Origin of the sequence: Kitasatospora sp. NPDC056800 (assembly GCF_042789775.1) — a bacterium.
Taxonomy (GTDB): Bacteria; Actinomycetota; Actinomycetes; order Streptomycetales; family Streptomycetaceae; genus Kitasatospora.
The window spans coordinates 56,065-100,630 of record NZ_JBHUAL010000004.1 but is presented as its reverse complement, the minus strand read 5'-3'; the positions used below and the strand labels follow the sequence as shown (position 1 = coordinate 100,630).

41 protein-coding genes and 1 pseudogene (1 of these 42 cut by a window edge) are annotated in these 44,566 nt (G+C 73.9%); 17 read left to right on the top strand and 25 right to left on the bottom strand.

Annotated elements, in window-relative coordinates:
• Window positions 1-435: pseudogene (locus ACFRQN_RS02080) on the top strand (IS5 family transposase); the annotation flags it as partial.
• A gap of 55 nt (window positions 436-490) precedes the next feature.
• Here the strand turns inward: ACFRQN_RS02080 and ACFRQN_RS02075 are convergent.
• From ACFRQN_RS02075 to ACFRQN_RS02060, 4 genes are all read right to left on the bottom strand, one after another.
• Window positions 491-1,480: an L-tyrosine/L-tryptophan isonitrile synthase family protein gene (locus ACFRQN_RS02075; RefSeq protein WP_380737539.1), complete on the bottom strand. Its 990-nt coding sequence runs from the start codon at window positions 1,478-1,480 to the stop codon at window positions 491-493.
• Window positions 1,481-1,574: 94 nt separating this feature from the next.
• Entirely contained in the window at window positions 1,575-2,906 is a 1,332-nt protein-coding gene (locus ACFRQN_RS02070) for a cytochrome P450 (RefSeq protein ID WP_380737537.1), read from the bottom strand.
• A 93-nt stretch (window positions 2,907-2,999) separates the two neighbouring features.
• Window positions 3,000-4,373 carry an MFS transporter gene (locus ACFRQN_RS02065; RefSeq protein ID WP_380737535.1) on the bottom strand — a complete coding sequence of 458 codons (1,374 nt, stop codon included), beginning with the start codon at window positions 4,371-4,373 and terminating at the stop codon, window positions 3,000-3,002.
• Window positions 4,374-4,639: 266 nt separating this feature from the next.
• A complete protein-coding gene (locus ACFRQN_RS02060; RefSeq protein WP_074004192.1) occupies window positions 4,640-5,242 on the bottom strand; it encodes a sigma-70 family RNA polymerase sigma factor in 603 nt (200 codons plus the stop codon).
• 16 nt (window positions 5,243-5,258) lie between these two features.
• Here ACFRQN_RS02060 and ACFRQN_RS02055 point away from each other — a divergent pair, with 16 nt between their 5' ends.
• A complete protein-coding gene (locus ACFRQN_RS02055) occupies window positions 5,259-5,525 on the top strand; it encodes a zf-HC2 domain-containing protein (RefSeq protein ID WP_380737533.1) in 267 nt (88 codons plus the stop codon).
• Between the two features lie 327 nt (window positions 5,526-5,852).
• On the opposite strand, the gene ACFRQN_RS02050 is transcribed toward ACFRQN_RS02055, so the two are convergent.
• On the bottom strand, window positions 5,853-6,785 hold the full coding sequence (locus tag ACFRQN_RS02050) for a hypothetical protein (protein WP_380737531.1): 933 nt from the start codon (window positions 6,783-6,785) through the stop codon (window positions 5,853-5,855).
• A 776-nt stretch (window positions 6,786-7,561) separates the two neighbouring features.
• On the opposite strand from ACFRQN_RS02050, the gene ACFRQN_RS02045 reads away from it, so the two are divergent.
• Window positions 7,562-8,791 carry a cytochrome P450 gene (locus ACFRQN_RS02045; protein ID WP_380737543.1) on the top strand — a complete coding sequence of 410 codons (1,230 nt, stop codon included), beginning with the start codon at window positions 7,562-7,564 and terminating at the stop codon, window positions 8,789-8,791.
• Between the two features lie 172 nt (window positions 8,792-8,963).
• Here ACFRQN_RS02045 and ACFRQN_RS02040 read toward each other — a convergent pair whose 3' ends face one another.
• Window positions 8,964-9,671, bottom strand: coding sequence for an N-acyl homoserine lactonase family protein (locus ACFRQN_RS02040; RefSeq protein ID WP_117490810.1), 708 nt, complete (start codon window positions 9,669-9,671; stop codon window positions 8,964-8,966).
• 58 nt (window positions 9,672-9,729) lie between these two features.
• Window positions 9,730-10,188 carry an Lrp/AsnC family transcriptional regulator gene (locus ACFRQN_RS02035; protein WP_049652743.1) on the bottom strand — a complete coding sequence of 153 codons (459 nt, stop codon included), beginning with the start codon at window positions 10,186-10,188 and terminating at the stop codon, window positions 9,730-9,732.
• A gap of 228 nt (window positions 10,189-10,416) precedes the next feature.
• On the opposite strand from ACFRQN_RS02035, the gene ACFRQN_RS02030 reads away from it, so the two are divergent.
• The 3 genes from ACFRQN_RS02030 to ACFRQN_RS02020 are packed head-to-tail and all read left to right on the top strand — an operon-like array spanning window position 10,417 to window position 13,226.
• Window positions 10,417-11,046 (top strand): LysE family translocator, encoded by a 630-nt coding sequence (locus ACFRQN_RS02030; protein ID WP_074004196.1) that lies wholly within the window; start codon window positions 10,417-10,419, stop codon window positions 11,044-11,046.
• Between the two features lie 22 nt (window positions 11,047-11,068).
• Entirely contained in the window at window positions 11,069-12,544 is a 1,476-nt protein-coding gene (locus tag ACFRQN_RS02025; RefSeq protein ID WP_079272430.1) for a CoA transferase, read from the top strand.
• Window positions 12,545-12,590: 46 nt separating this feature from the next.
• Window positions 12,591-13,226: a DUF6461 domain-containing protein gene (locus ACFRQN_RS02020; RefSeq protein WP_380737529.1), complete on the top strand. Its 636-nt coding sequence runs from the start codon at window positions 12,591-12,593 to the stop codon at window positions 13,224-13,226.
• 122 nt (window positions 13,227-13,348) lie between these two features.
• Here ACFRQN_RS02020 and ACFRQN_RS02015 read toward each other — a convergent pair whose 3' ends face one another.
• Window positions 13,349-13,948 (bottom strand): HdeD family acid-resistance protein, encoded by a 600-nt coding sequence (locus ACFRQN_RS02015; RefSeq protein ID WP_049652737.1) that lies wholly within the window; start codon window positions 13,946-13,948, stop codon window positions 13,349-13,351.
• Between the two features lie 173 nt (window positions 13,949-14,121).
• Between ACFRQN_RS02015 and ACFRQN_RS02010 the strand changes: the two genes are divergently transcribed.
• The gene (locus ACFRQN_RS02010) at window positions 14,122-16,059 is read left to right on the top strand and encodes an NAD-binding protein (RefSeq protein WP_380737527.1); all 1,938 of its coding nucleotides are present in this window, start codon (window positions 14,122-14,124) and stop codon (window positions 16,057-16,059) included.
• A gap of 113 nt (window positions 16,060-16,172) precedes the next feature.
• On the opposite strand, the gene ACFRQN_RS02005 is transcribed toward ACFRQN_RS02010, so the two are convergent.
• From ACFRQN_RS02005 to ACFRQN_RS01985, 5 genes are all read right to left on the bottom strand, one after another.
• The gene (locus ACFRQN_RS02005; RefSeq protein WP_380737525.1) at window positions 16,173-16,958 is read right to left on the bottom strand and encodes an enoyl-CoA hydratase; all 786 of its coding nucleotides are present in this window, start codon (window positions 16,956-16,958) and stop codon (window positions 16,173-16,175) included.
• Window positions 16,959-17,147: 189 nt separating this feature from the next.
• Window positions 17,148-19,874, bottom strand: a complete 2,727-nt coding sequence (gene aceE, locus ACFRQN_RS02000; RefSeq protein WP_380737523.1) for a pyruvate dehydrogenase (acetyl-transferring), homodimeric type — start codon at window positions 19,872-19,874, stop codon at window positions 17,148-17,150.
• Between the two features lie 193 nt (window positions 19,875-20,067).
• Window positions 20,068-20,733 (bottom strand): GntR family transcriptional regulator, encoded by a 666-nt coding sequence (locus ACFRQN_RS01995; RefSeq protein WP_049652728.1) that lies wholly within the window; start codon window positions 20,731-20,733, stop codon window positions 20,068-20,070.
• Between the two features lie 50 nt (window positions 20,734-20,783).
• Window positions 20,784-21,878, bottom strand: a complete 1,095-nt coding sequence (locus ACFRQN_RS01990; protein ID WP_380737521.1) for an enoyl-CoA hydratase/isomerase family protein — start codon at window positions 21,876-21,878, stop codon at window positions 20,784-20,786.
• Window positions 21,879-22,026: 148 nt separating this feature from the next.
• A complete protein-coding gene (locus tag ACFRQN_RS01985; RefSeq protein ID WP_380737519.1) occupies window positions 22,027-22,680 on the bottom strand; it encodes a TetR/AcrR family transcriptional regulator in 654 nt (217 codons plus the stop codon).
• 101 nt (window positions 22,681-22,781) lie between these two features.
• On the opposite strand from ACFRQN_RS01985, the gene ACFRQN_RS01980 reads away from it, so the two are divergent.
• Window positions 22,782-23,552 (top strand): SDR family oxidoreductase, encoded by a 771-nt coding sequence (locus ACFRQN_RS01980; RefSeq protein ID WP_380737517.1) that lies wholly within the window; start codon window positions 22,782-22,784, stop codon window positions 23,550-23,552.
• Between the two features lie 97 nt (window positions 23,553-23,649).
• Here ACFRQN_RS01980 and fahA read toward each other — a convergent pair whose 3' ends face one another.
• The 5 genes from fahA to ACFRQN_RS01955 form a co-directional block, all read right to left on the bottom strand.
• Window positions 23,650-24,873 carry a fumarylacetoacetase gene (fahA, locus tag ACFRQN_RS01975; RefSeq protein ID WP_380737515.1) on the bottom strand — a complete coding sequence of 408 codons (1,224 nt, stop codon included), beginning with the start codon at window positions 24,871-24,873 and terminating at the stop codon, window positions 23,650-23,652.
• A complete protein-coding gene (locus tag ACFRQN_RS01970) occupies window positions 24,870-25,781 on the bottom strand; it encodes a hypothetical protein (protein ID WP_380737513.1) in 912 nt (303 codons plus the stop codon). Before ACFRQN_RS01970 ends, fahA begins: the two co-directional genes overlap by 4 nt.
• Window positions 25,778-26,980: a homogentisate 1,2-dioxygenase gene (locus ACFRQN_RS01965; protein WP_380737511.1), complete on the bottom strand. Its 1,203-nt coding sequence runs from the start codon at window positions 26,978-26,980 to the stop codon at window positions 25,778-25,780. The genes ACFRQN_RS01970 and ACFRQN_RS01965 overlap by 4 nt, the downstream gene beginning before the upstream one ends.
• Before the next feature lie 140 nt (window positions 26,981-27,120).
• Window positions 27,121-28,335: a 4-hydroxyphenylpyruvate dioxygenase gene (hppD, locus tag ACFRQN_RS01960; RefSeq protein WP_049659944.1), complete on the bottom strand. Its 1,215-nt coding sequence runs from the start codon at window positions 28,333-28,335 to the stop codon at window positions 27,121-27,123.
• A gap of 229 nt (window positions 28,336-28,564) precedes the next feature.
• On the bottom strand, window positions 28,565-29,929 hold the full coding sequence (locus ACFRQN_RS01955) for a phosphoribosyltransferase family protein (RefSeq protein ID WP_380737509.1): 1,365 nt from the start codon (window positions 29,927-29,929) through the stop codon (window positions 28,565-28,567).
• 354 nt (window positions 29,930-30,283) lie between these two features.
• Here ACFRQN_RS01955 and ACFRQN_RS01950 point away from each other — a divergent pair, with 354 nt between their 5' ends.
• The 4 genes from ACFRQN_RS01950 to ACFRQN_RS01935 all read left to right on the top strand — a co-directional run bounded on the left by ACFRQN_RS01950 (window position 30,284) and on the right by ACFRQN_RS01935 (window position 32,749).
• On the top strand, window positions 30,284-30,706 hold the full coding sequence (locus tag ACFRQN_RS01950) for a hypothetical protein (protein ID WP_380737507.1): 423 nt from the start codon (window positions 30,284-30,286) through the stop codon (window positions 30,704-30,706).
• Complete coding sequence (locus ACFRQN_RS01945; protein ID WP_380737505.1) at window positions 30,703-31,113, top strand: hypothetical protein; 411 nt, start codon at window positions 30,703-30,705, stop codon at window positions 31,111-31,113. The genes ACFRQN_RS01950 and ACFRQN_RS01945 overlap by 4 nt, the downstream gene beginning before the upstream one ends.
• A gap of 46 nt (window positions 31,114-31,159) precedes the next feature.
• Complete coding sequence (locus ACFRQN_RS01940; RefSeq protein WP_380737503.1) at window positions 31,160-31,825, top strand: hypothetical protein; 666 nt, start codon at window positions 31,160-31,162, stop codon at window positions 31,823-31,825.
• 213 nt (window positions 31,826-32,038) lie between these two features.
• On the top strand, window positions 32,039-32,749 hold the full coding sequence (locus tag ACFRQN_RS01935; protein ID WP_234348413.1) for a response regulator transcription factor: 711 nt from the start codon (window positions 32,039-32,041) through the stop codon (window positions 32,747-32,749).
• Window positions 32,750-32,891: 142 nt separating this feature from the next.
• On the opposite strand, the gene ACFRQN_RS01930 is transcribed toward ACFRQN_RS01935, so the two are convergent.
• Window positions 32,892-34,607, bottom strand: coding sequence for an acyl-CoA dehydrogenase family protein (locus ACFRQN_RS01930; protein WP_380737501.1), 1,716 nt, complete (start codon window positions 34,605-34,607; stop codon window positions 32,892-32,894).
• 91 nt (window positions 34,608-34,698) lie between these two features.
• Entirely contained in the window at window positions 34,699-35,247 is a 549-nt protein-coding gene (locus ACFRQN_RS01925; RefSeq protein ID WP_074004213.1) for a PadR family transcriptional regulator, read from the bottom strand.
• 185 nt (window positions 35,248-35,432) lie between these two features.
• Between ACFRQN_RS01925 and ACFRQN_RS01920 the strand changes: the two genes are divergently transcribed.
• On the top strand, window positions 35,433-35,906 hold the full coding sequence (locus ACFRQN_RS01920; protein ID WP_310593178.1) for an SPW repeat protein: 474 nt from the start codon (window positions 35,433-35,435) through the stop codon (window positions 35,904-35,906).
• A 131-nt stretch (window positions 35,907-36,037) separates the two neighbouring features.
• Here ACFRQN_RS01920 and ACFRQN_RS01915 read toward each other — a convergent pair whose 3' ends face one another.
• A complete protein-coding gene (locus ACFRQN_RS01915) occupies window positions 36,038-37,444 on the bottom strand; it encodes a class II fumarate hydratase (RefSeq protein WP_380737499.1) in 1,407 nt (468 codons plus the stop codon).
• A gap of 134 nt (window positions 37,445-37,578) precedes the next feature.
• Window positions 37,579-38,358: a carbon-nitrogen hydrolase family protein gene (locus ACFRQN_RS01910; RefSeq protein WP_380737497.1), complete on the bottom strand. Its 780-nt coding sequence runs from the start codon at window positions 38,356-38,358 to the stop codon at window positions 37,579-37,581.
• Between the two features lie 342 nt (window positions 38,359-38,700).
• On the opposite strand from ACFRQN_RS01910, the gene ACFRQN_RS01905 reads away from it, so the two are divergent.
• The gene (locus ACFRQN_RS01905) at window positions 38,701-40,713 is read left to right on the top strand and encodes a cholesterol oxidase substrate-binding domain-containing protein (RefSeq protein ID WP_380737495.1); all 2,013 of its coding nucleotides are present in this window, start codon (window positions 38,701-38,703) and stop codon (window positions 40,711-40,713) included.
• 31 nt (window positions 40,714-40,744) lie between these two features.
• On the opposite strand, the gene ACFRQN_RS01900 is transcribed toward ACFRQN_RS01905, so the two are convergent.
• A complete protein-coding gene (locus ACFRQN_RS01900) occupies window positions 40,745-41,386 on the bottom strand; it encodes a helix-turn-helix domain-containing protein (RefSeq protein WP_380737493.1) in 642 nt (213 codons plus the stop codon).
• 183 nt (window positions 41,387-41,569) lie between these two features.
• Between ACFRQN_RS01900 and ACFRQN_RS01895 the strand changes: the two genes are divergently transcribed.
• Window positions 41,570-42,334, top strand: a complete 765-nt coding sequence (locus ACFRQN_RS01895; protein ID WP_380737491.1) for an AzlC family ABC transporter permease — start codon at window positions 41,570-41,572, stop codon at window positions 42,332-42,334.
• A complete protein-coding gene (locus tag ACFRQN_RS01890) occupies window positions 42,334-42,642 on the top strand; it encodes an AzlD domain-containing protein (RefSeq protein WP_369808302.1) in 309 nt (102 codons plus the stop codon). The genes ACFRQN_RS01895 and ACFRQN_RS01890 overlap by 1 nt, the downstream gene beginning before the upstream one ends.
• A 100-nt stretch (window positions 42,643-42,742) precedes the next feature.
• Here the strand turns inward: ACFRQN_RS01890 and ACFRQN_RS01885 are convergent, their stop codons facing one another.
• The gene (locus ACFRQN_RS01885) at window positions 42,743-43,069 is read right to left on the bottom strand and encodes a hypothetical protein (RefSeq protein WP_375873355.1); all 327 of its coding nucleotides are present in this window, start codon (window positions 43,067-43,069) and stop codon (window positions 42,743-42,745) included.
• Between the two features lie 93 nt (window positions 43,070-43,162).
• Window positions 43,163-43,702, bottom strand: a complete 540-nt coding sequence (locus ACFRQN_RS01880; protein ID WP_380737489.1) for a GNAT family N-acetyltransferase — start codon at window positions 43,700-43,702, stop codon at window positions 43,163-43,165.
• Window positions 43,703-43,802: 100 nt separating this feature from the next.
• On the opposite strand from ACFRQN_RS01880, the gene ACFRQN_RS01875 reads away from it, so the two are divergent.
• Window positions 43,803-44,566 carry the 5' portion of an acyl-CoA dehydrogenase family protein gene (locus tag ACFRQN_RS01875; RefSeq protein WP_049652265.1) on the top strand. It continues 424 nt past the right edge of the window, so 764 of the gene's 1,188 nt are visible here — the first part of the coding sequence; it begins with the start codon at window positions 43,803-43,805; its stop codon lies off the right edge, out of view.

The window sequence follows — 44,566 nt, the reverse complement described above, 5'->3', positions numbered from 1 at the left end:
GTCCCCTGGCACTCGTGCTGACCGCGGGGCAGGCCGGTGACAGCCCGCAGTTCGTCCCCGTGCTGGAGAAGGTGCGGGTCCGTCTGCCCGTTGGCTGTCCTCGCACGCGGCCCGGCGCGGGTCGCCGCGGACAGGGCGTACTCGTCCCGCGGCAACCGCGCCTACCTGCGTAAACGCCGGATCAAGGCGGTCATCCCGGAGAAGAGGGACCAGGCCGCCAGCAGGAAGAGGAAGGGCAGCAGGGGTGGCCGGCCGGTCGGCCACGACGCGGATCTCTACAAGGAGCGCAACACCGTCGAGCGCCTGATCAACAGGCTGAAGGCCTGGCGAGGCATCGCCACCCGCTGCGACAAGAAGCCCGAAAGCTACCTCGCCGGCCTCCACCTCCGCGCCTCGATGATCTGGGTCGACGACCTCCTGCGAGACGCCGACTGATCGCAACCTCACACAGGCCCTAGGTGTTCCGTCCCTTCCCGTACGGGACCGCGGCCTAGCGGGACTCGTAGTGGCTCGGCCGGCCGTCCCGCAGGACCAGTCGGCCGAGCCGGGCGGCCTCGTCGCTGCGCAGCAACTCCCGCCGGCCGTCGGCGCGGTGGAGCACGGAGGAGTGCCAGGGGGTGGTCCAGGAGTCGGCCGCCGCCAGCAGCCGGATGCCGAACTTGGACGCCCCGGCCGGCTGCGGGTGGATGGAGAGCCGGACGGCGCGCGGGTGGTGTTCGGCGATCAACTCGCCCCAGGCACGGCTGCGCTGGATTACGCCGTAGGCGCGGCGGCGGCACTCCCGCTGGAGGGCGGAGCGGGTGCCGGTGAAGCCGACGGTGTCCTCGGTGAGGAAGCGGGTGATGCCCCGGTAGAGCCGCAGGGTCTCCTCCTCGGTCAGCACCTGTTCGCGCAGCTCCTCGACGCTCGGCGCGTACCGGGCGTGCACCCGGGCGCGCTTCTCGTCGTACCGGAGGTCGCCGAGGACGGCCCGCAGGTCGAAGGTGTCGAGGTGGGCCAGGCCCTCGCGGGCGATCATGGCGGTCAGGGCGTCCGAGTAGGCGTCTATGTGGTCGTCCGGGACGTTGATCAGGTCGCCGAAGATGTGCCCGTCCGAGCAGATCAGGATGCGCGCACCGGGTGCGTGCAGGCGGCCGATCTCGGCGCACAGGCCGTCGAGGAAGGTCAGCGACAGCCGTTCGCCCTCGTCGGGCAGGTGGCCGAGCACCTTCGCGGGGTTCGGCGACTTGCAGGGGAAGCCGGGCAGGGTCAGGACGATCGGTTCGCCGGCGGCGATGAAGTCCGCCAACTGCGCCAGCTGGAGCGGGAAGTGCTCCGGGCGGGCGTCGAACTCCGGGTCCGCGGCGCGGCGGTGCGGCAGCAGCAGGCCGAGGACGCGGGCGGCGAGGGCGGCGGCGGTGGTGCCGGTGTCGGGGGCGCTGGTGGCAGTGGTGAGGGCGTCGGGGGTGATGACGGCAGGGGCGGTGCCGACGGGCGGCATGGTGGGTCCTCCACGAAAGGCGGTGCGGTACGGGTTTCGGGCTCCGGGCGGTCGGAGCCGGACGGTCGGAGCCGGGGCGCGGTGCGCCCGGGGGTCAGCGGCGGTGGTCGTAGGCGACCGGCAGCCGGTTCACCCCGCGGGCCAGGACGGCGGGGACCCAGGCCAGGTCCGCCAGGCCGTCGCCGGGCGCCTCGGCCGGACGCAGCCCGGGCAGCCGGGTGAGCAGGGTGGCGAGGGCGACCTGGAGTTCGGCCCGGGCCAGCGCGGCGCCGGGGCAGTAGTGGATGCCGTGGCCGAAGGCCAGGTGGGCGTTGGGCGTGCGGTCGAGGTCGAGGCGGTCGGGCTCGGGGAACTGCGCGTCGTCGCGGTTGGCGGCGCAGAGCGAGACGATCACCGAGTCGCCGGCCGGGACGGTGGTGCCGAACAGGTCGCTGTCCTCGGCGAAGAACCGCCAGGTGGTGAGCTCGAACGCGGCGTCGTGGCGCAGCAGTTCCTCCACCGCCCGGGCGAGCTGGCCGGGCTCGTCGACGCCCTCGCGCAGCCGGGCGAGCTGCTCGGGATGGCGCAGCAGGGTGACCAGCATGGTGGTGATCTGGTTGGTGACCGGCTCCTGCCCGGCGACCAGCAGCTGGAACACCATCGAGTCCAGCTCCGCGCGGCTCAACTCGCCCGCGTCATGGGCGGCGACGAGCCGGCCCAGCAGGTCCTCCTGCGCCGCCCAACCGGGCTCCCGGCAGTCGGCGCGCTTACGGGCGACGACGTCGGCGATGTACGTCTGGAGGCCGCGCAGCCGGGCCTCGTACGCCGGGCGGCCGGGGTCCTGCGGGCCGACCGGCTGAACCACCTTGCCCCAGTCCCGGTCGAAGCGGTCCGCCAACTCGGGCGGAAGGCCGATGACTTCGGCGAGCACCCGGAAGGGGTAGTGGGCCGCGAAGCCGGCCACCAGGTCCGCGCCGCCGGACTCCGGCAGCTCGTCCACCAGGGCATCGGCCAGCTCCTGGAACCGGGGGCGCAGCGACTCCACCCGGCGCGGGGCGAAGGCGTCGAGCACGAGCCGGCGCATCGAGGTGTGCTTGGGCGGGTCCTGGTGGAGCAGGTGGACCTGGAGCTGCGAGTGCTGGGGCTCGGGCATGATCGACGCGAGCCGGCGCCAGTTGTCGTTGCCGAGGCTGTGGTTCTTCCCGAGGCGGGGGTCGTTGAGGGCCGCGTGGGCGGCCCGGTAGCCGGTGACCAGCCAGGCGTGGATGCCGCTGGGGAACTCCACCCGGTGCACCGGCCCGGCCTCGCGCATCCGCTGGTAGAGCGGGTACGGGTCGCGCTTGTACTCCGGACCGTACAGCGGGACGGGGGAGGGCAGCCGGTCGTACCCGTACGGGCAGCGCGGGGCGTCGTCGGTGGCGGCCGGGTCGGGGATCGTGTCGGTCATCTGAAGCGGTCCTTCGGTGGGGAGGGGGTGGTGGTGGGGTGCGCTCGGGCGGGTGCGGCGCGGCGCGGTGCGGTGCAGTGCGGGGTGGGGCGGTCAGGGCCTGGGGCGGCGGTGCAGGGCGAGCAGCGCGACGGCGGTGGCCGCGACGAGGGCGGCCAGGGCGATTCCGGCCCGGGGCCCGGTGGTGTCGCGGGCCCCGGCCAGGGCGGTGGCGGTCGCGAGGGCCGGGCCGAGCGCGAAGCCGAGGCTGCGGGCGAGTTGGACGGCGGAGCCGGCGGTGGCGAGCTTCCCGGGTGGGGAGGCGGACATCACCAGGGCCTGGGTGGGGCCGCCGTTGAGGCCCATCCCGGCACCGGCGAGGGCGAGCCGCGCGGCGATCTCGGGGGCGGACCAGCCGGTGTCCAGCGGGACGAGCAGGGCCAGGCCGAGGGTGGTGACGGCGGCGCCGGTGAGCGCGGTCGGGCGGGCGCCCCAGCGGTCGGCCAGCCGGCCGCCGACCCGGCCGGCCAGCACCATGCCGAGCGGGAACGCCAGCATGGTGAGCGCGGTGGCCGTGGCGCTCTCGCCCCGAGGGCCGCGCAGGTGCTGGGCGAGCAGGTAGTGGCAGGCCGCGAAGCCGGCGGCGAGCGCCAGCACGGAGGCGTTGACCCCGGCGGTCCCGGCGGCCCGCAGCACCTCGGCCACCGGTCGGCCGCCCGGGCGGCGCAGCCAGAGCAGCACCAGCGGAACGGCGGGCAGGACGAGCAGCAGCCACAGTGCGGACTTCGGGGCCAGGGTGAGCCCGAGCAGGACGGCGGCCACGGCGGCGCCGATCAGCGCGGCGTCGCCGAGCGAGGACCGGTCGGGCGGCCGCAGTCCGCCTCGGCGCGGGGCGTGGCGCCGCACGATCAGCACGGCGGCCAGGCAGACCGGCAGCTTCACCAGGAAGATCGCCCGCCAGCCCAGGTGGTCCAGCAGCAGACCGCCGATCACCGGCCCGGTGACGGCGCCGAGCGGACCAAGCGTCGCGGGCACGCTCATCGCCCGGCCGCGCAGCTCGGGCCGGACGGAGGTCGCGGCGAGTACCGGCATCAGGACGAAGAGCACGGCCCCGAAGGCGCCCTGGAACAGCCGGGCCGCGATCAGCCAACCGGCCCAGGGGGCGCAGGCGGCCAGCACGCTGCACAGGGCGAAGCAGCCGACCGCGAGCAGCAGGGCCGAGCGGGTGCCGACCTGGTCCAGCCAGCGACCGGCGGGCAACAGCAGGGCGACGAGCGGGAGTTGGTACCCGAGGACGGCCCACTGGGCGACCCCGGGGGAGACGTGCAGGCCGGCCGAGATGTCGGTGAGCGCGAGGTTGACCACGTTCATGTCGAGCATGGCGACGAAGGACAGCAGTCCGGCGGTGACGACCAGGCTCCAGCGGTCCGCCGGTGGTTGCTGACGCTCCGTCAGAGATGAGGCGGTCGGGGTTGGTTGCGCCGTCATGAAGTCCCTCCGTCTCCCGTACTGCTGGACCGGACGCCGCCTCGGCGGCGGGGTCCGGTACAGCAGTCGGTGGCGAGGGGGCTCCGGTTCCGAACACTTGGGGGATTTCTTCTCGGCAGCCGGCAGTCGACGGCTGGCAACGGACAACGGACAACGGACAGCTGACAGACGACAGCTTTCAGCGAACAGATAACAGATTTCGAAATCTGTTATCTGTTCGCTGTCAGTTGTCCGCCGCTGCCCGCTGCCCGCCGCCCGCCCGCCGCTCAGCAGGCGGTCGCGAGTTCCCCGGCCTCGGCGGCGCGCAGGCGTGCCACCAGCTCCTCCCGCGCCCGGGCGACCCGGGAGCGGACGGTCCCGACGGGGCAACCGGCGACCTCGGCCGCCTCGGCGTAGCTCAGGCCGACCACCTGCGTCAGCACGAAGGCCTCGCGCCGCTGGGCGGGCACCCGGTCGAGCAGGTCGCCGAGCGCGACGCCGTCCTCGAACCCGGCCGTCGGTGCGCCGCCCTGCCGCTCCGCCGCCTCCTGCCAGTCCGGCAGGGCCGCGCAGCGCGGCCGGGCGGCGGCCATCCGGTACCGGTCGATCACCGTCCGTCGGGCGATCGACAGCAGCCAGGTGCGGGCGGAGGAGCGCCCCGCGAACGCGGGCAGGCCGCGCAGTGCGCGCAGGAAGGTCTCCTGGGCGAGGTCGTCGGCGGACTGCACGTCGGTCAGGTGGGCGACGAAGCGCCAGACGTCCCGCTGGGTCGCCCGGACGAAGGCCTCGACGTCGGCCGCCCGTCCGGAGCGGGCGGTCAGCGCCAGTGCGGTGAGCTGCTCGTCATCCACGGCGGCCCCCTGCCCGGCCGGTCCCGGCGACACGGCCATGCGGGACGATGGTCGTATGAGATGCGCGCAGTTCCGTACCGCTCTGTCCGCCCGGCTCGACGGCGAACCGAGCGGTCTGCCGGAGGTACGGCTGGACAAGCACGTCGCGCGCTGCGCCGGCTGCCAGGAGTGGCTGGCCAGGGCCGAGCAGCTGCACGGCCGGGTGCGGGCGGGCGCCACCGACGGGCCCTCGCCCGAGTGGTCGGCCCGGCTGCTGGCCCGGCTGGGCGAGGGCGGCCCCGAAGGCCGTGCTCCGGACGGACCGCGGTCCGTCGAGCGCTAGGCGCGGTGGGCGTGCCCGGCGGGGCGGGCGCGTCCGGGGGAGCGGGAACGGCGGGACGGTGGCGCCGGCCGGAGCCGGTGCGCCGTCGAAGTCAGGCATGGGAAGGTCCCGAGGGGAAGGCGGGGAGCGGCACCGCGCAGGGCGGCACCGTCGGCGTCCATGGGCAGCCGCGCGGCACGCCGGCCCTGGGGAGGCGCGGCGGCGGACGCGGGCCCGCACCCTGACGGCACGACGGCGCGGGGCGCGGCCGTACGGCAGGGCGACCTGCCCGTCGCGGGGTCCCGGTGGCCGGAGGTGGCCGGGCGGGGAGGAGCAGCGGCGGGCGCGTCAGCAGGCGAGGGCGAACGCCGGCGGCCCGCGCCGGACCACGGCATGCGTCAGCAGCACCGACCGGGGCGGCCGGGCCCGGTCGTCGGCCGGGCGGGGCGGTGCCGGGGCCCGGTAGCCGAAGGGGCGCGCGAACAGCGCCAGCAGCGGGAGCAGGAGCGCGCCCGCGACCACCGCGCCGAGCGCACCGAGCAGCTCGAAGAGCCGGACCAGCGCCGCGTCGCCGCGCCAGAGCAGGAGCGCGCACGCCAGCGCGGCGAGCACGTGGGCGGCGGCCATTCCCGGTGACATGCCGTGGGACATCCCGTGCGCCATGTCGTGCGCCGGTCCTTGCGCCGGTGCGCTCACCAGGTCCTGCGCCGTGCCGTACGACCCGCCGCCGTACGACCCGCCGCCGTGCAACGCGCCGTCGGGCATCATGTGCGGTCCGTCGGGCATCCCGGTCATCCCGGGCAGGCCCGCGTCCACGGCGGTCGCGCCCGAGCCCCCGTGGTGCGTCCCGGCCGTCGGCCGCAGACTGCTGGTGGTCGGCGGGACGTCCGGGTCGATGCCCGCCATCCGCGCCAGTTCGACCGGGGAGAGCCCGCCGGGTGCCCGGTCGGGGTTGCACAGCAGGAGGGCGGCCCAGTCCGTGGTGGCGAGCCGGCCGAGGCCGCCGCCCCCTCGGGAGAACGCCGCGGCCTGTTCGAACAACTGGTGCAGCGCGGTCTGCGCCACGACCATCCAGAGGCTGATCACCCCGAGTCCGCGCCGCTTCCCGGCGAGCAGCCAGGTCAGCCCGAGGACCGCCCCGAACCCGCCGGCCAGTACCGTCGGAGAGACTCCGGATCCGGCCATGGCGACGTGCGCGGTGGCGGCCATCGCCACGCACAGCGCGGCGAAGACCACGGCGCGCAGCAGGCGGATCCGGTCGGTCATCACGATGGCACTCATCGTCGCACCCGCCCTGCCCGGCCCGTAGCGCACCCTCCGGTCATGGCCGGTTCTGTGCCGTGAGACCATGCCCGGCCGCCGGCCCCCGGAGCCCGCCGGATCGCCACCCCGTTCGGCCCGCCGACCCGACGCGACGAACCGAACAACGGCTCGTAGGACCATCGGGGCGGTTTGACAGCACGTACCCCATTGCTCACTTAATGTGCACCACCCCGTACGGTGCGTATCGGGACGACGCTGTTCAGAAGCAGGGAGGTCCGGCCTTGGAGACCCCGACGGATACCTCGGCGCCCATTGCCGACAATGCCAAGTCCGCTGCCCCCACGGAGCCGACCGTCCCGCAGCAGGCGACAGGCCGGAAACAGGCGACGGCCGTGGTTGAAGTCGAAGCCGAGGAACCCGGCGAGCAGGCCGAAGCCGCCGCCCCGGCCGGAGCTGTCGAGCAGGCCGGAGCTGTCGAACCGGCCGAAGCCGTCGAGCCGGCTGAAGCAGAGGAGTCGGCCAAGGCTGAGGAAGCTGCCGCCCCGGCCGAATCCGCCGAGTCGGCCGACGCTGCCGGACCGGCCGAAGCCGCGGAGCGGGCTGAAGCCGAAGAGCCGACCGAAGCGGCGGACGCGGCCGGAGCCGCTGAACCGGCCGAGGCCGCAGAGCAGGCCGACCCACCCGGATCCACCGAGCCCGCCGACGAGGCCGACCCCGCCACCCCGGCTGAAGCAGCGGAGTCGGCCGAGGCCGCCACCCCGGCCGAGCCCGCGAAGCCGACCGAGCCCGCCGCCCTGCCCGCGTCCGTCGACCTCGCGGACCCCGGCTTCTGGCAGCTTCCCGCCCCCGACCGCGCCGCCGCCTTCGCCGAGCTGCGCCGCCGCCCCGGTCCGGTGTTCTTCGGCGACCGCGCCACCGGTCGCGGCTTCCACGCCCTGGTCCGTCACGCCGACGTGGTCGAGGCCAGCCGCACCCCCGCCGTGTTCCTGAGCGGCCCCGGTGTGACCACCCCCGTCCCGGCCCGCTGGGTCCGGCTGCTGTTCGGCGACTCGATGGTCAACCTGGACGACCCCCGCCACGCCCAGCTGCGCCGGATCGTCTCGCGGGCGTTCACCCCGCGGCTGCTCGACCGGGTCGAGGAGGACGTCCGGCGGATCAGCACCGAGCTGGTCGACCGGATCGAGCGGGAGCGGCCGGGGGACTTCGTGACCGCGGTCGCCGCCGAACTCCCGTTCCAGGTGATCTGCACCATGATGGGCATCCCGGAGCGGCCGCGCCGCACCATCCTCGACCTGGTCAACCGCACCTCCGAGGACATCGGTGTGGCCCGGCCGCTGCGCCGCCGGCTGCGGGTGCCGGGGCGCGGGCTGCGGGCGCTCGCCCGGATGCAGGGCATCGTCGCCGGGATCGGCCGCCGTCGCCGTCGCCGGCCGGAGGAGGACCTGATCTCCGCGCTGGTCACCGCCGACGTGGACGGCCGCCGGCTCACCGGACGCGAGCTGGGCGCCTTCTTCAGCCTGCTGCTGGTCGCCGGGGTCGAGACCACCCGCAACGCGCTGGCCCACGGCCTGCACCTGCTGACCGTCCACCCCGAGCAGCGCGCCCTGCTGCTCGAGGACCTCGACGGACGGCTCGGCGGCGCGGTGGACGAGATGGTCCGCCACGCCACGCCGATCATCCAGTTCAACCGGACCCTCGCCGTCGACCACGAGCTGGGCGGCTCCGGCGGCCCGCTGCTGCGCGCGGGGGAGAAGGTCGCGCTGTTCTACGGCTCGGCCAACCGCGACGAGGAGGTCTTCCCCGACCCCGACGTCTTCGACATCACCCGCACGCCCAACGCCCACCTCGGCTTCGGCGGCGGCGGTCCGCACTACTGCCTCGGCGCGCACCTGGCCCGGCAGGAGATGACGACGCTGTTCCGCGAGCTGTTCACCCGCCTTCCCGAGGCGCGGTCGGTCGGCGAGCCGCAGCTCGTCCCGTCCAGCTTCGACCACCGGGTCCGCTCGCTGCGCTTCACCTTCTGAGCCTCCTGAGCGCCCCGGCCACCCTGAGCGCCCCGGCCACCCTGAGCGCCCCGGCCACCCTGAGCGCCCCGGCTGCCCCGGCCACCCTGGGCGCCCCGGAGGTCCAGGCCGCCCCGGACGCTCCGGGCCTCCTGAGCGACCGGTCCCCTCCGGACAGCCGGGGCTCCGGCGGCTACTCGGCCGGCTCCCAGACCGCGTTGTCGTGCGCGAACAGCACCCGGTGCGGCCCGTGCTCGGCCACCCGGTCGAGCCAGGTCCGGTACCCGGGCAGCGGCGGGGCCACGCCCTCGCGCACCGCCCGCCGGGCGAGCACCGCCTGCCCGTACTCGGAGGCGAAGTCGTAGGCCTGCCCGGCCAGCAGGACCGGCCCGCCGCCCGGGCGGTCCACCAGCAGCGACTGGTGGCCCCCGGTGTGGCCGGGGGTGGGCAGCACCCGGACGCCCGGCCAGACCTCGGCCTCGCCGTCGAGTTCGCGGTACTCGGCGCCGGGGAAGTCGACCAGCGCGTCGATGGTGTACCCGCCGCGCCGGGCGGTGGCCAGCTCCTCGGCCTGGACCAGGACGGGCGTGCCGGCGAACAGCGGGTTGCCGCCGCAGTGGTCGAAGTGGAGGTGGCAGTTGACCACCAGGTCGATGTCGGCGACGGCGACCCCGGCCGCCGCGAGCGCCTCCGGCAGCGGGCGGCGGACCGGGCGGTAGTGCGCCTCGGTCTCCGGTTCGCCGCCACCGATCCCGGTGTCGAACAGCAGCAGCCCCTCCGGACGCCGGACCAGGTACGCGAGCACCGGTTCCACGCGCGGCTCCGGGCCGCCCACTTCGGTGGCCGGTCGGACGAAGTACCCCAGGTCGAGACGGCGGATCACGTGCAATTCAGCCCCCATGTCGCAGTGCGTCGCTCTGCCCCCGTACGGGCGGCCGCGCGGGCCCCCCGTTCGCACCCTACCCGCCGACCGGCAGCCCCCGGTCGGCCTTCACCTGCTTCATCGTCAGGTGCGAGTTGACCTGCGCGATGCCCGGCAGGCCGGAGAGCACGTCGGTGATGAAGCGTTCGTACGCGGCGATGTCGGCCACCGCGATCCGCAGCAGGTAGTCGGGCTCGCCGAACAGCCGGTGGGCCTCCACCACCTCCGGCAGCTCGGCCACCCGGCGCTCGAACTCGGCGACCGTCACCTGGTCCTCGTGACGCATGGTGATCGTCACGAAGGGCTGGAACCCGCGTCCGACCGCCGCGCCGTCCAGCACCGCCCGGTAGCCGCGGATCACACCGTCCTGCTCCAGTTGACGCACCCGGCGCAGGCAGGGGGACGGGGTGAGGTCCACCCGGGAGGCCAGCTCGGCGTTGGTCAGGCGCCCGTCCTGCTGGAGCTCGCGGAGGATTCTGCGGTCGATTCGGTCCATGGCGCAACATTCTGCCAAAACGCCGCTCCGACCAGCACGAAGTCGCCATCGCGTGCCAGCCCGATCCGGCTACCTTCAGTGACCGAACCCGCTGCCGGGTCACTCCGGCAGATCCCCGGGGCACCCCGGCAGGCCGCTGGAACAACCTCCGGCCGACCCGCCGGAACGACCCCCGGCCGATCCGCCGGGCCCACACCGCGACGAGCACGACAGGCCACGCCCACGCCCATGGACACCCACGCCCTCCTCCTCTTCCTCGGAGTCGACCTCCTGCTGGTCTGTACCCCGGGCCCCGACTGGCTCTACATCGCCGCCCGCGGCCTCGGCCAGGGACGCCGTGCCGCGCTGATCGCGGTCGGCGGGGTCTGCGCCGGGTACGCCGTCCACACGCTGCTCTCCAGCGCCGGACTGGCCGCCGCGCTGCGCGCCGTCCCGGCCGCCCTGCCCGTGCTGCGCCTCACCGGTGCCGCGTACCTGCTGGTGCTGGCCGTCATGATGCTGCTGGCGCTGCGCAAGAGCGGGGGCGCCGCCGCCCTCGCCGCGCCCAAGCCGCAGCCCACCGCGACGGTGCTGCGCCAGAGCATGCTGACCGCGCTGCTCAACCCCAAGGGGCTGCTGCTCTACCTGTCCCTGGTGCCGCAGTTCGTCGACCCGGACGCCGCCCTGCCGGTCGGCGGCCAGGTGCTCGCGCTCGGCTCGCTCAACGTGCTGGCCTGCGCGGTGGTGTACGGGCTGGTCGCGTACGCCAGCGGGCGGCTCGGCGGTCGGTTCGGCGGCACCCCGCAGGCGGCCCGCCGGATGACCATGGTCTCGGCGGTGCTGTTGATGCTGGTGGCGGGCGTCACAGCGAGCGCCTGAGAACGGGAGCACAATGCCGGGCATGACCGAGCGCCCGTTGCCAGAAGGAACCACCGCGGCCACTGGAACCACCGGAACGGCGGCAGCCGCCGGAGCCGTCGACCGCCCGACCGCCCACGCCTGGGCGGCTCTCGGCGGACCGCCCGAGTTGCTGGAGCGGGTGACCTTCCACGGCCCGGAGGACGTCCTGCCCTCCGGGCTGCCGGTGCGCCGGCTCGCCCGGGCCACCGTGGCGGTCTGTTCACTGGCCGCCGCCGAGCTCGCGTCCCACCGCGCCGGAGGCTCGGCGCCCCTGGCCGCGTCCGTCCCCGCCGTCCGGGTGGACCAGGGGGCCGTCGCCACCGCCTTCGTCAGTGAGCGGCACCTGACGGTCGACGGCCGCGCGCCCGTCAACTTCGCCCCGCACTCCGGCTTCTGGCGTACCGCCGACGGCTGGGTGCGCACCCACGCCAACTACCCGCACCACCGGACCCGGCTGCTCTCCGCCCTCGGCCTCGCCGCGGACGCCGGGCCCGAGCAGCTCGCCGAGGTGCTCGGCAGGCTGCCGGCCGAGCGGATCCAGGAGCGTGCGTACGCGGCGGGAGCGCTCGCGGTGGCCGTCGTGCCGGTGAGCAGCGTCGTGCACCCCCTCGTGGAGCACCTGGAGGTCGGCGCCGCCGCCGGAACCGCGCCGGTCCGCCCGCTCGGCCAGGCCCCGGTGGACCGGCCCGCCGCCGGGATCCGGGTCCTCGACCTCAGCCGGGTGATCGCCGGACCGGTGGCCACCCGTACCCTCGCCCTGCTCGGCGCCGACGTCCTGCGGGTCGACTCGCCCCGGCTGCCCGAGGCCGACGACGCCCACGCCGACACCGGCTTCGGCAAGCGCTCCACCCGCCTCGACCTCGCCGAGCCCGCCGACCGCGCCGTCTTCGACGGCCTGCTCGCCACCGCCGACGTCGTCGTCTCCGCGTACCGCCCCGGCTCCCTCGACGCCCACGGCCTCGGCCCCGACGCGCTGTTCGCCCGTCGCCCGGACCTGATCCTCGCCCAGCTCTGCGCCTGGGGCTGGACCGGCCCCTGGGCCGGGCGGCGCGGCTTCGACAGCCTGGTCCAGGCGGGTGTCGGCATCGCCGCCCACGAGGCCGCCCCCGAGACCGGATCCGCCACCGGCGGCCGCCCCGGCGTGCTGCCCGCCCAGGCCCTCGACCACGGCACCGGCTACCTCGTCGCCGCCGCCGTGCTGCGCTCCCTCACCGACCAGCGCACCCGCCGCCCCGGCGGCCGCCACCTGCGCTTCTCCCTCGCCGGCACGGCCTCCTGGCTGCTGCACGGCATCGAACCGGAGACGCCGCGGGGAGGCCCGTCCGAGCCCTACGACCCCGCCCGCCGGCTGGCCGAGGTCGACTCCCCGTACGGGCGGCTGCGCCACGCCCTGCCGCCGATCGGGTACGAGGGGGCGCCCGCCGACTGGTCGCGCCCGCCGGGGCGTTGGGGAACGGACGAGCCGGTCTGGCTCTGACGGCCTCGGGCGGACGCTGTCCGAGGCGTCTGGCAGCATCGCCGTCATGACCGCACACGCCACGGACTACACCTGGTTCACCCGGCGCTACCCCTTCCTGGGTGAGGCCTGCTGCCTCACCCAGGTACAGGGGCTCGCGGCCGGTGAACTGCTGCGCCGCTTCAACGCCCTGCCGGGGACGGGTGCCGCCGGGCTGGAGGAGGTGGTGGCCCGCTGGAGCTCCTACACGAACGGGGCCGACGCCGAGGCCAGGGAGCTGTTCGACCCCGCCGAGGACCGACTGCTCGTCGCCGTCACCGAACTCGACGGCTGGGCACTCGCGGTGGAGCCCTTCGGCTACCTCGGCACCCTGGACGCGGAGATCCTCCGGCTCGCCGAGGGCACCCGGCTGGTCTCGCACTACCGCAACGCCCTGGGGGCCGACCACTTCCACTGGTGGGAGCACGGCATCCAGCGGCTGCACTTCGAGCCGCTCTTCCCCGACCAGCGGGACGGCACGGACGCCGAGGCGCCCGGCATCCCCGAGCTGCTGACCGCCTGCGGCTTCGAGCTGGAGACGGAGGCGTACGACCTGTGCGGCGAGGCCGCGTTCGCGCTCGCCGAGCGGCTGACCGACGTCCGGCTCGACCCGGAACGGCTGGAGGCCGCGACCTTCCGGATCGGCTACGCGCCGCGTCCGTGAGCCGCTCCGTGCCCGTGAGCCGTTCCGGGCCCGTGAGCCGCTCCGCGTCCGTGAGCCACTCCGCCCAGCGCTGAGGCCGCGCCCCGGCGGGACGCGGCCTCGGTGTTATAGGACGGCTGTTGTCAGACCCCGGACGGGATCTGCTTGGCCCGGCTGCGGACCTGGAGCGCCGTCACGATCTCGACCAGGCCCAGGATCACCAGCCAGCACCCGGACAGTACGGCCAGCGCGGTGATCGACCCGACCGGCCACACCATCAGCAGCACACCGGCCAGGGTGTTGGCCACGCCCGCGAAGGCCTGCCAGCCCCGGGCGGGCATCATCGGGTCGGAGATCGCGGCGGCGAGCTGGGTGATGCCGCGGAACAGCCAGCCGATCCCGATCCAGAGCGCGAGCAGCAGCAGCGACTGCACCGCACTGCGGAAGCAGAGCAGTCCCAGCAGCACGCAGATCGCGCCGCTGATGAAGGCCAGCACCCGCAGCGCGGTGGTGGAGTGGGTGCCGAACGCGGCGATCAGCTGCACGATGCCGATCACCAGCAGGTAGAGGCCGAACAGCACGCCCACCACCAGGAGCGTCTCCCGGGGCCAGGCGAAGACCACGATCCCGAGGGCGAGCGAGGCGAGTCCGGCGACCAGCAGGACCTGCCAGGCGGCCTTGGCGAGCAGTCCGAGCGGACCCTGGACCGGGGTGCCGTCGGGGGTGATGATCGGAGGGGCCACGGTGGCGTACTCCTCGGGGCTGACGCCGGGGCGGCCGGCTGACGGGCAGGGAACGAACCCCAGCCTGTCCGCGCCACGGTCGGACCGCGCGTCGGATACGGCCGTTCGGGGGATTCGCCGCGGTCGCCGGAACGTCACCCTCCGGACACTTGCCGTCGATACCATCCGTCGGTATGACTTCTGAAGGGTGGGGGACCCCTCCGGTCGAGCCGATCAGCCAGCACTACATCGTCTGCGGGGGCAACGCGCTGGCACACCGACTGGTCCTGGAACTCGTCGAGCACTACGAGGTGCCGGTCGTCGTCCTGGTCGCCGACCGGACCCGCGACCACGCGCCGCAGATCGAGCAACTCTCCGGCGTGGCGGCGGTCGTGGAGTACACCAGCGTCACCGAGGAGGCGCTGCGCGCGGTGTCCATCGGCACCGCGCGCGGCCTCGCCCTGGTCGAGGGGAGCGACCAGGAGAACATCCACGCCGCGCTCAGCGCGCAGAACCACAACCCGGACATCCGCATCGTGTTCCGGATGTTCAACCAGCGGCTCGGCGAGAACATCGAACGGCTGCTCAGGAACGGTGCCGCGCTCTCCGGCTCCGCCACCGCCGCCCCGGCCTTCGCCTCCGCGGCGCTCGGGCGGCCCAACTCGGTGGAGATCGAAGGGCGTTACCTGCACATCGCGTTCGACGACGACATCACCTCCGACCGGATCTGCGTGGTCGCCGACCAGATCGACCGGCAGGACCTCGGCAGGATCCGGCTGCTGCCCGAGCAGCAGGGTGACTCGGCCGAATTCGTCCGGCTCGCCGCCGAGTTCGGCGACCAGGGGCCGATCCGCCCCGGTGGCGTACGGCCCGAACCGGCGCCGTCGGCCGAACCAGCGCCGGCGGCCGACCCGGAGCCTTCGGCCGAGCCGACGCCGCCGGCCGGGCTGATGTCGGCGGCCGGTCCGGTGCCGGCGGCTGGTCCGGTGCCTTCGCCCGGCCCCGCCCGGGAGGGGGAGCCGGGCGGCCGGGCGGCGCTCCAGGTGCTGCGGATCGAGCCCCGGGAACCGATCGACTGGATGAGACGGCTGCGCTGGCGGCTGCTCGACACCATGCGCTTCTTCACCAGCGCCCGGATGCGCCTGGTGCTGCTCACCGCCCTCGCGGCGGTGCTGCTGGCCTTCGGCGTGCTCTGGTACCTCAACCGGAACTTCGGCTGGACCGTCTACATCGCGCTGCTCGACCTGGCCGGCGCCGCCCAGCCGGACCAGCTCTCCGACGTCGCCGCCGGGACGGGGGCGGGCACCGGCGGGTTCTGGCAGCGGGTCGCGCAGGTGGTGATCACCATCTGCGGGATCACCTTCGCGCCGGTCGCCACCGCGATCGCGGTCGAGGTGCTGGGCTCCGGGCGGCGCGGGCAGCCGCGCAACCCCGGGGCGGGCACCCGGGACCACGTGATCGTCGTCGGCCTCGGCAACGTCGGCACCCGGGTCGCGACCCAGCTGCACACCATGGGCGTGCCGGTGGTCTGCATGGAGCGGGACCCGCAGGCGCGCGGCATCGCCGCCGTACGGGCACTGGGGATCCCGGTGGTGATGGGCGACGGCCCGTTCGAACAGCAGCTGCGCCGGGCCCGGCTGAAGCACAGCAGGGCGCTGGTCGCGGTCAGCGGGGACGACGCCACCAACCTGGAGGCGGCCCTGGAGGCGCGCCACGGGAATCCCGAGGTCCGGGTGGTGGTGCGGCTGTTCGAGGACGACTTCGCGAGTCACTTCTACAAGACGCTGGACAACGCGGCCTCCCGGTCGGTGTCCTACCTGGCCGCGCCCGCCTTCGCGGCGGCGCTGATGGGGCGCGAGGTGCGCGGGACGCTGTCGGTGCTCCGGCACGTGCTGCTGATCGCCGAGCTGACGGTGGAGGACGGCAGCGGGCTGATCGGGCTGAACCGGCACGACCTGGAGGACCCGGGCGGCGTCCGGGTGATCGCGGTGCGCTTCGCCCACGGCGGACAGCTGCAGTGGAACTTCCCCGACCGCACCCGGCGGCTGGCCCCGGGCGACCAGATCGTGGTCGCCGCCACCCGCAGCGGGCTCGCCCGGCTGAACACGGTGGCGGTGGAGGAGCAGGGCTGAGCGGGGCTGTCCTCGGACAGGGTTCAGCTGACAGATTTCAGATTTCAACATCTGAAATCTGAAATCTGTCAGCTGTTATCCGTCGGCCGTCAGTTGTCAGCCGTCCTCGGCCGTCAGCGGTTCTGGAACTCCGGCGGGCGCTTCTCGGCGAAGGCCGTCATGCCCTCCTTCTGGTCCGCCGTGGCGAAGGCCGCGTGGAAGAGCCGGCGCTCGAAGCGGACGCCCTCGGCGAGCGTCGTCTCGAAGGCGCGGTTGACGCTCTCCTTCATCATGATCGCGGCCGGGGCGGACATCGCCGCGATCGTCTCGGCGGTGGCCAGCGCCTCGGACAGCAGCTGGTCGGCGGGGACGATCCGGGAGACCAGCCCGGCCCGCTCGGCCTCCTCGGCGCCCATCATCCGACCGGTCAGGCACAGCTCCATGGCCTTCGCCTTGCCGACCGCCCGGGTCAGCCGCTGCGAGCCGCCGATGCCCGGGATCACGCCGAGCTTGATCTCCGGCTGCCCAAACTTCGCGGTGTCCGCCGCCAGCAGGACGTCGCACAGCATGGCCAACTCGCAGCCGCCGCCCAGCGCGAACCCGGCGACCGCCGCGATCACCGGCTTGCGCAGGGCGCCGAGCCGGTCCCACGGGCCCAGCCAGTCGTCCAGGTAGACGTCCGGGAACCGGTTGCCCTGCATCTCCTTGATGTCGGCGCCGGCCGCGAAGGCCTTCTCCGAGCCGGTGATCACCAGACAGCCGACCTCCGGGTCCCGGTCGAAGGCGGTCGCGGCGGCGACCACCTCGTTCATCAGCTGGGTGTTCAGCGCGTTGAGCGCCTTGGGCCGGTTGAGCGTGATCAGCCCCACCCGGCCCTTGCGCTCGACCAGGATCGTCTCGTAGGTCTCGGTCTCGGTCATCGCCGTCGACTCCCATTTCCGCTGCTCGGCGCCCGTGGGAGCGCCCTGACCACCCAACGATCTACGACGCGCCCCGCCTCGCGCCAGTCTTGGTATGCGAGACGCCGGTCACCAGGGGACGGAGGCGGCGGCGGGGCGGTCGGACGGAGGCGGCGGGACGGAGTGCCGGCCGGACGGACGCCGGGCCGGTCAGAAGCGGACGCCGTAGCGCTCCGCCGCCTGCCGTACGGTCTCCGCCTTCACCTCGCCCCGGCGGGCCAGCGCGGCCAGCGCCGCGACCGTCACCGACTCGGCGTCCACCCCGAAGTGCCGCCGCGCCGCCGCCCGGCTGTCCGAGAGGCCGAAGCCGTCGGTGCCCAGCGAGGTCCAGTCCTGCTCCACCCACGGGCGGATCTGGTCCGGCACCGCGCGCATCCAGTCGCTGACCGCCAGCACCGGCCCGGGCGCTCCGGCCAGCGCCCTGGTCACGTACGGGACGCGGGCCGCCGCGCCGGTACCGGCCGCGGCCTGCGCCAGGTTGGCCGCGTCGCAGTCCAGCGCCTCGCGGCGCAGCTCCGTCCAGGAGGGTGCGGACCAGACGTCGGCCGCCACGCCCCACTCCTCGCCGAGCAGCCGCTGCGCCGTCAGGGCCCACTGCACGGCGGTGCCGGAGGCGAGCAGTTGGAGCCGCGGCGGGTCGGCGGGCAGGTCGACGGCCGGGGTGGCGGACGACGCGGCGGCGTCCGCCGTGCGGTAGCGGTAGAGGCCGCGCAGGATGCCGTCCACGACCTCCTCGCCGTCCGGGAGCGCGGGCTGCACCAGCGGCTCGTTGTAGACGGTGAGGTAGTAGAACACGTCCTCGCCGTGGGGGTGTTGCTCGCTGCCGCCGTACATCCGGCGCAGGCCCTCGCGGACGATCACGGCCACCTCGTAGCCGAACGCCGGGTCGTAGGAGAGCGCGGCCGGGTTGGTGGAGGCGATCAACTGGGAGTGGCCGTCGGCGTGTTGGAGGCCCTCGCCGGTCATGGTGGTGCGGCCGGCGGTGGCGCCGACCAGGAAGCCGCGGCCCAACTGGTCGGCCATCGCCCACATCTGGTCGGCGGTGCGCTGCCAGCCGAACATCGAGTAGAAGATGTAGAACGGGACGACCGGCTCGCCGTGGGTCGCGTACGAGGTCGCGGCGGCGGTCAGCGAGGCCATTGAACCGGCTTCGGTGATGCCCTCGTTGAGGATCTGGCCGGTCGTCGACTCCTTGTAGTGGAGCAGCTGGTCGCGGTCGACCGGGTCGTAGGTCTGCCCGAGCGGGGAGTAGATCCCGGCGGTCGGGAAGAGCGACTCCATGCCGAAGGTGCGCGCCTCGTCCGGGACGATCGGCACCCAGCGGTGGCCGGTCGCCTTGTCCCGCAGCAGGTCCTTGACCAGCCGGACGAAGGCCATGGTGGTGGCGATCTCCTGGTTGCCGGAGCCCTTGAACAGCGTCTCGAAGGGCTTCGCGGGCGGGGCCGGCAGCGGGGTGAAGCGCACCCGGCGGGCGGGCGCCGGCCCGCCCAGTGCGGCGCGGCGCTCGCGCAGGTAGCGGGCCTCCGGCGAGTCCGGGCCGGGGTGCGCGTACGGGGGCAGCGGGTCGTTCAACGCGGCGTCCGGAATGGGGAGTTCGAGCAGGTCGCGCATGGCCCGGAACTCGGCTCCGGAGAGCTTCTTCATCTGGTGGTTGGCGTTGCGGGACTCGAAGCCGGGGCCGAGCGTCCAGCCCTTGACGGTCTGCACCAGCACCACGGTGGGCGCGCCCCGGTGTTCCAGCGCCGCGCGGTAGGCCGCGTACACCTTGCGCGGCTCGTGGCCGCCCCGGGAGGTGGCGACCGTCTCGATCAGCCGCCGGTCGTCCACGGTGTCGGCGAGCGCCCGCAGTTCGGGCGAGCTGTGGAAGAGGTGCTCGCGGACGTACCCGGCGTCCGAGGCGGCGTAGGTCTGGAACTGTCCGTCCGGCACCTCGCCGAGCCGGCGGACCAGTGCGCCCGTGGTGTCGCGGGCCAGCAGCTCGTCCCAGGCCTCGCCCCACAGCGACTTGACCACGTTCCAGCCGGCCGCGCGGAAGCGGCGTTCCAGCTCCTGCACGATCTTGCCGTTGCCGCGCACCGGCCCGTCCAGGCGCTGCAGGTTGCAGTTGACGACGAAGGTGAGGTTGTCCAGGCCCTCCCGGGCGGCCAGCGCGAGCGCGGCGGTGGACTCGGGCTCGTCCATCTCTCCGTCGCCGAGGAAGGCCCACACGTGCGAGCCGGAGGTGTCCTTGATACCGCGCGCGGTCAGGTAGCGGTTGAACCGGGCCTGGTGGATCGCGGAGAGCGGCCCGAGGCCCATCGAGACGGTCGGGAACTCCCAGAACCAGGGCAGTCGGCGCGGGTGCGGGTAGGAGGGCAGGCCGTCGCCGCCGGCCTCCTGGCGGAAGCGGTCCAGCTGGGCCTCGGAGACCCGGCCCTCCAGGAACGCGCGGGCGTAGACGCCGGGGGCGGCGTGGCCCTGCACGTACAGCTGGTCGCCGGAGCCGTCGGCCTCCTTGCCGCGGAAGAAGTGCTGGAAGCCGACCTCGTACAGCCAGGCGGCGGAGGCGTAGGTGGCCATGTGCCCGCCCAGGCCGCCGCGGTGGTTGCCCCTGGTCACCATGGCGGCGGCGTTCCAGCGGTTCCAGGCGGTGATCCGGCGCTCCATCTCCTCGTCGCCGGGGAACTCCGGTTCGGCGGCGGTGGGGATGGTGTTGACGTACGGGGTGTCCAGCAGCGGAGGGACGTCGAGCCGCTGCAGCTCGGCGTGCTCGACGAGGCGGCGCAGCAGGTGGGCGGCGCGGTTCGGTCCGCCGAAGTCGCGGGCGGCGTCGAGGGACGCGCGCCACTCCGCGATCTCCTCGGGGTCGTGGTCGGGAAGCTGGTCGAGCTGGGACACGGGTGGTTCCCCTTTACCGGTGCGCTTCAGGGTGCTTATTCCAGGATGCGGAATAGCATTTCTCTCCATGGAACTATTTGGACGGTAGAGAGTGATCGGGCGGCCCGTCAACCGTTACTGGTGGGTAGTTTGAGAGATGATCGATCATCTCTATGCGAACTTTATGCGGAAGGGCAACCCCGGCCCGAGCGGCTCAGTCGGAGTGCCGGGCGTACTCCAGGACGTGCTCGGCCAGCAGCCGGCCGACCGCCGGGTCCTGCCGCCGGAAGGCCTCGATCAGCGGCCGGTGGTCGGCGGCGTTCTCGTGCAGCTCCGGCCGGACCCGGTGCAGCGACAGCACCGTCCACACCTCGACCCCGAGGCCCTCCCAGGCCCGCAGCAGCGTCCCGTTGCCGGAGGCGGCGACGATCTCGCGGTGGAAGGCCACCCCGTGCCGGGCCTGGCCGAGGGCGTCGCCCGCCGCCGCGGCCGCCGCCATCCGCTCGGCGTGCCGCTCCAGCGCGGTGGTGTCCCCGGCCAGCCGGACCACCGCCGACTCGGCGGCCAGCCGCTCCAGCGCGGCCCGCACCTGGTAGACCTCGCGCAGCTCGGCCGGTCCGATCTCGCGCACCCGCACGCCCCGGTTGGGCTCGGCGTCGAGCAGCCCGAGGGTCTGGAGCGCGCGCAGCGCCTCGCGGACCGGCGCCTGGCTGACGTTCAACTCGGCGGCCAGGCGCCGCTCGACGATCCGGTCCCCGGGCTGCCAGCGGCCGTTCAGCAGGCCCTCCAGCAGCAGCCCGCGCACCTGCTCGCCCAGCGGCACCCGGGACAGCGGGTCGGTGCCCCCGGCCGGAGTCGGCGGCGGGACCGGGTGGTTCATGGCGGGCTCCAGGTGTGCCGGTGGAGGTGGGGCGGGGGAAGGGGTGGGGCTCAGGCCAGGCCCAGTTCGTCGCCCACGCGCGGGGCGAGGAAGCGGGCGACGTCCGCCTCCGTCACCTCGGCGAGCGTGCCGGGCTTCCACCGGGGGTTGCGGTCCTTGTCGATCACCTGCGCGCGGACGCCCTCGACCATGTCGTGGCCCTCCAGCGCGGCGCAGGAGATCCGGTACTCCTGGTCGAGCACGGCCTCCAGCGAGGGGAGTGTACGGGCGCGGCGCAGCGCGGCCAGGGTGGTCTTCACGGCGGTGGGGGAGTTCGCCAGGACGGCCTCGGCGGCCTCCTTCGCCTCCGGGGCACCGGAGTTCAGTAGCCGGTCGACGATCTCCTCGACCGTGTCGGCCGCGTAGCAGGCGTCGATCCAGGGGCGCTGGGCGGCCAGTGCGGCGGGCGGCGCGGGCTCGGCGTGCGCGGCGACGACGGCCGCGACGGCGGAGGCGACGGCGGTGGTGCCGGTTGTGGTGCTGTCGGGCGCCGTGGCGGTGCTCCGGCCCAGGGCGTCGAGCAGGTCCGGGATGCGCCGCGAGGGCACGAAGTGGTCCGCGAATCCGCACAGCAGGGCGTCGCCCGGGCCCATCGAGGCCGCGCTGAGCCCGAGGTGGGTGCCCAACTCGCCCGGGGCGTGGGCGAGCAGCCGACTGCCGCCGACGTCCGGGGCGATCCCGATCCGGGTCTCGGGCATCGCGACGGTGGACCGCTCGGTGACGATCCGCACCGCGCCGTGGGCGGACACGCCGACGCCGCCGCCCATGGTGATGCCGTCCATGACCGCGACGTACGGCTTCGGGTAGCGGGCGATCAGCGCGTTCAGCCGGTACTCGTCGCGGAAGAACGCCCGGGTGCCGGCCCCGCCCGCCTTGGCGTCGTCGTGCATCGCGCGGATGTCGCCGCCCGCGCACAGGCCGCGCTCGCCCGCGCCGGTCAGCACGACGGCGCGTATCCGGTCGTCCGCGGCCCAGTCGTCCAGGGTGGCGCGCAGGGCGGTGACCATGCCGTGGGTCAGCGAGTTGAGCGCCCGGGGGCGGTTCAGCACGAGCCGTCCGACGCCGCCGTCCAGGAACGCCTGGACCTCCGCCACCTCTGCGTTCATCGGGCCCGCTCCCGTTCCTCGGTGCTGTCGTCGGCGATGCCGATTCCCGCCGTCCACCGTACCGGGGCGGGCGCCCGTTGTGATCACTCGCCCGGCGATCATGTTTCCGACGGGCGCTCCAGGGGCGCTCCGCGGTGCGCGGGAGGCGCTACGGCCAGGCGCGCAGGGCGAGTTCGGCGGTGCGGGCCAGGTCGGCGGGGGTGGCGCCGTCGCGGGCCTGCTGGGACATGCCCTGGAGGACCGCACCGAAGTAGCCGGCCAGCCCCTTCGGGTCGGCCTCCGGTGGCAGTTCGCCGTCCTGCTGTGCCCGGCGCAGCCGCTCCTCGAAGGTGCGCAGGTTCCCGTTGCGTCGCTCGCGCAGCTGGTCCTGGATGACGGCGTCCTGCTGGGTCACATTGGTGGCGGCGGAGATCACCAGGCAGCCGGCCGGATGCGACGGGTCGGCGTAGACGGCGGCGGCCTCGCGCAGGATGCGGGCGAAGGCGCCGTACGCGGTGGGCTCCTCCGCCAGCGCGATGGCCGCGAACTCGCCGGCGGGGGAGTGGCCGTACTGGCGGACCACCTCCTCGAACAGCGACCGCTTGTCACCGAAGGCCGCGTACAGGCTGCCGGGGCGGATGCCCATGGCGGTGGTGAGGTCGGTGACGGAGGTGGCCTCGTAGCCGTGCTGCCAGAACAGCCGGGTGGCCGCGGCCAGGGCCTCGGCGCGGTCGAAGGCCGGCGGGCGTCCGCGACGGGGAGTGCGCGGCGGGCCGGTGGGCCCGTCCGGGGATGCCGTTGTCGCCGCGTGCGCCTCTGTCATGCGCTGAATTTTAGAGCACTCACTCAAGAAGTGTGTGCTAGCGTATTTTTTGAGCGATCGCTCAAGAAATGCGTTGAGTGCAAACAGGAGGGGGCTCGGACATGGGCGCGGACAGGCTTCAGGGCAAGACGGCACTGGTCACGGGGGGCAGCAGGGGGATCGGCCGGGCCATCGCCCGCCGGCTCGGGCGGGACGGCGCCACCGTCGCCGTCGGCTACGCCCGCGATGCGGTGGCGGCGGAGGAGGTGGTGGCGGGCATTCGGGCGGACGGCGGGCGGGCCTTCGCGCTGCCCGCCGCGCTCGGGCGGCACGGCGATGCCGTCGCGCTGTGGGAGGCCTTCGACGCGCGGATAGGCGAGTACGCGCCGGCCGGGGGTGTCGACATCATCGTGAACAACGCCGGGATCGGGCGCAGCTCCGACCTCGCCGGCCTGACCGAGGAGGAGTTCGACGAGGTCTTCGCGGTCAACGTCCGCGCACCGTTCTTCATCGTCAAGCACGGGCTGGAGCGACTGCGTGACGGCGGCCGGATCATCAACATCTCCAGCGGCCTGGCCCGGCTCGCCATGCCGGAGATCATGGCCTACGGCGCCACCAAGGGTGCGCTGGACACCTTCTCGCTCAACCTCGCCCAGCAGCTCGGGCCGCGCGGGATCACCGTCAACTCCGTGGCGCCCGGGATCATCGACACCGACCTCAATGCGGAGTTCCTGGGCGATCCGGAGGCGCGGGCGTGGGCGGCCTCGGTCGCCGCGCTCGGCCGGGTCGGGGCGCCGGAGGACATCGCGGACGTCGTCGCCTTCATCGCCTCGGACGACGCGCGGTGGATGACGGGGCGCGTGGTCGACGCCACCGGCGGCTCGCGGCTGTAGGCGGGAGCCGCCGGCGGTGGGCTGACAGATAACAGATGACAGCTGACAGATGATGAAATCTGTCAGCTGTCATCTGTCATCCGTCGGTCGTGAGCCCTCAGCCCCGCACGCGCCCGGTGACCTCGCCGAACCCGATCACGGCGCCGTCCGGCCCGGGCGCCGTGGCGGTGATGGTCACCTCGTCGCCGTCCTCGAGGAACGTCCGGGTCGTCCCGTCCGGGAGCTTCAGCGGCTCCTCGCCGTTCCAGGTCAGCTCGATCAGCGCGCCCCGGGTGTCCCGCTCCGCCCCGCTGACCGTCCCCGAGGCGAACAGGTCGCCGGTGCGCAGCGAGGCGCCGTTGACCGTCATGTGGGTCAGCTGCTGCTGCGCCGTCCAGTACATGGTGGCGAACGGCGGCCGGGAGACCTGGTGCCCGTTCAGCCGGACCTCCATCGCCAGGTCCAGGCCCCACGGCTCGCCGCCCCGGTCGTCCAGGTACGCCAGCGGCTCGACGTCGCGCTCCGGCGGCGTGACCCGGGCGTGGTCCAGGGCGTCCAGCGGCACGATCCACGGCGAGATGGAGGTCGCGAAGGACTTGCCGAGGAAGGGGCCGAGCGGCACGTACTCCCAGGCCTGGATGTCGCGCGCCGACCAGTCGTTGAGCAGGCAGACGCCGAACACGTGCTCGCGGAAGTCGTCCAGCGCGACCGGCCGGCCCAGCTCCGACGGCGTGCCGACGACGAAGCCGACCTCGGCCTCGATGTCGAGCCGGCGGGACGGCCCGAAGGTCGGTGCGGCGTCGGCGGGCGCCTTGCGCTGCCCGGACGGCCGCACCACCGGCGTGCCGGAGACCACGACCGTGCCCGCCCGCCCGTGGTAACCGATCGGCAGGTGCTTCCAGTTGGGGGTGAGCGGCTCCGAGCCCGGGCGGAAGATCCGGCCCAGGTTGGTGGCGTGGTGCTCGGAGGCGTAGAAGTCGACGTAGTCGGCGACCTCGAACGGCAGGTGCAGCTCCACCTCGTCGGCCGGCAGCAGCGCCGGCGACAGGGCCTCGCGGAAGGACTCGTCGGTGAGCCAGGTGGTGAGGTCCGCCCGCACCCGGCTCCAGACCGGGCGCCCCGCCGCCATCAGCGGGTTGAGCGAGTCCGCGTCCAGCAGCACCGACGGCGCTCCGGCCGCGCGGGCGGCCGCCCCGGCGTCCAGCACGAAGTCCCCGACGCGCACGCCGATCCGGCGCCGCCCGGGCTGGTCGGCGGCGGTGAAGACGCCGTACGGCAGGTTGTGCACGCCGAACGGCGAGTCCTGGGCGCTGGCGAGCCAGCTGCTGGGGGTGGTGCTCAACGGTCCTCCTGGTGCAGTGGACTGGGCGACGACAGCAGGCCGAGCGCGGCCAGGTCACCCAGGGGCTCGGCGATGCTACAGGTGCCGAACGCGGTGAACGAGTTGCGGATCACCACGATCTGATGGTCCGTCAGTGCGCGTGCCGCCTTGGCCAGCACCTCGCCGTCGCGCTCCGCCAGCACCGCCGCCGCGGCGGCCCGGTCGGTCTCCTGCGCGGCCAGCAGCACGTTCAGGAAGCCGTGGTGCTCGAAGCCGGTCTCCGGGTCGGTGTGCCGGACGGCGTTGTGCAGCCCGGCCGTGCACTTGTACGGCAGTCCGCGCTGCGCGCAGCCGGTGAGGAAGGCGGCCAGTTCGTCCTCGTCCGGGAAGGCCTCGGCGACCAGCCCGCCGGTGCGGAACTTCGCCCGGTACGGGCTGTCCACCAGCACGTCCAGGACGGCGTCCAGCCCGTCCCCGCGCAGCAGTTCGCGCGGGAGTTCGACGGCGGCGGGGACGTCCGGGGGCAGCAGCCGGTCCAGCGCGGCCACCGCCTCGGCGGCGTCCCGGGTGGCCAGCTCGACGCCGGCCAGCTCGAACGGTGCGGCGGCGGCGAGCGCCGGGGCGAGCTCGATGCTGCCCCCCGGCAGCACCAGCCCGACCTTGAGCGGCCGGTCGCCCGCCACCACCGAGTCGTCCGCCTCCGCGGCGCCCGGAACCGCGCCGGCCGAGACCGCCGCGGCCAGCTCGCCCAGTCGGCCGGCCCCGCAGAGGAAGGGCCCGACCGCCTCGGCGTACCAGGCCGCACGGTGCGCCCGGTGCGCGGGCACCGCCTCGGCGACCGGCAGGTTCCCGGGCGGGAACACCGCCGCGTCGTCGAACAGTCCGCGGAACAGCTCGGGGATCACACCCCCCGAAGGCAGCGCGTTCATCGCCCGGGCCCCCGACCGGCCCAGGTCCAGGCGTAGTTGGCGTCCTCGGTGGCCCGGCCGCCCTCGCCGAGCTCCAGCGGGCGGAAGGTGTCCACCATGACGGCCAGCTCGTCGAAGAACTCCGCGCCGATGCTGCGCTCGTACGCCCCCGGCTGCGGCCCGTGGGTGTGCCCGCCCGGGTGCAGCGAGATCGAGCCCTGGCCGATGCCGGAGCCCTTGCGGGCCGCGTAGTCGCCGCCGCAGTAGAACATGACCTCGTCGCTGTCCACGTTGGCGTGGTAGTACGGCACCGGGATCGCCAGCGGGTGGTAGTCCACCTTGCGCGGGACGAAGTTGCAGATCACGAAGCCGTTGCCCTCGAAGACCTGGTGGGCCGGCGGCGGCTGGTGGATCCGGCCGGTGATCGGCTCGAAGTCCTTGATGTTGAACGCGTACGGGTACAGGCAGCCGTCCCAGCCGACCACGTCGAACGGGTGGTGCGGCACGGTGTAGCGGGTGCCCGCGATCCCGTTCGGGCCGCGGTGCTTGACCAGCACGTCGACGTCCCCGGGGGCGTCCACGACCAGCGGGCCGACCGGTCCGCGGAAGTCCCGCTCGCAGTACGGCGCGTGCTCCAGCAGCTGCCCGTACTTGGACAGGTAGCGCTTGACCGGGGTGATGTGGCTGTTCGCCTCGATGCAGTACGCGCGCAGCGGCTCGTCCCCGGCCGGCACCCAACGGTGGGTGGTGGCACGGGGGATGACTACGTAGTCGCCCTGCCCGACCTCGATCGAGCCGAACACCGTCTCGACCGTGCCGGAGCCGGACTCCACGTACACGCACTCGTCGCCGAGCCCGTTGCGGTAGAGCTCGCTCGGGGCCCCGGCGGCGACGTACGAGATCCGCACGTCGCCGTTGCCGAGGACGAGCCGGCGGCTGCCGACGACGTCCGCGGACTTCCAGTCCTGGTCCGCGAACAGCTCGTGCAGCTTGAGGTGGCGGGGGAGGAGGGGGTGGTTGGGCACCGTGGACTGGTCCGGCAGCTCCCACGGCACCGCGTTGACCACCGCCGAGGGGATGCCCCGGTGGTAGAGCAGTGAGGAGTCCGAGGAGAACCCCTCCTCGCCCATCAACTCCTCGTAGTACAGCCCGCCTTCGGGGGTGCGGTGCTGGGTGTGCCGCTTGGGCGGGATGTTTCCCAGCTGCCGGTAGTACGCCATCTCCGTGGTCCTCCTCGACCGTTCGGCAGAGATCCGTTCGTCAGAGCCTGCCAGAGCCTGTCAGGGCCCGGACAGACCCTTGTCAGGGTCCGTCCGGGCTTCTACAGAGCTCGTCGGGGCCCGTCAGAGCCCTCGGACGCTCACAGGTTGCCGCGTCGGTCCTGCTCGCGCTCGATGGACTCGAAGAGCGCCTTGAAGTTGCCCTTGCCGAAGCCGAGCGAACCGTGCCGCTCGATGAACTCGTAGAAGACGGTGGGGCGGTCGCCGATCGGCTTGGTGAAGATCTGCAGCAGGTAGCCGTCCTCGTCGCGGTCGACCAGGATGCCGCGCTTCTTCAGCTCCTCGACCGGCACCCGGACCTTGCCGATCCGCGCGCGCAGCTCCGGGTCGTCGTAGTAGGAGTCCGGGGTGGAGAGGAACTCCACGCCGCGTGCCCGCAGCACGTCCACGGTGGTGAGGATGTCGTTGGTGGCGAGCGCCATGTGCTGGCAGCCGGGGCCGGTGTAGAACTCCAGGTACTCGTCGATCTGGGACTTCTTCTTGGCGATGGCCGGCTCGTTGAGCGGGAACTTCACCCGGTGGTTGCCGCTGGCGACGACCTTGGACATCAGCGCGGAGTAGTCGGTGGCGATGTCGTCGCCGACGAACTCGGCCATGTTCACGAAGCCCATGACGCGGTTGTAGAACGCCACCCACTCGTCCATCCGGCCCAGCTCGACGTTGCCGACGGCGTGGTCGAGGGCCTGGAAGAGGCGCTTGGGCGAGCCCTCCGGGTGGGTGACCCGGCTCTCCGCGACGACGTAGCCCGGCAGGTACGGGCCGTGGTAGCGGGAGCGGTCGATCAGGGTGTGGCGGGTCTCCCCGTAGGTGGCGATGGCCGCGCGGCGCACGGTGCCGTTCTCGTCCGAGACGTCGTTCGGCTCCTCCAGCACGGTGGCGCCGGTCGCGCGGGCGTGCTCGATGCACTTGTCGACGTCCGGGACCTCCAGGGCGAGGTCGACGACGCCGTCGCCGTGGCGGCGGTGGTGGTCCAGCAGCGGGCTGTCCGGCTGGACGCCGCCCTTGATCACGAAGCGGCAGGAGCCGGAGCGGAGCACGTACGCCTTGCGGTCGCGGCGGCCGGTCTCCGGGCCGGAGTAGGCGACCAGCTCCATGCCGAAGACGACCTGGTAGAACTGCGCCGTCTGGGTGGCGTTGCCGACCACGAAGACGACCGCGTCCTGGGCCGTCACCGGGAAGGGGTCGGCGGCGGCGTCGTGCTCGACGAGGCCGACGAGGCGGCGCAGCTGGTCGGCGTCAAGACCGGCCTCGCGCTCCTCGGGGGTCAACTCAAGGGCGTGGGACTGCGGGGTCATCGCTCGTTCCTCCACTTCGGGCCTCGCCGTCGAGGCTTCCGCTGGATCGCGACCGCACCGAACGGGTGGGCGGTGTGGTTGCGGAGAGCTTGCTCCTGTCGGGGTGGTTGGGCAACAGGTCGGATTTTGACTGCTCAATGTGTACAAGCTGATCAGAAATTCCCGCTGTCAGCTGCGCAAAATGCGCTGCTCGCCGGGGGTGAAGCACGAAGTCTGCGCAATGGGACGGTCACGCGCTCCCGGGGCCGACGGGGCGCGGGAGGTGGCGGAGGAACCAGTCCGCGGCCAGCTCGGCGACCCGGTCCAGGGTCCCCGGCTCCTCGAACAGGTGGCTCGCGTGCGGCACCACCGCGAGCCCGGTCTCGCAGCGCAGTCGGCTCCGGGCCCGCCGGTTGAGGTCGAGCACGGTGGGGTCCAGCGACCCGACGACGAGCAGCGTCGGGGCGCGGACCCGGGCCAGGGTGTCGGGCGCGGCGAGGTCCGGGCGGCCGCCCCGGGAGACCACAGCGCGTACCGCCGGGCCCAGTTCGGCGGCGGTGTGCAGCGCGGCCGCGGCGCCGGTGCTGGCACCGAACAGGCCGAGCGGCAGGCCCCGGGTCTCGGGCACGGTGGCGTCCGGGCCGCCCTCCGCCGGGCCCAGCCGCCGGGCGACGGCCGTCAGCCGGCCGCCCAGCAGCGCCACGTCGAACACGTTCCGCCGGTCGGGCTCCTCGGCCTCGGTGAGCAGGTCGAACAGCAGCGTGGCCAGCCCGGTGCGGTTCAGGTACTCGGCGACGTGCCGGTTGCGCGGGCTGTGCCGGCCGCTGCCGCTGCCGTGCGCGAAGACGACGACTCCGCGCGCGCCGACCGGGACGGTCAGCCGGCCCGCGAGGCGGACCCCGGTGACGGGCAGCAGCAGCTCCCGGTCGACCCCGGCGGAGGCCCCGGGCGGGTCGCCACGGGCGGCCTCGGCCAGCAGCCGCAGCACCTCCTCGTCCTCGGTCTGCGAGAAGTCGGCGTAGAACTCGCCGATCGCGTAGAACGGGGACGGCGTGTCGACGCAGACCAGCTCGTCGGCGACCTCGTCGAGACGCTCGGCCCAGTCCGCGGGCGCGACCGGCACCGCGAGCACCACCCGGGCCGCGCCGCGCTCCCGGACGATCCGGCAGGCCGCCCGGGCGGTGGACCCGGTGGCGATGCCGTCGTCCACCACGACCACCGTCCGTCCGCGCAGGTCGGCGGGCGGCCGGTCACCCCGGTAGCGGCGGGCCCGGCGCGCCAGCTCGGTGCGCTCGCGCCGTTCCACCTCGGCCAGTTGGCCGTCCGTGACCGAGGAGAACCGGATCACCTGCTCGTTCAGCACCCGGACGCCGTCCTCGCCGATCGCCCCCATGCCCAGCTCGGGCTGGTACGGCACGCCGAGCTTGCGGATCACGCAGATGTCCAGCGGTGCGCCGAGCGCCGCGGCGACCTCGGCGGCCACCGGCACGCCGCCCCTCGGCAGCGCCACGATCACGGTGTCGGGGCCGGCCAGGTGGCCGAGCCGGGCGGCCAGCCGACGGCCCGCCTCGGTGCGGTCGGCGAAGCGGGTGAAGTGGGTTCCGGTGACGTGCATGACACGGCCTCCGGTTCCACCGTACGTCGTTCCGGGCGGCTCGGGGCGGTCGCGGACGGGGGCTCCCGGGGTGCGCGCGGACGGGGTTCCCGGGGTGCGTGCGGAGGGCGGTGCGCGGGATCGGGAGCCGCGACCGGACCGGGGGCGCGACCGTGGTGCGACCAGGGCAGGACCCTGGCGCGACCGGGGCGGGACCGGAGCGGGATCCGGCCGGGACGGGGCCGGGATCCCGGGTGGGATCGGGCTGGGAGCCGGACGGGACGACACCCCCGTGTGGCCGGGACAGCGGGCGGCGCACGGTGGATCACAGAGGCGGACCGCAGCGCCCGCCCGCGACCGGAAGGAGCGCCCGCCATGTCGGGCACCGTGATCACCGACCTGCGCCGCCGAGGCGCCGTCGACCCCGGCCGCCTGCTCGCCGGGCCGCTGCGCGGCGTCGGCCTGCAACGGCTCGACCCGGGCCGGCGCACCGAGGTGGCCGCCGACGGCGTCGAGCACGCGCTCTACGTCACCGCCGGCTCCGGTCTCGCCGAACTGCCCGAGGGCGCCGTGCACCCGAACCAGCCGAACCAGCCGAACCAGCCGAACCAGCCGGACCACCAGGACCGCCAGGACCATCCGGAGCGTGCCGAGGCTGGCCTGCCGCTGGTCGAGGGCACCGCGATCGTGCTGCCGCTCGGATCGCGGACCGTGCTGACCGCCGGCACGGCCGGACTGGAGTACTTCCACGCCGTCCTCGCCGTCCCGCCCTCCTCCGAAGTAGGTGACCCCAGGTGATCGTCACCACCGACACCGGCGCGGCCATGGTCGTCATCGGCCCGAACGGCGAGCGGGTACGGATCCGCTCCCTCGCCCGGCGCCCGATGCTCGCCAGTGCCTGCGAGACCTTCGACCACCTGCGGCTGAGCCCCGGCGCCCACCACGTGCTCGCGGGTCGGCCCGACACCGAGACCGTCCTGCACGTGCTGCGCGGAGCCGCCGTCGTCGGGCAACTCTCCGAGGAGACCGACCACTTGGCCTCCGCGGGGGACCTGCTGATGGCCCACCGCGGCTGCATGCTGCACCTCGAAGCCGGACCGCTCGGGGCGGAACTGCTCTGCCTGACCCTCGCCGTCCCCCGGCACACCGCCGGCGCCCGGGCCGCCCCGGCCCGCCGCCGAGCCACCCGCCGCGACCGGCCCTGACCGGCCCCGACGGGTCCTGCCAGTCCTCGATCCGAGGAGACCCCTCGTGATACTCGTCCCCGCTGCCGTCCCCCGCACCGCGCCCGCGTTCCAGCGGCTGATCGACCCCGAGCAGCGGCCGGCCGTCCGCGCCGGACTCACCGTCGAGGCGCTGCCGCCGGGCGTCCGGGTCGAGCAACTCCCTTACGAATCTGTCGAATCGGTGACGGTGGTGCTCTCCGGTCGGCTGCTCGCGGCCGGCCGGATCCTCTCCCCGGGCGAGGCGCTGCACCACCGGCCCGGCACCTCCTACCGGCTCACCGCCGTCCGCGGCGCGCCGACCGCCGTGCTCACCGTCCGTCCCACCCCGCCCCGGGCCGTCATCCCGGCCCAGCGGTCGGGCTCCGCTCCCGCCCCGAGCTGGCGGCAGGTGGAGGTGGGCACCGTACGGCTCGACCCGGTCGGTGTCTGCGGACCGTACGCGGACCGGGCCGCCGACGCCTTCCTGGTGGTCCTCTCCGGAGCCTCCTCCTTCCTCGGCGAGCTCGGTGAAGTGCCGTTGCTCCCCGGCGACTTGGTCTACGTCCGGGCGGGGGAGCGGTACGGCCTCCGGGCCGGCCGCCGCGGACCGGTCACCGCCGTCCTGGGCCGCGTCGGCACCCCTGGCGCCGCCCTGGGGCCGGAGTGGGACAGCAGGCCCATGCGCTCGGGGCAGGCCGATCCGCAGGGGTGAGGGCGCGAGGCCGGGAGGCCGCGGCGAGATGACAGTCGACAGCTGACAGAGTTCAAAATCTGTCAGCTGTCGACTGTCATCTGTTATCCGTCTGCCCGCCCGCCCGTCGCCCGTCCGTCGCCGTCGGGTGCGGCGACCGGCGGGCCGACACGCGGAGGGCTTCACGCGCACGTCACGGAAAGTCACGTGATCGCCGCTGATAGTGTCGGCCGGGTGGATGAAGAACAGCCGGTGGAACCTGCGGACCCGGCCGGAGACCCGCCCGTCCGTGTGCTGATCGTCGACGACCACCCCCTGTTCCGGGAGGGGCTCAAGGCGGCACTGGAGAGCGCTGAGGGCGTCCTCGTGGTCGCCGAGGCCGAGCGGGTCGCCGACGTTCCGGGGGCGGTCGCCCGGCACCACCCCGACGTGGTGATCATGGACCTCTCGCTGCCCGACGGCTCCGGACTGGAGGCCGTCCGGCAGCTCGCCACCCGGGAGGCGCCGCCGCCGGTGCTGATGCTGACCATGTCGGACGACGACGGGAACCTGCTCGCCGCCCTCCAGGCGGGCGCGCGCGGCTACCTGGTCAAGGGGGCCGGGCGGGAGGAGGTGCTGCACGCGGTGCGGACGGTCGCGACGGGCGGCGCGGTGTTCGGCGGCGAGGTGGCCGGGAGGATCACCGCTCTGCTGGCCGGGGCGAGGATGCGGGAGGCGGGGCAGCTCTTCCCCGAACTCACCGCCCGCGAGGCCGAGGTGCTGGGCCTGGTCGCGCGCGGGCTGGACAACCGGCGGATCGCCCGGGAGCTGGTGGTCGCGGAGAAGACCGTCCGCAACCACATCACCCACATCTTCGAGAAGCTGCACGTCGCCACGCGCGCCGAGGCGGTCGCCCGGGCCCGCGACATGGGCCTCGGCGACGGCCGGACCTCCCCGGAGCGGTGAACCGGAGCGGTGAACCGGAGCGGTGAACCGGAGGGGCGATCCGAGGGGCGAACGGTGAAGGTGAACGCGGGCGGTGGGCCGGAGAAGTGAACCGGGGGTGCCGGCCCGCCGACCGGCACCCCCGGAGTCCTGCCGCTCCGCCCTACGGCCGCATCTCGTACGCACCGGAGAGGGCCTCGACCCGCTCCCACACCCGCGCGTCCCGCGCCGGGTCGGCGACCGGGCGGCGCACGTTCGTCAGCGCCCAGGCGGCCTGCTCCTCGGTGGCCGAGGCCTTGCCGTGCAGCTCGGTGGCGTGCGCGGAGAAGTCGCGGACCAGCGCGTCGAAGATCCGGTCCAGCACGTCGCCGCCGTCCTCGGAGGCGGTCAGGCCGGTCAACTCGGCCTGCTCCAGCACCAGCTGGCCGTAGACGATCAGCGCGAACAGCTGGCCGATCTCCAGCAGGAAGTCCAGGTCGGCCTGCTGCTCCTTGCTCGGCGCGTTCTCGAGCAGCAGCGCGCAGAAGCCGTCGGCCTGCTCGCGGAAGCGGGCGACGTTGGGCAGCGCGGCGTGGCGGTCGTAGGCGGCGCGCCAGTCGTGGAAGCGGATCGCGCCGAGGCCGCGGGCCGGGCCCTGCCGGAACAGGAAGTCGTCGTCGGCGGCGTCCAGGCGGCTCGGCACCGGGGCGTAGTCGGCCGGGGCGAACAGGTAGTTGCCCATGAACTTGAGGATCAGCGCCAGGTTGACGTGGACGGTGCCCTCCAGCTTCGGCAGGCCGCGGATGTCCTTCGCGGCCTTGTCGAAGTAGGTGTCCGCCTCGAAGCCCTTGGCGGCGATGACGTCCCACATCAGGTCGATGACCTTCTCGCCCTCGGTGGTGACCTTCATCTTGGTCATCGGGTTGAACAGCAGGTAGCGGCGGTCCTCGGGGGAGGCGGTGCGGAAGTAGTCCACGGCCCGCGCGCTGAACAGCTTCATCGCCACCAGGCGGACGTAGGCGTCGGTCAGCTCCCGCTTGACGTGCGGGAAGTCGGTGACCCGCTTGCCGTACAGCACTCGGCTGTGGGCGTGCGTGACGGCCTCGTACATCGCGTGCTCGCAGATGCCGATCGAGGCGGTGCAGAGGTTGAACTTGCCGACGTTGACGGTGTTGAGCGCGGCGTCGAAGGCGGCCTGGCCGGTGTGCAGCACGTCCTCGGCGCGCACCGGGTAGTCCTCCAGGCGGAACTCGCTGACGTACATCTGCGCGTTCACCACGTTCTTGACCAGGTGGTACGCGTCGTGGCGGCTGTCGGCGGCGAAGAAGACGTAGCCCTCCGGGCCCTCGACGTCCGAGCGGCGGCCGAACACCGAGACCAGGCCGGCCACGTTGCCGTTGCCGATGTAGTACTTGGAGCCGGTCGCGGTGAAGCCGCCCTCGCCGTCCGGGGTGAGGATCATGTCGGTGGAGTAGATGTCCGCGCCGTGGGTGCGCTCGGAGAGGCCGAAGGCCATCACGTGGCCCTCGGCCAGCAGCTTGGCGGCGCGGGCGCGGACGGCCTCGTTCCCGCTCTGCCAGACCGGGCCCAGGCCCAGGATGGTGACCTGCCAGGTGTACCAGTAGCCGAGGCCGTAGAAGCCGAGGATCTCGTTCAGCTCGGCGATGCGGGCGGTGTCCCAGCGCTTGTCGGGGTCGGCCGAGGCGGGGGTCAGGAACTCCGCGAACAGGCCCTCCTTCGCGGCGAAGTCCAGGAAGTCGGCGTACCAGCTGCGGTCGATGTAGGTGTCGATCAGCGCCTTCTTGCCGCGGGACTCGAACCAGTCCACCGTCGCGCGCAGCAGCCGGCGGGTCGGCTCGTCGAACTGTGCGGGGTCGTAGTTGCGCGGGTTGAAGAGCATCGAGGGGCTCCCGGGGGTCGAGGGTGTGAGGAGGGGCGGGTGGCAGGGACCGGGCGTCGCCCGCCGTCCGCCGGTCGTCGGCGGTCCGCCGTCAGCCGGCGGAGGAGAGGCGGCGCAGGGTGGCGAGCACGTCGTCGAGCCAGGCGAGGGTCATCCGCTCGTACTCGATGCCGCCGCGCAGCACCACGTGCTGCAGCTGCTGCCCGGCGTCGAGCGCGGTGGCGTCGGGGAAGTCCCGCTGCTCGCCGTGCAGGTAGCGGGCGAGCAGGGCGGCATGGCCCTCGCGGTGCCGTTCGACCTCGGAGATCAGTGCGGCCGGGTCGTCGAAGGCGGCGGCCCGGATCTTGACCGCGAGCTCGTGCCGGACGGTCTCCGGTTCGACCGGTTCGCGCAGCCAGCCGGCCAGCGCGGCCCGTCCGGCCTCGGCCGCCGAGTAGACCTTCTTGTCCGGGCGTCCGTCCTGGCTGACCTCCTGCGCGGCCACCCAGCCGTCCGCCTCCATCCGCCGCAGCACCCGGTAGATCTGCTGGTGGGTGGCGGTCCAGAAGCGCCCGATCGAGCGGTCGAAGCGCCGGGCCAGCTCGTAGCCGGAGCCGGGCTGCTCCAGCAGTGAGACGAGGATCGCGTGCTCCAATGCCATGGCCCGCATCCTGCTATGCAACGAGTTGCATAGGCAATGGCGACCCGGACGGTTGAGACGCAGGTCACCGGCGTGATCCGATGGTTATCGGTTATTCCGGACTATTGGGTGCAAATCGTTGGATAAGAGCCAGAATGGGTACGGGGCAAGCGCCTTACCGGTTCCGACCACAGGAGGTGGTATCGGTGGCAACCCATATCCCGACGACGGGCATGGAGCACCATCCGGACATCGTCGAACTGCGCGAACGCTACGAGCGGGTCACCTCGACCCCCCGCGCTCAGGGCATCGAGGCCCTGGCCGTCCTGGCCGGCCTCTTCCTGGCGGCATCGCCGTGGATCGTCGGCTTCACCGCGTACAACACCCTGACCGTGACCTGCCTGATCGTCGGGCTGGCCTACACGGCTCTGATGGCCGGCTACGGGTCGGCCTACGAACGCACCCACGCGCGGGCCTGGGCGGCCGCCGCGCTCGGTGCCTGGACGATCATCTCCCCGTGGGTCGTCTCCGGGTCCGTCGCGCACGGCAAGAACATCGTGACCTGCGTCATCGTGGGCGCCGTGATGTTCCTGCTCGGCCTCGCGGCGATCTCGATGGCGACCATGACGTCGAACGGAGCATCGATGCGGCGCGGCCGGGCCGGTCGCGCCAAGGGCTGATCTTCCCCGCAGCCCGTGACCGGGGCGCGGAGGGCGCAACCGCCCGCCGCGCCCCGGCGCGCGTCCTCCGGCGAAGGCGCGGCCGGCGACCGGGACCAAGCCGTGTCACAGCCGCCGGCCGGCCCGGCCCGCTAGGGGTGCGTCATCCGCAGCACGTCCAGCGCCTCGTCCAGCTGCTCCACGGTGAGCCTGCCCTGTTCGACGTAGCCGCGCTCCAGCACCACCTGACGGATCGTCTTGCGCTCCGCCAGTGCCTGCTTGGCGACCTTCGCGGCCTCCTCGTACCCGATGTAGCGGTTCAGCGGGGTCACCACCGAGGGTGAGGACTCCGCGTACTCCCGGGCCCGTTCGACGTTGGCGGTGATGCCGTCCACCGTCCGGTCGGCCAGCAGCCGGGCGCTGTTGGCGAGCAGCCGCACCGACTCCAGCACGTTGCGGGCGAGCACCGGGAGCATCACGTTCAGCTCGAAGTTGCCGCTCGCGCCCGCCAGGGTGACCGTCGCGTCGTTGCCCACCACCTGGGCGGCGACCATCAGCACCACCTCGGGCAGCACCGGGTTCACCTTGCCCGGCATGATCGACGAACCCGGCTGGAGGTCCGGCAGGTTGATCTCGCCGAGCCCGGTGCGCGGACCGGAGCCCATCCACCGCAGGTCGTTCGCGATCTTCGTGAACCCGACCGCCACCGTGCGCAGTTGACCGCTCAGTTCGACCAGGGCGTCCCGTGCGCCCTGCGCCTCGAAGTGGTTCCTGGCCTCGGTCAGCGGCAGGTCGGTGGCGCGGGCGACCTCCGCGATGACGGCCTCCGGGAAGCCGGGCGGGGTGTTGATCCCGGTGCCCACCGCCGTGCCGCCGAGCGGGAGTTCGGCCACCCGGGGGAGGGTGGCCAGCAGCCGCTCCCGCCCGTGCCGTACCTGCGCCGCGTAGCCGCCGAACTCCTGGCCGAGCGTGACGGGCGTGGCGTCCATCAGGTGGGTGCGGCCCGACTTGACCACCCGGGCGAACTCGGCGGCCTTGCGCTCCAACGCCTCCGCGAGGTGCTCCAGCGCCGGGACCAGGTCGTGGGTGACGGCGCCGGTGGCGGCGATGTGGATCGAGGACGGGAAGACGTCGTTGGACGACTGGCTGGCGTTGACGTGGTCGTTCGGGTGGACCGGCCGGCCCAGCCGCTCCCCGGCCAGGGTCGCGATCACCTCGTTGGTGTTCATGTTGGACGAGGTGCCCGAGCCGGTCTGGAACACGTCCACCGGGAACTGGTCGTCCCAGCGCCCGTCCGCGACCTCCTCGGCCGCCGCCGCGATCGCCTCCGCCGTCTCCTCGTCCAGCACCCCGAGCCGGGCGTTCACCCGGGCGGCTGCCGCCTTGATCCGGGCCAGCGCGGCGATGTGCGCCCGCTCCAGCCGCTGACCGGACACCGGGAAGTTCTCCACCGCCCGCTGCGTCTGCGCCTGCCACTTCGCGTCGGCCGGCACCCGGACCTCGCCCATCGAGTCGTGCTCGATCCGGTACTCCTGCGGCTTCTCCTGCTGGCCACCCATCGCGCGCTGCACCTCCTGTACGGGCCCGACCGGGCCCGGAACGGATCTCCGATCACCACAGCCGCGAGCGGGGCCCGGGTATTTCCGGTGGGGGTGACCCGGTTCCGGTTCTGGTCCCGGTTCGGGCCCGGCGCCTACTGCCGGGGCAGGCCGGTACGGGCCACCTCGGCGCGGACCAGCTCGCCCGGGGCGGTACCGGCCTGGGCGACGAGGCCGCCGCCCGGGGCCCAGACGCCGGAGCCGCCCGAGCTGTCCGGGTACTCGCCGGTGGCCCCGGCGCAGGTCGCGAGCACGCACCACACCCCGTGGGCGGCGGCCCGGTCGCGGACGTGGCCGTCCCGGCGCTCGGCCTGGGCTGCGCCGGGCCCGTAGAGGGTGGAGGCGACGTAGGCGTCGATGCCGAGCGCGGCGGTCTCCTCGGCGTGCGTCGGATCGGCGGCGTCCGCGCAGACGGCGAGGCCGAGCCGCAGACCGTCCAGCTCCAGGACGACGGGCTTCCCGCCCGGGGTGAAGCGCTCGACCTCGGCGCCGTGCAGGCGCATCTTCCGGTAGACGACCTCGGCGCCCTGCCCGGTGACCGCCAGCGTGGCGATGGACTCGCGCCCGTCGGCCTCGACCGCCGGCGCCCCGACCAGGGCGACGGCGCCGGCCGCGGCGCAGGCCGCCACCAGCGGTGCGAGCCGGGCGTCCGCCGGGTCGACGGCCGGTGCGGCCAGGTCGTAGCCGGTCAGCGACAGCTCGGGGAACACCGCCAGCCGGGTGCCCGCCTCCCGTACCGCCTCGGCGTGCAGGGCCACGTTCTCGGACACGGTGTCCGGACGGCCGGCGGCGGCGCAGACGGGCTGGGCGACGGCGACCGTCAGCGGCCCGGGCACGGGACGCGCGGGCACGGGCGGGTTCGCGGACGAGGGCATGGCGGGGCCTCCGGCGGGCGGGGTGGGGTGATCGCGATCAACCTATGCGCCCGCCGAGGAGCCGGGCAACAGAGTCCGGACGAGGAGCTGTGCAGGTGGACGGGGTTCCCGGGGCGGATCGGACCGATCTCACTCGAAGGAGTGAGATCCCCGGCGGGTGCTTCAAACGGCCGTACGCCCCTCCATACGCTCCAGACCGGGCCGGGCGGACTCCGGCCGGACCCGGATCGCCGCAGCTCGGCCCGGGGGGACCAGCGCGAAGGGGCGGACGGACGGATGACCACAGGACACGGCCCGATGGGCGGAACGGGTGACGGGGCGACACCGGAGGGGATGACCCCCATGAATACCCGCATGAATGCCCAGGTGGACGCCGCTGCGGACGCCCCGACGGAGGCCTCCGCGGGCGCCCGGGCGCAGGCCCCGGCGAGAGCCTCGTCGACGGCCCCGGCGGGCCCCGCGGGCACGCGGAGGAGCACCACCGACGGCCTCACCCGCCGACAGCTGCTGGGCGCGTCGGCGGTGCTCGGCGGTGCGGCCTGGCTGCTGCGCGGCACCGTCGGCCCGGACAGCGCCGAGGCCGCCACGCCCGTACCGCCCGGGCTGCCCGCCGGCACCGAGCTCTACCAGCGGGTCTTCCAGAACTGGTCCGGCGAGATCCGCACCGACCAGCTGTGGACCTGCGTGCCGCGCACCCCCGAGGAGGTCCCGGCCCTCGCCGACTGGGCGCACGCCAACGGCTGGCGGCTGCGCGCCTCCGGCTACCGGCACACCTGGGCGCCGCTCACCGTCGCCGCCGGGACCCCGGAGAGCGCCCGGGTCCTGCTCGTGGACACCAGCCGGTACCTCACCGCCATCAGCGCCGACTCGCCCGGCACCGTCCGGGTGCAGACCGGCGCCACCATGGAGGCCCTGCTCGCGCACCTGGCCCAGCGCGGCCTCGGCCTGACCGCCTGCCCCGCCCCCGGCGAGCTCACCGTCGGCGGCGTGCTCGCCATCGGCGGCCACGGCACCGCCACCACGGCGGTCGGGGAGGCGCGGCCGGAGGGGCACGGCTACGGCTCGGTCAGCAACCAGGTCGTCCGGCTCACCGCCGTCGTCCTCGACCCGGCCACCGGCCGCTACACCCTGCGCACCTTCGACCGCTCCGAGGCCGACAGCGCCGCCTTCCTGGTGCACCTGGGCCGGGCCTTCCTCACCGAGGTGGTGCTGCGGGCCGGCGCCGACCGCCCGTTGCGCTGCGTCAGCCGGCTCGACATCCCGGCGAGCGAGCTCTTCGCCCGCCCGGGCAGCGACAGCGGCAGCGGCACCGGGACCGGCGGCGGGCTCGGCGGAGTGCTCGGGGGAGTGCTGGGCGGCGTCCTCGGCGGCGGGAGCGGCCCGCGCACGCTCGCCGAGTTCGTGGACCGCGACGGCCGGGTCGAGGCGATCTGGTTCGCCTACACCGAGTACCCCTGGCTCAAGACCTGGAGCGTCACCCCGAACAAGCCGCTCGGCTCCCTCTCCGTCGACCGCCCCTACAACTACCCCTTCTCGGACAGCATTCCGGAGCCGGTCGCCCGGCTCGCCGGGGAGATCGTCGCCGGCGCCTGGGCATCGGCCCCGCTGTTCGGCCAACTCCAGTACCTGGTCGCGAAGGTGGGGCTCACCGGCGACATCACGGACATCCTGCTCTCCGGCGACCTGCTGCGCCGGCTGCTCAGCGGCGAGGTGCTCACCCACCTGCTCGCCGGCGGACTGCGCTCCGACCTCTGGGGCCCTTCCCGCGCCCTGCTCCAGTACGTCCGCCCGACCACCCTGCGGGTCACCGCCAACGGCTACGCGATCCTCACCAAGCGCGCCGACCTCCAGTGGGTGGTGAGCGAATTCGCCGCTTACTACCGGGAGTCGCTCGCCGCCTACCAGGCCCGGGGCGAGTTCCCGGTGAACGGCGCGGTGGAGATCCGGGTCACCGGCCTGGACGACCCGGCCGCCTCCGGCGTCCCCGGCGCCCGGCCCCCGCTGCTGTCCGCGCTGCGCCCGCGCGCCGACCGTCCCGAGTGGGACACGGCGGTCTGGCTGGACGTCCTGGCCTTCCCCGGCACCCCCGGACTGGAGCGCTTCGCCCGGGAGTTGGAGCAGTGGCTGCTGCGCACCTTCGACGGCACCCGGGCGGGCCTGCGGGTCGAGTGGTCCAAGGGCTGGGCCTACACCGACGCCGCCGCCTGGTCCGACCCGGACATGATCGGCCGGGCCATCCCCGACAGCCTGCGGGCCGGCGGCGGGCCCGGCTGGGACGAGGCGGTCGCCGTCCTGGACCGCCACGACCCGCACCGGGTGTTCGGAAATCCCTTCCTGGACGGGCTGTTGAAGTAGTCCGTTCCCGCCAGGGGATGCTGACTGGTCGTCAGATGTGTTCCATGACGATCACCGCGAGGGTGTCCGGGGCCAGGGCGCGGAACACGTGCGGAGCGTCGCCCGGGTAGCTCACGTAGTCGCCCGGGCCCAGTTCCACCGGCGCCTCCGTCGGCCCGACCAGCGCCCGCCCGGCACCGATCAGCACGTGCTCGACGGTGCCGGGCATGTGCGGGTCGGAGGCCCTGGTCTCGCCCGGCTGCGCCTCGATCCGGTAGATGTCGCGCCGGGCGTTGGGCGGGCAGGAGGAGAGCACGGTGGCGGCGTAGTCGGCACGCTCGGAGTGGGTCACCGGGCCCTCGCCGACCCGGATCACCTTGACCACCGGGCGCGGCGGGTCGACCAGCCGGCTGAACGGCACGTTCAGCGCGACCCCGAGTGCCCAGAGCGTCTCCACGCTGGGGTTGCCCGCGCCCGACTCCAGCTGGGACAGGGTGGACTTGGCGATGCCCGCACGCCGGGCCAGCTCGGCCATCGACAGGCCGCTGCGCTCGCGCTCGCGCCGGATCGAGGCGGCGATCTGGCCGATCAGCTCGGTGCCGTTCCCGTTGCCGTTGCCGCCGGTGCTGCCGCCGCCGGGGCGGTTGCCGGTGCTGCCGTCGGGGCCCGTGGCCGGGGTGGTCTGGTCACTCATGCTCGCCACTCACGCTTCCTCCTGGCCCCTTCCACGTCCACGGCTCCCGGTGCGGCCGATGCCGCCGTTCATGCTGCCACGGTCGGTCGCGCCGACCGTACCGACCGCGTCGGCCATCGTTCGCCGGATCGGTCCGCCTGTTCGCCTTGACGAACGAGGCTGGAGCGGTTCACTCTAATGAACATGCGTTCGCTACTCCGAACACTGGAGCGCGCCACCCTCCGGGACGTCGCTCTGGTCTGCCTGGCCGATGCCCTCGTCGGCGCCTCCTTCGGCGCGATCAGCGTCTCCGGCGGCCTACCGCTCTGGGTGCCGGTCGCCCTCTCCGTCCTGGTGTTCGCGGGCGGCTCCCAGTTCGCGGCGGTCGGCGTGGTGCTCTCCGGCGGCGGCGCCCTCGCCGCGGTCGCCACCGGGCTGGTGCTCAACGCCCGGCTGCTGCCCTTCGGCTTCACCGTGGCCGATGTGCTCGACGGCCCCTGGTGGCGGCGCCTGCTGGGTGCGCAGCTGCTCACCGACGAGACCGCCGCCTTCGCCCTGCAGCAGAACGAGCCGCGCCGGCGCCACGCCGTGTACTGGCTCTGCGGGATCGCGCTGTTCGTGGTCTGGAACGTCTCGGTGCTGCTCGGCGCGCTCGCGGGCGGGCTGCTCGGCGACACGGACGCGCTCGGCCTGGACGCGGCCTTCCCGGCGGTGCTGCTCGCCCTCGTCCTGCCCTCGCTCGTGGGCCGCCGCATCCGTACGGCGGCGCTGGTGGGAGCGGTGGTCGCGGTCGCCGCCACGCCGTTCGTCCCGGCCGGGCTGCCGGTGCTGCTGGCCCTAGTCGGGCTGCTGTTCGCCGGACGGCCGGCGGAGGGGGAGGCGGCCCGGAGTGCCGCGGACGAGCAGAACGTGGAGAACGCGGTGGGCGGGGAGAGTGCTGTGAAGAGCGAGAAGGAGACGGTTCGATGATGCCGCTGTACGCCGTTCTGCTGCTCGCGGCCGGAACGTACGCCTACCGGCTCGCCGGGCCGCTGCTCGCCGGCCGGCTCGCCCTCTCGGAGCGACTGCGGCACCTGCTGGCCGTCGCGGCGACGGTGCTGCTCGTGGCCCTGGTCGCGACCGGCGCGCTGACCCAGGGGCACGGTTTCGCGGGGTGGGCCCGCCCGGCGGGCGTGCTGGCCGCAGGGGTGCTCGCGCTGCGCCGGGCACCGTTCCCGGTGGTGGTGGTCGCCGGTGCGGCGACGACGGCGGTGCTGCGGCTCTGCGGGGTGGGGTGACGGCTGACAGCTGACAGAGTTTGAAATCTGTTATCTGTTATCTGTTATCTGTCGGCTGTCATCTGTTCGCTGTCACCCGCCCTCCGTCACCCGCCCTCCGTCACCCGCCCTCCGCGTCCCCCTCGGCCAGGCGCTCCGCCTGGACGTCCGGCCGCTCGCTGTCCCACAGCAGCTCCCACACCTTGAACACGCAGTGGTAGTCGCGCATGCTCCCCTGCGAGACCAGCAGGTAGGTGTCCCCGTCGCGGAGCAGCGTCCGCCGTCGGCTGTTGAACGGGTGCTGCGGGGTGTAGGAGGGGACGAGTCGCTTCAGTTCCTCGACGGCCTCCTCGCGGCTGCCCTCGACCTCGGCGAGCACCTTGCTGCCCCAGGTCCGGTCGTGCCCGGTGCCCACCGTCTCCTCCACGACCAGCGCCCAACGTGCCATGCCCTGCTCCCGTTCCGTTCCGATCCGATCCGCTGTGTTCCTCGGCCCGCCCGGCCCGCCCGGCCCGCTTCGCCCGCTCGGGCCGTCGACCCGTCAGCGCGTCGGCGACTTGAAGAAGATGGTGGTCGGCCGGAGCACGCCCGCCGGGTCGGCCGCGAAGTCCGGCACCGAGCCGACCCGGGTCCAGCCCGCCCCCTCGTAGAGCCGCTCCGCCGGGCTCCCGGTCTCGGTGTCCAGCACCAGTAGCCGGATGCCCAGCTCCACCGCCCGTTCCTCCAGGGCCGCCAGCAGCCGTCCCGCCAGCCGGTGCCCGCGATCGGCGGGGTGCACCATCAGCTTGGCCACCTCGCCCCGGTGGCGGCCGTTCGCGGTGGTGGCGGGCCGCAGCTGCACCGTGCCGGCCAGCCGTCCGTCGGCCCGGTTCCGGGCGGTCCACAACACCAGCCGGCCGGCCGCGAGGTCCGGGCCGAGCGCCCGCCACCACGTCGTGGCCTCGTCGGGCGCCAGCGGGGCGAGGAACCCGATCGAGGCGCCGCCGTGCACGGTCTCCGCCAGGAGCCCGGCGAACTCCTCCGCCGAGTCGTCCAGCTCCTGGGCCGTCACCTCGCCGATCACGTACGCACCGTCGGACATGTCGCCATCCTCACTCGTTCGCGCCCGCCCACCGCTCGGCCGGGTGCGCGATACTCGCCGGTATTCCGCTGGTATTCCGCCGAGAGTACAAGGAGCTTCGATGACGAAGCCGACCCGGATCGACCCGTCCGACCTGCTCGCCGTCGGCGACCTGCTCTCGGACGAGGAGCGGCTGATCCGCGACACCGTCCGCCGGTTCACCGAGGAGCACATCCGCCCGCACATCGGCGACTGGTTCGAGCGCGGGGTCTTCCCGGTCCGCGAGCTTGCCCCCGAGCTCGGCGCCCTGGGCGTGCTCGGCATGCACCTCGACGGCTACGGCTGCGCGGGCGCCGACGCGGTGGCGTACGGGGTGGCCTGCATGGAGCTGGAGGCGGCCGACTCCGGGCTGCGCAGCTTCGTCTCCGTCCAGGGCTCGCTCGCCATGCGCTCGATCCACGCCTTCGGCTCCGAGGAGCAGAAGCAGCGCTGGCTGCCCGGCATGGCCGCCGGTGAACTGATCGGCTGCTTCGGCCTCACCGAGCCGGACTTCGGCTCCGACCCCGCCAACATGCGGACCCGGGCGGTGCGCAAGGGCGGTGAGGGCGGCGACTGGGTGCTGTCCGGCAGCAAGATGTGGATCACCAACGGCAGCATCGCCGACGTCGCCGTGGTCTGGGCGCAGACCGAGGAGGGCGTGCGCGGCTTCCTGGTCGAGCGCGGCACCCGCGGCCTGACCGCCACCGACGTGCACGGCAAGCTCTCGCTGCGCGCCTCCGTCACCAGCGAGCTGGCCTTCGACGAGGTGGTGCTGCCCGCCGACGCCGTGCTGCCCGGGGTGGTCGGCCTGCGCGGCCCGCTCTCCTCCCTCAACGAGGCCCGCTA

Bases quoted from the DNA above. Each gene is read 5' to 3' on its own strand.
- ACFRQN_RS01965 (WP_380737511.1), bottom strand. From the start codon at position 26,980: ATGGCGTACTACCGGCAGCTGGGAAACATCCCGCCCAAGCGGCACACC.
- ACFRQN_RS01990 (WP_380737521.1), bottom strand. From the start codon at position 21,878: ATGAACGCAGAGGTGGCGGAGGTCCAGGCGTTCCTGGACGGCGGCGTC.
- ACFRQN_RS01955 (WP_380737509.1), bottom strand. From the start codon at position 29,929: ATGCACGTCACCGGAACCCACTTCACCCGCTTCGCCGACCGCACCGAG.
- ACFRQN_RS02010 (WP_380737527.1), top strand. From the start codon at position 14,122: ATGACTTCTGAAGGGTGGGGGACCCCTCCGGTCGAGCCGATCAGCCAG.
- ACFRQN_RS01890 (WP_369808302.1), top strand. From the start codon at position 42,334: ATGCCGCTGTACGCCGTTCTGCTGCTCGCGGCCGGAACGTACGCCTAC.
- ACFRQN_RS02065 (WP_380737535.1), bottom strand. From the start codon at position 4,373: ATGACGGCGCAACCAACCCCGACCGCCTCATCTCTGACGGAGCGTCAG.
- ACFRQN_RS01915 (WP_380737499.1), bottom strand. From the start codon at position 37,444: ATGGGTGGCCAGCAGGAGAAGCCGCAGGAGTACCGGATCGAGCACGAC.
- ACFRQN_RS01910 (WP_380737497.1), bottom strand. From the start codon at position 38,358: ATGCCCTCGTCCGCGAACCCGCCCGTGCCCGCGCGTCCCGTGCCCGGG.
- ACFRQN_RS01970 (WP_380737513.1), bottom strand. From the start codon at position 25,781: ATGAACGCGCTGCCTTCGGGGGGTGTGATCCCCGAGCTGTTCCGCGGA.
- ACFRQN_RS01980 (WP_380737517.1), top strand. From the start codon at position 22,782: ATGGGCGCGGACAGGCTTCAGGGCAAGACGGCACTGGTCACGGGGGGC.
- hppD (WP_049659944.1), bottom strand. From the start codon at position 28,335: ATGACCCCGCAGTCCCACGCCCTTGAGTTGACCCCCGAGGAGCGCGAG.
- ACFRQN_RS02060 (WP_074004192.1), bottom strand. From the start codon at position 5,242: ATGGCCGTGTCGCCGGGACCGGCCGGGCAGGGGGCCGCCGTGGATGAC.
- ACFRQN_RS01895 (WP_380737491.1), top strand. From the start codon at position 41,570: ATGCGTTCGCTACTCCGAACACTGGAGCGCGCCACCCTCCGGGACGTC.
- ACFRQN_RS02040 (WP_117490810.1), bottom strand. From the start codon at position 9,671: ATGGGGGCTGAATTGCACGTGATCCGCCGTCTCGACCTGGGGTACTTC.
- ACFRQN_RS01985 (WP_380737519.1), bottom strand. From the start codon at position 22,680: ATGACAGAGGCGCACGCGGCGACAACGGCATCCCCGGACGGGCCCACC.
- ACFRQN_RS01995 (WP_049652728.1), bottom strand. From the start codon at position 20,733: ATGAACCACCCGGTCCCGCCGCCGACTCCGGCCGGGGGCACCGACCCG.
- ACFRQN_RS01925 (WP_074004213.1), bottom strand. From the start codon at position 35,247: ATGGCATTGGAGCACGCGATCCTCGTCTCACTGCTGGAGCAGCCCGGC.
- ACFRQN_RS02025 (WP_079272430.1), top strand. From the start codon at position 11,069: ATGACCGAGCGCCCGTTGCCAGAAGGAACCACCGCGGCCACTGGAACC.
- ACFRQN_RS02050 (WP_380737531.1), bottom strand. From the start codon at position 6,785: ATGAGTGCCATCGTGATGACCGACCGGATCCGCCTGCTGCGCGCCGTG.
- ACFRQN_RS01930 (WP_380737501.1), bottom strand. From the start codon at position 34,607: ATGCTCTTCAACCCGCGCAACTACGACCCCGCACAGTTCGACGAGCCG.
- ACFRQN_RS02070 (WP_380737537.1), bottom strand. From the start codon at position 2,906: ATGACCGACACGATCCCCGACCCGGCCGCCACCGACGACGCCCCGCGC.
- ACFRQN_RS01905 (WP_380737495.1), top strand. From the start codon at position 38,701: ATGAATACCCGCATGAATGCCCAGGTGGACGCCGCTGCGGACGCCCCG.
- ACFRQN_RS01885 (WP_375873355.1), bottom strand. From the start codon at position 43,069: ATGGCACGTTGGGCGCTGGTCGTGGAGGAGACGGTGGGCACCGGGCAC.
- ACFRQN_RS01900 (WP_380737493.1), bottom strand. From the start codon at position 41,386: ATGAGTGACCAGACCACCCCGGCCACGGGCCCCGACGGCAGCACCGGC.
- ACFRQN_RS02035 (WP_049652743.1), bottom strand. From the start codon at position 10,188: ATGGACCGAATCGACCGCAGAATCCTCCGCGAGCTCCAGCAGGACGGG.
- ACFRQN_RS02020 (WP_380737529.1), top strand. From the start codon at position 12,591: ATGACCGCACACGCCACGGACTACACCTGGTTCACCCGGCGCTACCCC.
- ACFRQN_RS02005 (WP_380737525.1), bottom strand. From the start codon at position 16,958: ATGACCGAGACCGAGACCTACGAGACGATCCTGGTCGAGCGCAAGGGC.
- ACFRQN_RS02030 (WP_074004196.1), top strand. From the start codon at position 10,417: ATGGACACCCACGCCCTCCTCCTCTTCCTCGGAGTCGACCTCCTGCTG.
- ACFRQN_RS01880 (WP_380737489.1), bottom strand. From the start codon at position 43,702: ATGTCCGACGGTGCGTACGTGATCGGCGAGGTGACGGCCCAGGAGCTG.
- ACFRQN_RS02075 (WP_380737539.1), bottom strand. From the start codon at position 1,480: ATGCCGCCCGTCGGCACCGCCCCTGCCGTCATCACCCCCGACGCCCTC.
- ACFRQN_RS01950 (WP_380737507.1), top strand. From the start codon at position 30,284: ATGTCGGGCACCGTGATCACCGACCTGCGCCGCCGAGGCGCCGTCGAC.
- ACFRQN_RS02055 (WP_380737533.1), top strand. From the start codon at position 5,259: ATGAGATGCGCGCAGTTCCGTACCGCTCTGTCCGCCCGGCTCGACGGC.